57 protein-coding genes and 2 pseudogenes (2 of these 59 cut by a window edge) are annotated in these 56,628 nt (G+C 66.3%); 43 read left to right on the top strand and 16 right to left on the bottom strand.

Features of this window, described 5'->3' with window-relative positions:
- The 6 genes in view from smpB to prfB are tightly spaced (at most 54 nt apart) and all read right to left on the bottom strand, a layout consistent with a single transcriptional unit that may run on beyond the window.
- A protein-coding gene (smpB, locus tag ACNO8X_RS12645) for an SsrA-binding protein SmpB (RefSeq protein WP_260940522.1) crosses the window boundary here: on the bottom strand, positions 1–446 show its 5' portion. It extends 55 nt beyond the left edge of the window; 446 of the gene's 501 nt are visible here — the first part of the coding sequence; it begins with the start codon at positions 444–446; the stop codon falls past the left edge of the window.
- Between the two features lie 2 nt (positions 447–448).
- Positions 449–1,345: a permease-like cell division protein FtsX gene (gene ftsX / locus ACNO8X_RS12640; protein ID WP_043394725.1), complete on the bottom strand. Its 897-nt coding sequence runs from the start codon at positions 1,343–1,345 to the stop codon at positions 449–451.
- Complete coding sequence (gene ftsE, locus ACNO8X_RS12635) at positions 1,346–2,035, bottom strand: cell division ATP-binding protein FtsE (RefSeq protein WP_043394723.1); 690 nt, start codon at positions 2,033–2,035, stop codon at positions 1,346–1,348.
- A gap of 54 nt (positions 2,036–2,089) precedes the next feature.
- Positions 2,090–2,629, bottom strand: a complete 540-nt coding sequence (locus ACNO8X_RS12630; protein ID WP_418005560.1) for a hypothetical protein — start codon at positions 2,627–2,629, stop codon at positions 2,090–2,092.
- Positions 2,629–3,624, bottom strand: a complete 996-nt coding sequence (locus ACNO8X_RS12625) for a mechanosensitive ion channel family protein (protein ID WP_418005559.1) — start codon at positions 3,622–3,624, stop codon at positions 2,629–2,631. Before ACNO8X_RS12625 ends, ACNO8X_RS12630 begins: the two co-directional genes overlap by 1 nt.
- Positions 3,617–4,732, bottom strand: coding sequence for a peptide chain release factor 2 (prfB, locus tag ACNO8X_RS12620; RefSeq protein WP_260940531.1), 1,116 nt, complete (start codon positions 4,730–4,732; stop codon positions 3,617–3,619). The genes ACNO8X_RS12625 and prfB overlap by 8 nt, the downstream gene beginning before the upstream one ends.
- A 148-nt stretch (positions 4,733–4,880) precedes the next feature.
- On the opposite strand from prfB, the gene ACNO8X_RS12615 reads away from it, so the two are divergent.
- Positions 4,881–6,257 (top strand): FAD-dependent oxidoreductase, encoded by a 1,377-nt coding sequence (locus tag ACNO8X_RS12615; protein ID WP_418005558.1) that lies wholly within the window; start codon positions 4,881–4,883, stop codon positions 6,255–6,257.
- Positions 6,258–6,293: 36 nt separating this feature from the next.
- On the opposite strand, the gene ACNO8X_RS12610 is transcribed toward ACNO8X_RS12615, so the two are convergent.
- Together ACNO8X_RS12610 and ACNO8X_RS12605 are read right to left on the bottom strand one after the other, a co-directional pair.
- The gene (locus tag ACNO8X_RS12610) at positions 6,294–6,650 is read right to left on the bottom strand and encodes a hypothetical protein (protein ID WP_418005557.1); all 357 of its coding nucleotides are present in this window, start codon (positions 6,648–6,650) and stop codon (positions 6,294–6,296) included.
- 216 nt (positions 6,651–6,866) lie between these two features.
- Positions 6,867–7,163: a hypothetical protein gene (locus ACNO8X_RS12605; RefSeq protein WP_377042159.1), complete on the bottom strand. Its 297-nt coding sequence runs from the start codon at positions 7,161–7,163 to the stop codon at positions 6,867–6,869.
- A gap of 44 nt (positions 7,164–7,207) precedes the next feature.
- Here ACNO8X_RS12605 and hisN point away from each other — a divergent pair, with 44 nt between their 5' ends.
- The 3 genes from hisN to ACNO8X_RS12590 all read left to right on the top strand — a co-directional run bounded on the left by hisN (position 7,208) and on the right by ACNO8X_RS12590 (position 10,821).
- The gene (hisN, locus tag ACNO8X_RS12600; RefSeq protein ID WP_418005556.1) at positions 7,208–7,984 is read left to right on the top strand and encodes a histidinol-phosphatase; all 777 of its coding nucleotides are present in this window, start codon (positions 7,208–7,210) and stop codon (positions 7,982–7,984) included.
- A 169-nt stretch (positions 7,985–8,153) separates the two neighbouring features.
- On the top strand, positions 8,154–9,560 hold the full coding sequence (locus ACNO8X_RS12595) for an acyl-CoA dehydrogenase family protein (RefSeq protein WP_418005555.1): 1,407 nt from the start codon (positions 8,154–8,156) through the stop codon (positions 9,558–9,560).
- 49 nt (positions 9,561–9,609) lie between these two features.
- Positions 9,610–10,821 (top strand): acyl-CoA dehydrogenase family protein, encoded by a 1,212-nt coding sequence (locus ACNO8X_RS12590; protein WP_418005553.1) that lies wholly within the window; start codon positions 9,610–9,612, stop codon positions 10,819–10,821.
- A 31-nt stretch (positions 10,822–10,852) separates the two neighbouring features.
- Here ACNO8X_RS12590 and ACNO8X_RS12585 read toward each other — a convergent pair whose 3' ends face one another.
- The gene (locus ACNO8X_RS12585; RefSeq protein ID WP_418005552.1) at positions 10,853–12,037 is read right to left on the bottom strand and encodes a serine hydrolase domain-containing protein; all 1,185 of its coding nucleotides are present in this window, start codon (positions 12,035–12,037) and stop codon (positions 10,853–10,855) included.
- A gap of 69 nt (positions 12,038–12,106) precedes the next feature.
- A complete protein-coding gene (locus ACNO8X_RS12580; protein ID WP_260940542.1) occupies positions 12,107–13,096 on the bottom strand; it encodes an esterase family protein in 990 nt (329 codons plus the stop codon).
- 290 nt (positions 13,097–13,386) lie between these two features.
- Here ACNO8X_RS12580 and ACNO8X_RS12575 point away from each other — a divergent pair, with 290 nt between their 5' ends.
- From ACNO8X_RS12575 to ACNO8X_RS12430, 30 genes and pseudogenes are all read left to right on the top strand, one after another.
- Positions 13,387–13,977, top strand: a complete 591-nt coding sequence (locus tag ACNO8X_RS12575) for a TetR/AcrR family transcriptional regulator (RefSeq protein WP_418005551.1) — start codon at positions 13,387–13,389, stop codon at positions 13,975–13,977.
- A gap of 34 nt (positions 13,978–14,011) precedes the next feature.
- Positions 14,012–15,169, top strand: coding sequence for an acyl-CoA dehydrogenase family protein (locus tag ACNO8X_RS12570; RefSeq protein WP_418005550.1), 1,158 nt, complete (start codon positions 14,012–14,014; stop codon positions 15,167–15,169).
- A 13-nt stretch (positions 15,170–15,182) separates the two neighbouring features.
- Positions 15,183–15,791, top strand: coding sequence for an NAD(P)H-dependent oxidoreductase (locus ACNO8X_RS12565; RefSeq protein ID WP_418005549.1), 609 nt, complete (start codon positions 15,183–15,185; stop codon positions 15,789–15,791).
- Between the two features lie 10 nt (positions 15,792–15,801).
- A complete protein-coding gene (locus tag ACNO8X_RS12560; RefSeq protein WP_418005548.1) occupies positions 15,802–16,188 on the top strand; it encodes a nitroreductase/quinone reductase family protein in 387 nt (128 codons plus the stop codon).
- Positions 16,189–16,276: 88 nt separating this feature from the next.
- Positions 16,277–17,368 (top strand): homogentisate 1,2-dioxygenase, encoded by a 1,092-nt coding sequence (locus tag ACNO8X_RS12555; protein ID WP_260940548.1) that lies wholly within the window; start codon positions 16,277–16,279, stop codon positions 17,366–17,368.
- A gap of 2 nt (positions 17,369–17,370) precedes the next feature.
- Positions 17,371–18,561, top strand: coding sequence for an alpha/beta hydrolase family protein (locus ACNO8X_RS12550; protein WP_418005547.1), 1,191 nt, complete (start codon positions 17,371–17,373; stop codon positions 18,559–18,561).
- On the top strand, positions 18,558–19,763 hold the full coding sequence (locus ACNO8X_RS12545; RefSeq protein WP_418005546.1) for a CaiB/BaiF CoA transferase family protein: 1,206 nt from the start codon (positions 18,558–18,560) through the stop codon (positions 19,761–19,763). Before ACNO8X_RS12550 ends, ACNO8X_RS12545 begins: the two co-directional genes overlap by 4 nt.
- Positions 19,760–20,665: a hydroxymethylglutaryl-CoA lyase gene (locus ACNO8X_RS12540; RefSeq protein ID WP_418005545.1), complete on the top strand. Its 906-nt coding sequence runs from the start codon at positions 19,760–19,762 to the stop codon at positions 20,663–20,665. Before ACNO8X_RS12545 ends, ACNO8X_RS12540 begins: the two co-directional genes overlap by 4 nt.
- A gap of 1 nt (position 20,666) precedes the next feature.
- Positions 20,667–21,278 carry a TetR/AcrR family transcriptional regulator gene (locus ACNO8X_RS12535; protein ID WP_418005544.1) on the top strand — a complete coding sequence of 204 codons (612 nt, stop codon included), beginning with the start codon at positions 20,667–20,669 and terminating at the stop codon, positions 21,276–21,278.
- Between the two features lie 18 nt (positions 21,279–21,296).
- A complete protein-coding gene (locus ACNO8X_RS12530) occupies positions 21,297–22,535 on the top strand; it encodes an acyl-CoA dehydrogenase family protein (RefSeq protein ID WP_418005543.1) in 1,239 nt (412 codons plus the stop codon).
- Complete coding sequence (locus tag ACNO8X_RS12525; RefSeq protein ID WP_418005542.1) at positions 22,532–23,479, top strand: phosphotransferase family protein; 948 nt, start codon at positions 22,532–22,534, stop codon at positions 23,477–23,479. Before ACNO8X_RS12530 ends, ACNO8X_RS12525 begins: the two co-directional genes overlap by 4 nt.
- Positions 23,476–23,817 (top strand): DUF6285 domain-containing protein, encoded by a 342-nt coding sequence (locus ACNO8X_RS12520; RefSeq protein ID WP_418005541.1) that lies wholly within the window; start codon positions 23,476–23,478, stop codon positions 23,815–23,817. The genes ACNO8X_RS12525 and ACNO8X_RS12520 overlap by 4 nt, the downstream gene beginning before the upstream one ends.
- Positions 23,818–23,863: 46 nt before the next feature.
- Entirely contained in the window at positions 23,864–24,256 is a 393-nt protein-coding gene (locus ACNO8X_RS12515) for a hypothetical protein (protein ID WP_418005540.1), read from the top strand.
- Between the two features lie 193 nt (positions 24,257–24,449).
- A complete protein-coding gene (locus ACNO8X_RS12510) occupies positions 24,450–24,824 on the top strand; it encodes an NADH-quinone oxidoreductase subunit A (RefSeq protein ID WP_043400785.1) in 375 nt (124 codons plus the stop codon).
- Positions 24,825–24,835: 11 nt separating this feature from the next.
- Positions 24,836–25,393, top strand: coding sequence for a NuoB/complex I 20 kDa subunit family protein (locus ACNO8X_RS12505; protein ID WP_418005539.1), 558 nt, complete (start codon positions 24,836–24,838; stop codon positions 25,391–25,393).
- Complete coding sequence (locus ACNO8X_RS12500) at positions 25,390–26,064, top strand: NADH-quinone oxidoreductase subunit C (protein ID WP_418005538.1); 675 nt, start codon at positions 25,390–25,392, stop codon at positions 26,062–26,064. Before ACNO8X_RS12505 ends, ACNO8X_RS12500 begins: the two co-directional genes overlap by 4 nt.
- Positions 26,064–27,392 carry an NADH dehydrogenase (quinone) subunit D gene (nuoD, locus tag ACNO8X_RS12495; RefSeq protein WP_418005537.1) on the top strand — a complete coding sequence of 443 codons (1,329 nt, stop codon included), beginning with the start codon at positions 26,064–26,066 and terminating at the stop codon, positions 27,390–27,392. Before ACNO8X_RS12500 ends, nuoD begins: the two co-directional genes overlap by 1 nt.
- Positions 27,389–28,111 (top strand): NADH-quinone oxidoreductase subunit NuoE, encoded by a 723-nt coding sequence (gene nuoE, locus ACNO8X_RS12490; protein ID WP_418005536.1) that lies wholly within the window; start codon positions 27,389–27,391, stop codon positions 28,109–28,111. Before nuoD ends, nuoE begins: the two co-directional genes overlap by 4 nt.
- A complete protein-coding gene (nuoF, locus tag ACNO8X_RS12485; protein WP_418005535.1) occupies positions 28,108–29,418 on the top strand; it encodes an NADH-quinone oxidoreductase subunit NuoF in 1,311 nt (436 codons plus the stop codon). The genes nuoE and nuoF overlap by 4 nt, the downstream gene beginning before the upstream one ends.
- On the top strand, positions 29,415–31,811 hold the full coding sequence (locus tag ACNO8X_RS12480; RefSeq protein ID WP_418005534.1) for an NADH-quinone oxidoreductase subunit G: 2,397 nt from the start codon (positions 29,415–29,417) through the stop codon (positions 31,809–31,811). The genes nuoF and ACNO8X_RS12480 overlap by 4 nt, the downstream gene beginning before the upstream one ends.
- A complete protein-coding gene (gene nuoH, locus ACNO8X_RS12475) occupies positions 31,808–33,037 on the top strand; it encodes an NADH-quinone oxidoreductase subunit NuoH (RefSeq protein WP_418005533.1) in 1,230 nt (409 codons plus the stop codon). The genes ACNO8X_RS12480 and nuoH overlap by 4 nt, the downstream gene beginning before the upstream one ends.
- A pseudogene (gene nuoI, locus ACNO8X_RS12470) lies at positions 33,027–33,583 on the top strand (NADH-quinone oxidoreductase subunit NuoI); the annotation flags it as partial. The gene nuoH and the pseudogene nuoI, both read left to right, overlap by 11 nt.
- On the top strand, positions 33,569–34,279 hold the full coding sequence (locus ACNO8X_RS12465) for an NADH-quinone oxidoreductase subunit J (protein WP_260940578.1): 711 nt from the start codon (positions 33,569–33,571) through the stop codon (positions 34,277–34,279). The pseudogene nuoI and the gene ACNO8X_RS12465, both read left to right, overlap by 15 nt.
- Positions 34,276–34,575: an NADH-quinone oxidoreductase subunit NuoK gene (gene nuoK / locus ACNO8X_RS12460; protein WP_418005532.1), complete on the top strand. Its 300-nt coding sequence runs from the start codon at positions 34,276–34,278 to the stop codon at positions 34,573–34,575. The genes ACNO8X_RS12465 and nuoK overlap by 4 nt, the downstream gene beginning before the upstream one ends.
- A gap of 2 nt (positions 34,576–34,577) precedes the next feature.
- Positions 34,578–36,461, top strand: a complete 1,884-nt coding sequence (gene nuoL, locus ACNO8X_RS12455; RefSeq protein ID WP_418005531.1) for an NADH-quinone oxidoreductase subunit L — start codon at positions 34,578–34,580, stop codon at positions 36,459–36,461.
- Complete coding sequence (locus ACNO8X_RS12450; RefSeq protein ID WP_418005530.1) at positions 36,455–38,005, top strand: NADH-quinone oxidoreductase subunit M; 1,551 nt, start codon at positions 36,455–36,457, stop codon at positions 38,003–38,005. Before nuoL ends, ACNO8X_RS12450 begins: the two co-directional genes overlap by 7 nt.
- A 5-nt stretch (positions 38,006–38,010) precedes the next feature.
- A complete protein-coding gene (gene nuoN, locus ACNO8X_RS12445) occupies positions 38,011–39,543 on the top strand; it encodes an NADH-quinone oxidoreductase subunit NuoN (protein WP_418005875.1) in 1,533 nt (510 codons plus the stop codon).
- A 428-nt stretch (positions 39,544–39,971) separates the two neighbouring features.
- On the top strand, positions 39,972–40,454 hold the full coding sequence (locus ACNO8X_RS12440; protein WP_418005529.1) for a hypothetical protein: 483 nt from the start codon (positions 39,972–39,974) through the stop codon (positions 40,452–40,454).
- Positions 40,451–40,963, top strand: coding sequence for a polyketide cyclase (locus tag ACNO8X_RS12435; protein WP_418005528.1), 513 nt, complete (start codon positions 40,451–40,453; stop codon positions 40,961–40,963). The genes ACNO8X_RS12440 and ACNO8X_RS12435 overlap by 4 nt, the downstream gene beginning before the upstream one ends.
- A 38-nt stretch (positions 40,964–41,001) precedes the next feature.
- Positions 41,002–41,604 (top strand): nitroreductase family protein, encoded by a 603-nt coding sequence (locus ACNO8X_RS12430; protein ID WP_418005527.1) that lies wholly within the window; start codon positions 41,002–41,004, stop codon positions 41,602–41,604.
- Between the two features lie 26 nt (positions 41,605–41,630).
- On the opposite strand, the gene ACNO8X_RS12425 is transcribed toward ACNO8X_RS12430, so the two are convergent.
- Positions 41,631–42,074: a carboxymuconolactone decarboxylase family protein gene (locus ACNO8X_RS12425; protein WP_418005526.1), complete on the bottom strand. Its 444-nt coding sequence runs from the start codon at positions 42,072–42,074 to the stop codon at positions 41,631–41,633.
- A 217-nt stretch (positions 42,075–42,291) separates the two neighbouring features.
- Here ACNO8X_RS12425 and ACNO8X_RS12420 point away from each other — a divergent pair.
- The 3 genes and pseudogenes from ACNO8X_RS12420 to ACNO8X_RS12410 form a co-directional block, all read left to right on the top strand.
- Positions 42,292–42,498 (top strand): annotated as a pseudogene (locus tag ACNO8X_RS12420) (GntR family transcriptional regulator); the annotation flags it as partial.
- A 141-nt stretch (positions 42,499–42,639) separates the two neighbouring features.
- Positions 42,640–43,692, top strand: a complete 1,053-nt coding sequence (locus tag ACNO8X_RS12415) for a PLP-dependent aminotransferase family protein (protein WP_418005525.1) — start codon at positions 42,640–42,642, stop codon at positions 43,690–43,692.
- Positions 43,693–43,758: 66 nt separating this feature from the next.
- The gene (locus tag ACNO8X_RS12410; RefSeq protein ID WP_418005524.1) at positions 43,759–44,211 is read left to right on the top strand and encodes a hypothetical protein; all 453 of its coding nucleotides are present in this window, start codon (positions 43,759–43,761) and stop codon (positions 44,209–44,211) included.
- Here the strand turns inward: ACNO8X_RS12410 and ACNO8X_RS12405 are convergent.
- The 3 genes from ACNO8X_RS12405 to ACNO8X_RS12395 all read right to left on the bottom strand — a co-directional run bounded on the left by ACNO8X_RS12405 (position 44,178) and on the right by ACNO8X_RS12395 (position 46,693).
- Positions 44,178–44,666 carry a hypothetical protein gene (locus tag ACNO8X_RS12405; protein ID WP_418005523.1) on the bottom strand — a complete coding sequence of 163 codons (489 nt, stop codon included), beginning with the start codon at positions 44,664–44,666 and terminating at the stop codon, positions 44,178–44,180. The two genes, ACNO8X_RS12410 and ACNO8X_RS12405, sit on opposite strands and share 34 nt — an antisense overlap.
- Positions 44,667–44,734: 68 nt before the next feature.
- On the bottom strand, positions 44,735–45,250 hold the full coding sequence (locus tag ACNO8X_RS12400) for a hypothetical protein (protein ID WP_418005522.1): 516 nt from the start codon (positions 45,248–45,250) through the stop codon (positions 44,735–44,737).
- 834 nt (positions 45,251–46,084) lie between these two features.
- On the bottom strand, positions 46,085–46,693 hold the full coding sequence (locus ACNO8X_RS12395; RefSeq protein ID WP_418005521.1) for a TetR/AcrR family transcriptional regulator: 609 nt from the start codon (positions 46,691–46,693) through the stop codon (positions 46,085–46,087).
- Positions 46,694–46,737: 44 nt separating this feature from the next.
- Here ACNO8X_RS12395 and ACNO8X_RS12390 point away from each other — a divergent pair, with 44 nt between their 5' ends.
- Positions 46,738–47,895, top strand: coding sequence for a phosphotransferase family protein (locus ACNO8X_RS12390; protein WP_418005520.1), 1,158 nt, complete (start codon positions 46,738–46,740; stop codon positions 47,893–47,895).
- Complete coding sequence (locus ACNO8X_RS12385; protein ID WP_260940614.1) at positions 47,896–49,011, top strand: hypothetical protein; 1,116 nt, start codon at positions 47,896–47,898, stop codon at positions 49,009–49,011. It begins immediately after the preceding gene.
- Between the two features lie 141 nt (positions 49,012–49,152).
- Here ACNO8X_RS12385 and ACNO8X_RS12380 read toward each other — a convergent pair whose 3' ends face one another.
- Together ACNO8X_RS12380 and ACNO8X_RS12375 are read right to left on the bottom strand one after the other, a co-directional pair.
- Positions 49,153–49,335, bottom strand: coding sequence for a hypothetical protein (locus ACNO8X_RS12380; protein ID WP_418005519.1), 183 nt, complete (start codon positions 49,333–49,335; stop codon positions 49,153–49,155).
- 140 nt (positions 49,336–49,475) lie between these two features.
- Positions 49,476–50,948: an acetyl-CoA acetyltransferase gene (locus ACNO8X_RS12375; RefSeq protein WP_418005518.1), complete on the bottom strand. Its 1,473-nt coding sequence runs from the start codon at positions 50,946–50,948 to the stop codon at positions 49,476–49,478.
- Positions 50,949–51,141: 193 nt separating this feature from the next.
- Between ACNO8X_RS12375 and ACNO8X_RS12370 the strand changes: the two genes are divergently transcribed.
- The 4 genes in view from ACNO8X_RS12370 to ACNO8X_RS12355 are tightly spaced (at most 11 nt apart) and all read left to right on the top strand, a layout consistent with a single transcriptional unit that may run on beyond the window.
- The gene (locus ACNO8X_RS12370; RefSeq protein WP_418005517.1) at positions 51,142–52,245 is read left to right on the top strand and encodes an acyl-CoA dehydrogenase family protein; all 1,104 of its coding nucleotides are present in this window, start codon (positions 51,142–51,144) and stop codon (positions 52,243–52,245) included.
- A gap of 1 nt (position 52,246) precedes the next feature.
- Positions 52,247–53,440 (top strand): acyl-CoA dehydrogenase family protein, encoded by a 1,194-nt coding sequence (locus ACNO8X_RS12365; protein ID WP_418005516.1) that lies wholly within the window; start codon positions 52,247–52,249, stop codon positions 53,438–53,440.
- A gap of 5 nt (positions 53,441–53,445) precedes the next feature.
- A complete protein-coding gene (locus tag ACNO8X_RS12360) occupies positions 53,446–55,830 on the top strand; it encodes a CoA transferase (RefSeq protein ID WP_418005515.1) in 2,385 nt (794 codons plus the stop codon).
- Positions 55,831–55,841: 11 nt separating this feature from the next.
- Positions 55,842–56,628 carry the 5' portion of a LysR family transcriptional regulator gene (locus tag ACNO8X_RS12355; protein WP_418005514.1) on the top strand. The gene runs 125 nt beyond the window's last position, so the window shows 787 of its 912 coding nt (coding positions 1–787); it begins with the start codon at positions 55,842–55,844; its stop codon lies beyond the right edge, outside the window.

Below are 56,628 nucleotides of genomic sequence, written 5' to 3'. Positions count from 1 at the left end.
TCGCGCTTGGCGATGTCCTGACGCTTGTCGTGCGCTTCTTTACCGCGGGCCAGTGCCAACTCGACCTTGACCCGGCCATCGGAGAAGTACAGCTTGAGCGGCACCAGCGTGAAGTTGCCGTCCCGCAGCTTGCCGACCAGCATGTCGATCTGCTTGCGGTGCAGCAACAGCTTTCGGTTGCGCCGCGGGGCGTGGTTGGTCCAGGTGCCGTGGTGGTACTCGGCGATGTGCAGGTTGCGCAGCCACACCTCGCCGTCGTCCACGGTGGCGAAGGCATCGGCCAGCGACGCCAGACCCTCGCGCAGGCTCTTCACCTCGGTGCCGACCAGCGCGATACCCGCCTCGTAGGTATCGATGATCGAATAGTTGTGTCGCGCTTTCCGGTTGGTTGCGACGACCGAGTTGTTTCCCGACTTGTCCTTGTCGGCGTCTTTCTTCTTGGCCATCATCATCGCCGGATATACGCGCGCAGCGTGGCGTAGGCCGTGACCCCGGACATGGTCAGGCCCAGTGCCAACATGATTGGCGCGCAATAGAAGAGAACGTCGGCGTAGTCGACCTTGGCGATCAGGCCGGCTTGATAGAACTGGTTGAGCACGTCCTCGAGGAACATCGCCCGCACCACGATCAAGCCGATGACAGCGCCGACCACACCGATGGTGGCGGCCAGCATCGCCTCGACCAGGAACGGCAACTGGGTGTACCAGCGGGTGGCACCGACCAGTCGCATGATGCCGATCTCGGTACGCCGGGTGTAGGCCGCGACCTGAACCATGTTGGCGATCAACAGGACTGCGGCGACGGCCTGCACCAGCGCCACCGCGAACGCCGCGTTGCTGATGCCGCCGAGGATGCCGAACAGCCGGTCGACCAGTTCCTTCTGGTCTGTCACCTGGCGCACGCCGGGACGTCCGCGCAGCGCGTCCTCGAATCCCTTGTGCTGCTCGGGATTGTCGAGCTTGACGACGAACGATGCCGGGAACGCCTTCTTGCTCGCGTAATCCTTGAACGCCGGAATCCGCCGGACGGCGTCGTCGTACGCCTGGTCCCGGTTCATGTAGCGCACCGACTTGACGTCCTTGCGGTCGTCGATCAGCTTGCGCAGCGACTTGCACGGGTCGGCGTCGCAGTTGGGGTCGTTGGACGAGACGTCGTCGGTCAGGAAGACCTGGCTCTCCACCCGGTCCAGATAGATCTGCTTGGACTGGTCGGCCAGCCGGACGATCAGCAGACCGCCGCCGAACAGGCCGATGGAGATGGCGGTCGTCAGGATCATGGCGACCGTCATGGTGACGTTGCGACGAAATCCGGTCAGGACTTCATTGACAAGAAAGCCGAAGCGCACTTAGCGATCCATTCCGTAGACGCCGCTCTGCTCATCGCGGATGAGGCGGCCGAGTTCGAGTTCGATGACGCGCTGACGCATCGAGTCGACGATGTGATGGTCGTGGGTGGCCATCACGACCGTCGTGCCGGTGCGGTTGATCCGCTCCAGCAGGTCCATGATGTCGTTGCTCGTCTCGGGGTCCAAGTTGCCGGTGGGTTCGTCTGCCAGCAGCACCAGCGGCCGGTTGACGAAGGCCCGGGCGATCGCGACCCGCTGCTGTTCGCCACCGGACAGCTCGCCGGGCAGCCGGTTGGCCTTGCCCGACAAACCCACCATCTCCAGCACATCGGGCACGATGCGGTTGATGGTGTCCGGGCGCTTGCCGATCACCTCGAGCGCGAAGGCCACGTTCTCGAACGCCGTCTTCTGCTGCAGCAGCCGGAAGTCCTGGAACACGCAGCCGAGCACCTGGCGCAGGCTCGGGATCTGGCGACCGTGCAGCTTGTTGACATGGAACTTCGAGACGCGGATGTCACCCGAGGTCGGGACCTCGGCGCCGAGCAGCAGCCGCATGAACGTCGACTTACCAGAACCGGACGGTCCGATGAGAAAGACGAACTCACCCTTGTCAATCTTGAGCGACACGTTGTCCAGGGCTGGGCGTGCCGAAGACTTGTAGTTCTTGCTCACGTGGTCGAGGGTGATCATCACGGCACGCCAGTGTAGTCGGACGCCGCCGTGTGACGGGTGAGGCTGATGCTGCTAGCTCGGCGCCGGTGCCGCGCCGGGCGAAACGATGGTGGTCGTGACCGGGCCGGGCGGCGCAGCGGCCGGCAGCGGGCCGGGTGGCGCCGCGGGTGCCGGAGCCGGAGTTGGGGCCGGCGCCAGGCCGGGCAGGACCGGCAGCGTGACCGGCGGCAGGATCCCGGGCACCGGGGTGATGACCGTCGTGGTGGGCGGCGCCGACGTGCTGGATGTGGTCGAGGTGGTCGTCGTCATTTCGGTCGTGTCAGTCGTCTCGGTGGTCTCCGTCGGCGTCGGCCGGTACGTCGACTTCGGGCGAGTGTTCACATCGGTGCGCGGCACCCAGGTGTAATCGGGGTTGGGCACGAAGCCCGGCGGCACGACCGCGGGCGGCGGTGTCGGCGGTGGTGGTGGCGGCGCGTAGGTCTGGTGCACCCAGTACGCCACGAAGAACGCCACGATCAGGCCGAGAGTCGACGTCCGGACCCGGCCCAGGATGTACTCGGGCCACGCTCGCGAGTCGCTGTGCTTGGCAGTCAGACGAGACAGCGCATTCATCAGTGCTCGTCCCCCGGCCCCTGGGTCTTGTCCTCGGCACCGGCGACAGTGGCCGGGTGCACCATGGCCTCCACTTCGGGCTCGCTGTCGTGCGGGCTCTCGATGCCGGCCCGGCCCAGCGCGGAGACAACCATCACCCGTAGCCGCCGGCCGACCTCGAACTGCTTGCCGGGCAGCGTCCGGGCCACCATCCGCAGGTTCACGGTGTCCAGCTCGATGCTCTCCACGCCCATCAACTGGGGTTTGTCGAGGAGCAGGGTGCGCAATTGGTGGTCCGCCATCGCGCGTTCGCAGACCCGGCCCAGTACCTCGTTGACCTTGCTCAGGTCCGCGGTCGTCGGCACCGGAATGTCCACGACCGCACGTGCCCAGTCCTTGGAGAGGTTGACGGTCTTGGCGATCTGCCCGTTCGGGATCGTGTACACCTCGCCGTCGCTGGAACGCAGCTTGGTGACGCGCAACGTGACGTCTTCGACCGTGCCCTCGGCGGGCGTGTTGATGCCGCTGACGGTGAGGGACACGAGGTCACCGAAGCCGTACTGCTTCTCGGTGATGATGAAGAACCCGGCCAGCAGGTCCTGCACGATGCGCTGCGCACCGAAGCCCAGCGCCGCGCCCAGCACGGCGGCGGGCGCGACCAGCGAACCGATGGGAATCCCGAGGATTTCGATGACGTCGACCAGCACGATCACCGAAACCAGAGCAATCGACACCCACGAGATCACCGAAGCGACGGCTTGCCGGTGCTTGGTGGTCTCCGACCGGACCAGCGCGTCGCTCTCCTGAAAACGCTCGTCGATGCGGGCGGTGATCCGGTGCGTCAGCCAGCCGACGAACCGTGCGATCAGCATCGCCGCGATGACGAGCATGACGATCCGCAGCCCGCGGGTGATGATCCACGCGCCGATCGAGCCCCGCCAGAAGTCGTGCCACTGTTGGGCCCACCAACCGAATGACTCCGGTTGGCTCGCGGCGATCAGAGAGAAATTAATCATCGTCTTTTCGGTTGCGCCAGCGGATTCCGGCCTCCAGGAAGCCGTCGATGTCGCCGTCGAGCACCGAGGCCGGGTTGCCGACCTCGAACTCGGTGCGCAGGTCCTTCACCATCTGATAAGGGTGCAGCACGTACGAGCGCATCTGGTTGCCCCAGGAGCTGCCGCCGTCGCCCTTGAGGGCGTCCATCTCGGCCCGCTCTTCGAGGCGCTTGCGTTCCAGCAGCTTGGCGCTGAGCACGCGCATCGCGGAAACCTTGTTCTGCAGCTGCGATTTCTCGTTCTGACAGGTCACGACGATCCCCGTCGGGATGTGTGTCAGCCGGACCGCGGAGTCGGTGGTGTTCACGGACTGACCACCCGGACCGCTGGACCGGTAGACGTCGACCCGGATGTCACCTTCGGGGATGTCGATGGAGTCGGCGGTCTCGACGACCGGCAGCACCTCGACGTCGGCGAACGACGTCTGGCGCCGGCTCTGGTTGTCGAACGGGCTGATCCGCACGAGCCGGTGGGTGCCCTGTTCGACCGACAACGTGCCGTACGCGAACGGCGTGTGCACCGCGAAGGTCGCGCTCTTGATGCCCGCCTCCTCTGCGTACGACGTGTCGAAGACCTCGACCGGATACCCGTGCTTCTCGGCCCAGCGGATGTACATGCGCATCAGCATCTCGGCCCAGTCGGCAGCGTCCACACCACCGGCGCCGGAGCGGATGGTTACGACAGCTTCCCGCTCGTCGTATTCCCCCGACAGCAGCGTTCGAACCTCGAGCGCCTCGACGTCCTCGCGCAGCTTGGCCAGTTCGGCGTCGGCGTCGGCCACGGCGTCGGTCTTGGCGGCGCCCTCTTCCTCATCGGCCAGCTCGTAGAGCACGGGCAGATCCTCGATCCGTCCGCGCAACTCCTCGACGCGGCGGAGCTCACCCTGCGCATGCGACAGGCTGCTGGTCACCTTCTGCGCGTTGGCCTGGTCGTCCCACAACTTGGGATCCGAGGCTTCGTCCTCGAGTTTGGCGATCCGGGCGCGCAGACCGTCGACGTCGAGCACCCGCTCCACAGTGGTCAGAGTGCTGTCGAGGGCGGCAATGTCGGCTTGACGATCGAGGTCCACAAAGCATGAGGGTACCGACCAGTGAGACGGACTTACGCATTGCAAGCCATGATCGATTAGACCGGTTTAGCATCGCCGTGTAACCCGCTCCGCGCGTCGCGACAGCCCCTTGCGCGCACTGAGCAGAACAAGAAGGCAAACCATACATATGCGCCCTTACCATGTGGCGGTTGTCGGATCCGGCCCGTCAGGGTTTTTCGCTGCCGCGTCACTGTTGAAATTCGCCGATGCCAAGGCCGCCACCGACGATCCGGTCGACGTCCAGATCGACATGATCGAGATGCTGCCCACACCGTGGGGACTGGTCCGCTCCGGTGTGGCTCCGGACCATCCGAAGATCAAGACCGTCTCGGCGCAGTTCGACAAGGTCGCCGACGATGCCCGGTTCCGCTTCTTCGGCAACGTCACCGTGGGTGAGCATGTGCAGGCCGCCGAGCTGGCGCAGCGGTACGACGCGGTCATCTACGCCATCGGCGCGCAATCCGACCGGCCGCTGGGCGTTCCCGGCGAGGAGCTCGAAGGCAGCGTCGCTGCCGTCGACTTCGTCGGCTGGTACAACGCACATCCGCATTTCGCGACCATGAACCCCGACGTCACCCAGGACCGCGCCGTGGTGGTCGGCAACGGCAACGTGGCCCTGGACGTGGCCCGCATCCTGGTCAGCGATCCGGCCGAACTGGCCGCCACCGACATCGCCGATCACGCGTTGACGGCCCTGGGCGCTCGCGGCGTTCGCGAGGTGGTGATCATCGGGCGGCGCGGCCCGCTGCAGGCGCCGTTCACGACGCTGGAACTGCGTGAGCTCGGCGACCTGGCCGCCATGGCCGACGTCGACGTCATCGTCGATCCCGCTGACGTCGACGGCATCACCGACGCGGATCTGGAAGCCGCGGGCAAGACCGTGCGGCAGAACATCAAGATTCTGCGCAGCTACGCCGAACGTGGCGATCTCGGGCGCGAGCGGCGCATCGTCTTCAAGTTCCAAACCTCGCCGATCGAGATCAAAGGATCCGCGCGCGTCGAGTCAATTGTGTTGGGCCACAACGAATTGGTCGATGACGGTGGCCGGATCATCGCGAAGGACAGCGGTAACCGCGAGGAATTGCCGGCCCAGCTGGTGGTGCGCGCCGTGGGCTATCGGGGCGTGCCGACCGCGGGCCTGCCATTCGATGAGCGCGCCGCGATCATCCCGCACACCGAGGGCCGGGTCGAAGGCAGCCGCAACGAGTACGTCGTCGGCTGGATCAAGCGCGGACCGTCGGGCGTCATCGGCAGCAACAAGAAGGACTCGCAGGACACCGTCAACACCCTGATCGAGGACATCTGCGGCGCGGAGCTGGCCGATTTCGGAACCACCCACGCCGAGTACCTGGCCGCCTGGTTCCTGTCCCGGCAGCCCGCGTTGGTCACCAATGACCACTGGCGCCTGATCGACGCGCACGAACGGTCGGCCGGCGAGGGCCAGAACCGGCCGCGCGTGAAGTTGACAGAGGTCGCGGAGATGCTGCGGGTAGCGCACGGCTGAGCCGCCGTGCGCCCCGGCGCGATCGTTGGTGCCCGCTCAGTGGCTGGGCCGCAGGATGCCCTGCACCGCGAAAGTCGTGAGGCTGCCGCCCGAATTGAGCAGCGACGACGTGGCTGTCGATCCAGACAGGACGCCCGAGCTCAGGGAACCCACGCCGGCCTGAAGGCCGCCGGTGTTGATCGCGGCGATGCCGGCGAGTCCGCCGATGTTGTGGGTGGCGAAGTGCTGCGTGAAGCCGAGCTCGCCGCCCACGGCGCTGCCCAGCCCGTCGAGCGGCCCGCTGTCAGCTGATGCGGCGCCCGCCGACGCAAGGAGCAGCAATCCGCTTGCCGTCAGCCCCACCCCGATCATCTTGGTGGCCCTACCGGTCGACGAGATCTGAGACTTGGCCATGTGCGTTCTTGTCCCCTTCTGCGGAAAGACTGTGTCCGACGGTCGAATCCGAGCCGCGCATGCCATCCGGTCAGCAAGCTCGATGCGATAGCTGGCTATTCACACAGTGAATCTATTAGCACAGGGCAACACCGAAATTAGTCCATTCGGTGGAATTTCCAGAGGATGCTGAGCAAACCGCCAGGCGGCGTGCGCAGAAAGGTTCGGGCCGATCGACTACGCCTGCGGGGCGTGCGGCGCGAAGTTCCAGTTGTCGGGGTTCTTGGGTGAGTAGACGACGGGGACCAGTTGGCCCACCGAGGGCCAGTCGGCCACATCCATCGCGATCCGGCCGTAGACCTCGTGCTCGTTCACGCTGGGGCCGTTGATGACTCCGGCGACGGTGACGAACTGCTCCCCCGTGGCATCCGGTCGCGGACTGACGCCGGTGATCAGCAGCGTCCCGCTCTCCCCGCTACGCGTACGTCGCAGCCACGGGGCAGCCAGCAGTACGAGCGCTCCGAGCAAGACAATGAGCACGACGAATTCCCACACGTACCCATGGTAGGACTGCACCCATGAGTACCACCGCAGACGACATCAACCTTGCCCTGAAATTGGCCGATCAGGCCGATGCCGTGACGTTGGACCGCTTCGGCGCGCAGGACCTGCGCATCGAGACCAAACCGGATCTGACCCCGGTGACCGATGCCGACCAGTCCGTGGAACGGGTGCTGCGGGAGACGCTGTCGGCCGCTCGGCCGGGTGACGCCCTGCTGGGCGAAGAGTACGGGGGCACAGCAGTTTTCGCGGGCCGGCAATGGGTGATCGACCCGATCGACGGCACCAAGAACTTCGTCCGCGGCGTCCCGGTATGGGCCACCTTGATCGCCCTGCTCGAGGACGGCGTGCCCATCGTCGGGGTGGTCAGCGCCCCGGCACTCGGACGGCGCTGGTGGGCCGGCACCGGCGAGGGCGCCTTCAGCTCATTCGGCGGCCGGACGCGCACCATCTCGGTATCGGGCGTCGACTCGCTGGACGCCGCGAGCCTGTCCTACTCAGATCTGACCACCGGCTGGGAAGACCGGCGCGACGCGTTCGTCGCACTGACCGACGCGGTGTGGCGGGTGCGGGCCTACGGCGACTTCTGGTCGTACTGCCTGCTGGCCGAAGGCGCGGTCGACATCGCCGTCGAACCGGAGGTCAAGCTGTGGGATCTGGCCGCCTTGGACGTCGTCGTGCGTGAAGCCGGCGGTTCGTTCACCAACCTGGCCGGCGCGTCCGGCCCGCACGGTGGCAGCGCGGTGGCAACCAATGGGTTGCTGCACGACAAGGTGCTCGCCGCCCTCTCCTGATTCCATCCCCGCCGAGTGGCCGGTTGTCGCACGAAATTTCCTGAACTACGTGCGATAACCGGCCATTCGGCGTTGAGCAAAGTGTGAACTTGATAACACGAGCGTCGTACCTTACTCCGGAGTAAGATACGGTCATAGCGCACTGCCCCAACGACGCGAGGCTGTCGAAATGACCAACACCCTTCCCCAGAACGGCACTTCGGCCGGTTCCTCCCAGCGCCCCGTGCGCAAGGGTCCGGAGAGCGCCATCGGCCTGCAACGGCACAAGCGGACAGCGACCGACATCGGTCTGGCGCTGATCACACCTTTTGTCGGCCAGGAATTCCTGGACAAGTACAACCTGCGCGACCCGATGAACCGCGGCCTGAAGTACGGCATCAAGACGGCGTTCTCCACCGCCGGCGCCGCGGGCCGCACGTTCAAGCGCATCCCCGGGCTCAACGGCGCGCCGACGCGCCTGAAGCCGGGCGGCTCGGACTACTTCGACCTGAATCCGGACGAAGACCAGCAAATGATCGTGGAGACCGTCCGCGAGTTCTCCGCGGAGATCCTGCGGCCGGCCGCGCACGACGCCGACGCCGCGGCGGCCTACCCGGCCGACCTGATCGCCAAGGCCGCTGAACTCGGCATCACCGCGATCAACGTGCCCGAGGAGTTCGACGGCATCGCCGCCACCCAGAGCACCGTCACCACCGCTCTCGTCGCCGAGGCCCTGGCCTACGGCGACATGGGTCTGGCCCTGCCGATCCTGGCGCCCGGTGGCGTGGCGTCGGCCCTGACCCGCTGGGGCAGCGCCGGCCAGCAGGCCACCTACCTGCCGTCCTTCGCCGGCGAGAACGTGCCGCAGGCCTGCGTCGCCATCGCCGAGCCGCACGCCCTGTTCGACCCGACCGCACTGCGGACCACCGCGGTCCGCACCCCCGGTGGTTACCGCCTCAACGGCGTGAAGTCGTTGGTCCCGGCCGCCGCCAACTCCGAGGTGTTCATCATCGGTGCGCAGCTCGACGGCAAGCCGGCCCTGTTCATCGTCGAGTCGGGCTCCGAAGGCCTGTCCGTCACGGCCGACCCGAGCATGGGCATCCGCGCCGCGGCCCTGGGCAAGGTCGAGCTGAACAACGTCGCGGTCCCGCTGGGCAACCGGCTCGGCGAGGACGAGGCCACCGACAACGACTACTCCGAAGCCATCGCACTGTCCCGATTGGGTTGGGCCGCACTGGCAGTCGGTACCTCGCACGCGGTGCTCGACTACGTGGTGCCCTACGTCAAGGAGCGCGAGGCGTTCGGTGAGCCCATCGCCCACCGCCAGTCGGTCGCGTTCATGTGCGCCAACATCGCCATCGAGCTCGACGGCCTGCGGCTCATCGTGTGGCGCGGTGCGTCGCGCGCCGAGCAGGGCATGTCGTTCCTGCGCGAGGGCGCCCTCGCCAAGCGGTTCGCCACCGACAAGGGCATGCAGATCGGCCTCGACGGCGTGCAGCTGCTCGGCGGCCACGGCTACACCAAGGAACACCCGGTCGAGCGCTGGTACCGCGATCTGCGGGCCATCGGCGTCGCCGAAGGTGTCGTCGTTCTGTAGCCCGGCCCGGTAATCGCCCAAAACTTCCAAATATCCCGAAAGACCAATCATGGCAATCAATCTGGAAATACCCCGCAAGTTGCAGGCCGTCGTCGAGAAGGGCCACCAGGGCGCCGCGGAGATGCTCCGCCCGATCTCCCGCAAGTACGACCTGGCCGAGCACGCCTATCCGGCCGAGCTCGATACCCTGGCCAGCCTGTTCGAAGGCATCCAGGAGTCCAACGCCGTCTCCATCGCCGGCGCCGGATTCTCGGCCAGCGAATCCAAGAGCAAGCACGCGAACATCAACGGCGCCAACATGTCTGCGCTGCTGAATGCGCTCGAGGTCAGCTGGGGCGACGTCGCCCTGCTGCTGACCGTCCCCTTCCAGGGCCTGGGCAACGCCGCGATCTCCGCGGTCGCCACCAAGGACCAGCTGGCCAAGTGGGGCAAGGTGTGGGCCGCCATGGCCATCACCGAGCCGAGCTTCGGTTCCGATTCGGCGGCGGTCTCGACCACCGCGGTGCTCGACGGCGACGAGTGGGTCATCAACGGCGAGAAGATCTTCGTCACCGCCGGTTCGCGCGCCACCCACATCGTGGTGTGGGCGACGCTGGACCGCTCGCTCGGCCGCGCGGCCATCAAGTCGTTCTGCGTGCCGCGTGAGCACCCCGGCGTCATCGTCGAGCGCCTCGAGCACAAGCTCGGCATCAAGGCCTCCGACACCGCGGTCATCCGCTTCGACAACTGCCGCATCCCCAAGGACTATCTCCTCGGCGATCCGGAAATCAAGGTGGACAAGGGTTTTGGCGGGGTCATGGAGACCTTCGACAACACCCGCCCGATGGTGGCCGCCATGGCCGTCGGTGTCGGCCGCGCCGCGCTGGAGGAACTGCGGACGATCCTGACCGACGCCGGCATCGAGATCTCGTATGACAAGCCGGCCCACGCGCAGAGCGCCCCGGCCGCCGAGTTCCTGCGGATGGAGTCCGACTGGGAGGCCGCCTACCTGCTGTCGCTGCGCGCTGCCTGGCAGGCCGACAACAAGATCCCGAACTCCAAGGAAGCGTCGATGAGCAAGGCCAAGGCCGGGCGCATGGGCACCGACGTCACCCTCAAGGCCGTCGAATTGGCCGGCACCACCGGCTATTCCGAGGAGCCGCTGCTCGAGAAGTGGGCCCGCGACTCGAAGATTCTCGACATCTTCGAAGGCACGCAGCAGATTCAGCAGCTCGTCGTGGCACGACGTCTGCTGGGCCTGTCCTCGGCACAGCTCAAGTGACCGGTGCTCCGGTGGCCCGGCACGCGCTGGGCTACCGGAGCGCGGTCGCGAGCGCCGCGAACATCACCGCGGCCTCTGCCGGCTGGGCGCTGAACGACGGTTCTGCCACCGGCCAGGTGGACCACTGCACCATGACGAGGTTCTCGCTGCGGTTGATCGCGAGCATCTGACCGAAAATGCCCAGCGCCCAAAGACACTCATCATCCCGGGCGCCGGGCTTTTCGCTGTCCGCTGCCAGTTCGTTGTTCCACCACTGATAGCCGTACACACCGTTCGGGTGCTCCGGCGAGACCGACGCGGCCGACCAGTTCGACGCATCACGCACCCACCCGTCGGGCAGAATCTTTTCGCCGCTGGGCAACACCCCGTCATTCAGCACGAACAGGCCGAACCTGCCCCAGTCGGCCAGCGTCGCGTTGAATCCGTGCGCCCCGGTGTCGTGCCCCTCGTAGGAGTGCCAGACCCCGTCGGACGCCATGCCGCACGGGACCCAGATCTGCTGTTCCAGGTACCGGCTCAGCGGCATGCCGACCGCCTTCTCCAGCAGATCGCCCAGCAGCCAGGCACCGCCGCTGTTGTAGGACCACACCCGCCCGGGCTCAATGTCGTTTCTGCGCTTGAGATTTCGGACCAGATTGGCCACGGCCGGGTACACCTCGGAACCCGCCTCGTACCGCGTCAACTGGGAGAACTCCGAGTCAGGATCGGTGTAGTCCTCGTTCCACTGCACCCCGGACGTGTGCTGTATCAGCTGCCTGACGGTGACGCCGTCCCACGCGGTGCCGGCCAGCGTCGGGTCATAGCGAGTCAACGGATCGTCCAGGGACGCGATCGCGCCCGCCTTGACCGCGACGCCGACAAGCGTCGAGACAACGGACTTGGCCACCGAACGCGACGTCCACAGTGTCTCGGCGGTGTTGCCGCTGCCCAGATACTCGTACGCGACCTGGTCGTCCTTGAGCACCAGCAGCCCGGTGGCGCTCTGATGCTCCAGATAGTCGGCGAGGTGGTGGGTCTGCCCACCGAATTCGTACGTCACGTCGGTGAGGGGCGTCGCCGAAATCGGCAGCGCCCGCTGCGTTCCCGATCGGAACACCGTGCCCCGGTAGGCGCGGTAATCGTTGCGGAACCCGATCACCCGCTCTGCCTGGCTCCAGGTGAGCATGTCCTTCGGGTCCGGCAGGTGCTCGTCGACCGGGCTGGCGTGGACCGTCATGGCCCAATCATGCACCGTGCGAAGCAAACAGGCCCCGGGATTTCTCCCGGGGCCTGTTTGCTGTTGAGGTTACGACGACGGGTTTGCGCCCAGCACGCGCTGCAGGTCAGGCTTCATGGCCTGCAGCTGCTGGCCCCAGTAGCCCCAGTCGTGGGTGCCGCTGTCCGGGAAGTTGAACACGCCGTTGTTGCCGCCCGCGGCCAGGTAGTTGTCCTGGAAGGTGCGGTTGGTGCGGATGGTCAGGCCCTCGAGGAACTTCGCCGGCACGTTGTCACCACCGAGCTCGCTCGGGTTGCCGTTACCGCAGTAGACCCACAGCCGGGTGTTGTTCGCGACGAGCCGCGGGATGTTGACCATCGGGTCGTTGCGCTGCCAGGCGTTGTTCGGGTCGCCCGTCGAGCCCCACATGTCGTCGGCCTTGTAGCCACCGGCGTCACCCATGGAGACGTTGATCAGGAAGGGCCACCAGCCCTCGGACGGGTTCAGGAAGCCCGACATCGAGCCCGCGTAGATGAACTGTTCGGGGTGCCAGATCGCCAGGGTCATGGACGACGAACCGGCCATCGAGAGGCCGACCGCGGCGCTGCCGGTGGGCTTGACCTCGCGGTTGGCCTGCAGCCACTGCGGCAGCTCCGAGGTCAGGAAGGTCTCCCACTTGTAGGTGGAGCAACCGGACTTGCCGCACGCCGGCTTGTACCAGTCGGCGTAGAAGCTGGACTGGCCGCCGACCGGCATGATGACCGACAGGCCGGAGTTGAGGTACCACTCGAAGGCGGCGGTGTTGATGTCCCAGCCGTTGTAGTCGTCCTGTGCACGGAGACCGTCGAGCAGGTACACCGCCGGGGACCCGGCGCCACCACTCTGGAACTGCACCTTGATGTCGCGGCCCATGGACGGCGACGGCACCTGTAGGTATTCGACCGGCAGGCCGGGGCGCGAGAACGCACTGGCGGTAGCTGTCTGGCCGGCAAGTCCGATGAGACCCGGGAGCAGGACGGCGGCCGAGACGGCGCCGGCGACCCTGCGCGCCAGACGGCCGCGAAGCTTGTCAACGAACATTCACAATCCCATTTCAGTATCAGGTACCGGGTATCGTGCCCACTCCACGCGATCAGACGGCGTTGGTGGCACGGCCGCGATTTCTCGCGGCCGCGTGTGGCGGGCTCAGTCTGGTACGGGAACTGAACGCACCGAATGATTCAGTTGTCTGTGGGCAGTAAAACACGCGCCGGACACGCCGAGGAACCCCCGAATCCCGCTTGAGACCAGGTTGTTGCGTACTTCGTACCGTTCAGCTACCACCCTGACGCAGAGCTACGCGGCGTTCATCCCGCCGTAGGCTGCCGTTTGTGACCATCGATCGGAACGATGTCGACGAGGTGCCGGACTCCCGAGCGGGCAGCCGGTTGGGTATCGATGACTGGCGGGCTGCCGGGTACGCAATCCTGGCAGAAGAGGGTTTGAAGGCCCTGAAGATCGACCGGTTGTGCGCTCGGCTGAAGGTCACCAAGGGCAGCTTCTACTGGCACTTCGCCAACATCGCTGCCTACCGGACGGCACTCATCCAGGGGTGGAGCGAGCTCCGCGACGCCGACCGCAGCCAGATCGAAGCGATCGGCTCCCTGGCACCACGGGACCGACTGGTCCAGATGATGAATTCGCTGGTCAGCCCCAGGCATTGGACGCTGGAACGTGCGATGCGGGAATGGGCGCGCTCGGACCAGGCCGTCGCCGAGAGCGTCCGCGCCGCGGATCGGCGCATTCTCGCCGCGGTCCGGCGCGCGTTCGAGGACTACGGCTTCGACACCGACGAGGCGGAACTGCGAGCTGACGCCACCTTCGCCGTCGGCATCGGGTTCCTGCACCTTTCCGGGGACTCGCCGCACCCACGGCTGGCCGCCCGCAGCGAACGATTTCTCGACCTGATGCTCGCGACCTGACCTCCATACCAAAAGGTATGGTAGCGTCCGGCGCATGTTGAGTACGCAGGCCGGCATCACTGATGGATTCGTAACCGCACTCGGCGAACGCGCCGCCGAGGCCGAGAAACTCCGACGTCTCCCCGACGACACGGTGACTGACCTGATCGCGTCCGGATTCACCGAACTCCTGGTGCCGGCCCGGTACGGCGGACAGCAGGCAGCGTTCCCCGACATCCTCGATCCGGTGCGCCGACTGGCCCACGGCTGCACCTCGAGCGCCTGGACCATCGGCTTCCTGACGCTGCACAACTGGATGCTGGCGCTGTTCGGCGAGCAGGCCCAGCAGGACGCATTCGACACCAGGCCGTTCCTCGCGCCGGCACCGCTGGCCCCGACGGGGCGGGGGCTTCCGGTCGACGGCGGCATTCGCCTGACCGGGCGCTGGTCCTGGGCCACCGGGGTGATGCACGGCAACTGGATCATCGTCGCCGCGCTGTGCGGGCCGGACGACGGCATCTACCCCGCTCTCGCCCTGCTGCCGATCAGAGACGTCACGGTCGACGACGTCTGGCACACCGACGGCATGCGGGCGACCGGATCCAACGATGCTCTGGCCACCGACGTGTTCGTGCCCGAGCACCGCCTGGTCAAGGTGACCGACATCTATGCCGGCACCGCACCCGGCGCGGGCCTGCATGACAGCGCCACCTACCGCTGGCCGATGGTGCCGGCCCTGGCCCTGCTCGCGGCGATGCCCGCCCTGGGCAGCGCCGAGCGGGTCACCGAGATCTACGCGCAGCGGCTGGCCGAGCGGGTGCTGCCGTACGAGGGTGTGATGCAGAAGGACAAGCCAATCGCCCAGGCACATTTGGCCGGAGCACAGGTGCGGTTGCGGTCACTGCGCGGACTGCTTGCCGACACGGTCGGGGAAATCGAGCACATCGTCGACTCCGGCGATTCCGTCGAGAAGCCTGTCCGCGCGCAGGCCCGGCTGGCGGCCGCGCACATCGTCGCCGAATCAAAGGCGGTGATCGGCGATCTCCTGGGCGCCGGCGGGGCCAGCATCCACTTCCTGTCCAGCCCCATGCAGCGATTCAAGCGCGACGTCGACGTACTGGCCGGGCATGTCGTGTTCGACTACGACACCAGCCGGGAGCTGGCCGGCGCACTCACGCTCGGGATGAAAATCCCGCGGACATCGATGATCTGACGGAGCTGATCTGATGCGCACTCTGTGGATCGAAGCCAGCCCCAAGGGGAATGACGCCCTCTCTTCACAGATGGCGATGGCCTATCTGGAAGACACTGACTACGAACGCTTCTCTGTGTGGGATGAGAACATGATGCGGTTCGGCCGGGATGCCGCGATCGCCAAGTTCGCTGGGCTGTTCGGTGAGCCCGTCACACCCGGGCAGGGTGCGATATGGCAGCAGGTGCTCGACGAGATTGAGCGGGTCCGCGGGTACGACCGGCTGGTGATCTCCTCACCGATGTGGAATTGGCATGTGCCACATGCCCTGAAGGCGTGGATCGACATCATCGTGCAACCGGTGGCCAGCTTCACGCTCAACTCTCGCGGCGAGCACGTGGGTGCACTGGGGAACGGAAAGCCGGCGCAGCTCATCTTGACTCGAAGTAGCGCATACGACGGGCGGCACCCTGAGTTGCAGGATTTCCAGAGGCCGTATCTGGAGTATGTGTTCAGGATGCTCGGGTATTCGGTCGAAACCTTGGCGATCGAGCCGACGACGCGCTGGACGCCTGAGGATCGTGCGCAGATGCGCGAGGATGCTCTGGCAATCGCCCGGCGAGCCGGCGCCGAGAGGGTGTGAAATGGGGTCCATGCCAAACTCGCAGCCCGCGTTCACCAACTTCTTCCAGAGGCGCATCGCCAACCCGGTCATGCGGCAGATGCCATTTCAGACCCTGCTGGAGACCACCGGACGCAAGTCCGGTGAACCCCGCCGCACCCCACTCGGCGGAAAGCTCGTCGACGGACAGTTCTGGTTCGTCTCGGAGTTCGGCGACCAGTCGCAGTACATCCGCAACATCCAAGCCGACCCACGGGTGCGAGTACGGCTGCACGGCCGGTGGCACAGCGGGACCGCTCACCTGGTGCCGGACGATGACGCCGCCGCGCGCCTTCGTGAATTACCGCAGTTCAACAGCTTCGGCGTGCGCACATTCGGCACCAATCTGCTGACCGTGCGGGTCGATCTGGACCACTAGACCCAGCCACATCGGTCACATCATTGACGTCGAACCATAAGTAAAACTAATGTCACTTTTAGTTCCAGCGACGCGACAGGAGCGGTACATGGAATCCTTCGTTCATTTACGGAGAGGCAAGACACCCAAGCGGGTACATGCCGATCTCGACGGACTCAAGGACGACGAACTCGGGCGGGGCGGATTCGTCGGCCGCACCGCCAACATGTACCGGCGCAATGACCCGACCGCGTACCGGACCGTTGGCCCGCTGCGCCCCACCGATGTGCTGTCGTCCGAACTGAAGCCATCAGACGCCACCGACGCCGCGGGCGCTCCCCTGCTGATGTTCTCCAACGCCGATTGCCAGGTGCTGCTGAGCCGGCGGAGTGTGGAGATGCCATTCTTCGTCCGGTACGTCGACGGCGATCTACTGCTGTTCGTACACAAGGGTTCTGGGCTGCTCGAGACCGAGTTCGGTCCGCTGCGCTACCGCGAGGGCGACTGGGTCTACCTCCCCAAGGCCTGTACGTTCCGGCAGGTGCCGGATGAGGAGTCAACCTGGCTCATGATCCAGGCCACCGAGGACTTCCGGGTGCCGCCGGCCGGCACGCTCGGCCGGCACTTCCCGTTCGACCCGGCGCAGGTCACCATCCCCGAACCAGAACCCATCGATGACGATGGCCGTGACGAGTACGAGGTGCGGCTCTACCACGACGGCGGACCCACTTCGCTTTTCTACCAACATAATCCGCTCGACGTGGAGGGCTGGCGGGGCGACAATTTCCCGTTCACCTTCAACATCGAGGACTACACCGTCATCACGTCCGAGAGCGTGCACCTGCCGCCGACGGTGCACCTGTTCATGCAGGCGACCGGGGTCTACGTGATGAACTTCCTGCCCAAGCCCGCCGAGAGCGTGCCCGGCACCGAGCGCACCCCCTGGTATCACCGCAACGTCGACTACGACGAAATCGCGTTCTTCCACTCCGGCTCGCTGTACGGCATCCCGATGCCGCCCGGTCTGGTTTCCCATGCACCGCAAGGGGTTCACCACGGAGCGCCGGAAGCGGCTCGTGAGCGCGCCCGCCGCAAGTTCGACCAATACGACCGCGTCGACTGGTCGGTGATCGCCATCGACACCCGCCGACGTCTCACACCGTCCGCCGAAATTCTCGCCAACGACCTGGGGCAGCACTAGACATGACCACCACCGAAGTACCTGTGAAGCACGACTACGACCGCATTCCGTATCTGGTTGCCTACCAGAACAACTCGGCGGTTCGCGACGTCTACGGCGGCGTCGCTGAGCTGGTGGTGTTGGAGAGCTATCTGCTGCGGCCGAAAGAGAAGCCGTCCGACACCGTGCTGGTGTTCATGCACCCGATCGGTGGCGGTGCGTATCTGCCCATGATCAACGCGCTGGCCCGCGCCGGCCACCACGTCATCTACTGCAACAGCCGGTTCCGCGGCACCGATTCTGCGCTGCTGATGGAAAAGGTGGTCGAGGACCTCGGCGAGTGCATCAAGGACGCCAAGAATCGGCTGGGCTACTCGAAGGTGGTGCTCGCCGGGTGGAGCGGCGGCGGCTCGCTGTCGGTGTTCTACCAGCAGCAGGCGCAGCACCCGACGGTGACCGCCAGCCCCTCTGGCGACGGCCCCGACCTGACGAAGCTGGGCCTGATACCCGCCGACGGTCTCATGCTGCTGGCCGCCCACATCAGCCGCCACGGCACCATGACCGAGTGGATGGACGCCTCTATCCTCGACGAGAACGACCCGTCGAAGCGCGATCCGGAACTGGACCTGTACAACCCCGACAACCCGAACCAGCCGCCCTACACCGCCGAGTTCCTGCAGCGCTACCACGACGCACAGGTCGCGCGGAACCGTCGAATCACCAAGTGGGTCAAGGAAAAGCTGGCCGAACTCAAGGCCGCTGGTCGGCCCGATGACGAGTTCGCATTCGTCGTCCATGGCACCATGGCCGACCCCCGCTGGCTCGACCCGACGGTCGATCCCAACGAACGCACCCCGGGACAGTGCTATCTGGGGGATCCTCAAGTGGTGAACATGAGCCCGGTCGGCCTGGCCCGATTCTGTACGTTGCGCAGCTGGCTGTCGCAGTGGAGCTACGACGACGCCAACGGTGACGCCGTGAAGGCGGGACCCGATATCGCGGTACCGACGCTGGTGATCGGCAATCTCGCCGACGACGCCTGCACGCCCAGCCACACGCGGCGGCTGTACGAGGCGATCGGGCATCCGGACAAGGAGATGCACGAGATCCCCGGCGCCAACCACTACTACTCCGGCCCGGATCAACGCGGCACCCTGCGCCAAGCGGTCGGGGTCTGCACAGATTGGCTGCACCGGCAAGGGTTCTCGGTATGAGCGCAGCCGGTGCGCTCGACGGCATCAGGGTCCTCGAACTCGGCACCCTGATCTCGGGGCCGTTCGCCGGGCGGTTGCTCGGCGACATGGGCGCCGAGGTGCTCAAGATCGAGTTGCCGTCCTCCCCCGATCCGCTGCGGACCTGGGGCCAGGCCGAACTCGACGGACACCGGTTCTTCTGGACGGTCCACGCGCGCAACAAGAAAGCGGTGACCCTGGATCTACGCACCGAGCGCGGCCGAGGACTGTTCCTGGACCTGGTCAAGCAGTCCGATGTGATCGTCGAGAACTTCCGGCCCGGCACCCTGGAGAAGTGGAACCTGGGCTACGACGTTCTGCGCGAACACAATCGAGGCATCATCCTGGTTCGGGTGTCGGGCTACGGGCAGACCGGTCCGGACGCTGGGAAGGCCGGCTACGCGTCGGTCGCGGAGGCGGCCAGCGGGCTGCGACACATGAACGGATTCCCCGGCGGTCCTCCCCCACGGCTCGCCCTGTCCTTGGGCGACAGCCTCGCGGGCATGTTCGCCGCCCAGGGCGCGCTCGCCGCGCTGTACCGGCGCAGCGTCACCGGGGAAGGTCAGGTCGTGGATACGGCACTCACCGAAAGTTGTTTGGCCATCCAGGAATCCACCATTCCCGACTACGACATCGGCGGTGTGGTGCGCGGACCGTCGGGCACGCGCCTGGAAGGCATCGCGCCGTCGAACATCTACCAGAGCGCCAATGGCAGCTGGGTGGTGATCGCGGCCAACCAGGACACGGTTTTCCGGCGGCTGTGTCAGGCCATGGGCCGGCCCGAACTGGCAACGGACGAGCGGTTCGTCGACCATCTGGCGCGCGGCCGCAACCAGGACGAGCTCGACAAGCTCATCGGCGACTGGGCCGCACAGCGTGAGCCCCAGGACATCATCGCCACTCTGTCGGAGGCCGGGGTGATCAGCGGACCGATCAACACCGTCGCCGAAGTCGTGCAAGATCCACAACTGCAGGCGCGCAACATGATTGCCGACCATTGGGATGAGCGGGTGCAGCGCAACGTGAAGGGTCCCGGTGTCGTGCCGGTGCTGTCGGAGTCGCCGGGCACGATCCGCAATGGCGGATCGGCGCGGCCAGGTCAGGACAACGACGAGGTGTACGGCCGCCTGCTCGGTCTCGACGCCGAGCAGTTGGCGGCGCTGCGTGAGGAGGGCGTCCTGTGACCGACCTACCGTCCCATGTCACCATCCGCGAAGTCTGCCTGCGCGACGGTCTGCAGCTCGAAGACCCGATTCCGTTGTCCGCCAAGCTCGAACTACTCGAAGCCATCGTCGCCACGGGGGTACGAGAGATCGAGGCGACCGCATTCGTGTCGCCGTCGAAGGTGCCCGCGCTGGCCGACGCTCCCGAATTGGCAGCGGCTCTGGACGCATTTCCCGATGTCGAGTTCTCCGCGCTCGTGGCCGGACCGGGCGGTGCAGGCCGAGCGCTCGCCGCGGGCCTACGGTCCCTCGAGTACGTGGTGTCTGCGGCCGACGGGCACAGCCAGGCGAACGTCGGGCGGTCGACGGCCGAGTCCACAGCGCTGATCGCCGACATCGTGAACCTGGCCCACGACAGCGGCGCGAGCGCAGAGGTCATCATCGCCACCGCCTGGGACTGCCCGTTCGACGGCCCCACCGCCCCGAGCCGGGTCGTCGAGATCGCCGCAGCAGCACTGGAATTCGGCGCGGATCGGGTGGCCATCGCCGACACCATCGGCACCACCACCCCGCGCCGCGTCACCGACCTGATCAGCCGGGTCCGCCCGGTCATCGGAGACCTGCCGCTCGGCGCGCATTTCCACAACACCCGGGGCTCCGGCCTGGCCAGTGCCTACGCCGCCGTGCAGGCCGGGGTGACTCGGCTCGACGCGTCGGTGGGCGGGCTGGGTGGCTGCCCATTCGCACCGGGCGCTACCGGAAACATCGCCACCGAAGATCTGGTCTACCTGTTGCGGGACAGCGATATCGACACCGGCATCAACCTGGATCTGGCGATCGATGCAGCCATGGTGGCGCAGCGCGTCGTCGGCCACGAACTGCCCAGCGCGCTGCTTCGCGCCGGTGACCGGTTGCTGGGCTGAGATGCCGTCCGACACCCTGACCGCCAAGGGCCGCCAAACCCGGGAGGCCATCGAAATGGCGGCGCGGAAGCTGTTCGCCGAGCGGGGCTTTCACGGCACGACGCTGGCCGACATCACATCGGCAGCCGGCAAGTCGTCGGCGGTCTTCTACCGCTACTTCGACGACAAGGAAGACCTGCTGGCCGAATTGGCCGAGTCATTCCTGCACGACATCGTCACTCCCTCGGGGATGAGTGTGCCGCTGCCGGAGTCTCCCGAGCAGACCGACTACTTCACCACGGTGGTCACCGGATACTGGAACCTGTTCAAGCAGAACATCGGCATCATGATCGCGGTCGCCCAGTTGGGTGCCACCCAACCACGATTCGCCAAGGTGCAGCACGAGTTCCGCCGATTCGGTATGGACATGGTCGCCGACTCGGTGCGTCACGCCGCAGAGCAAGGCTACGCGCAGGGCCTCAACGCCGAACACATCGCCGCCGCCATCGCGCTGCTGTTTGAGAACTTCACCGTGGTGGTGGTCGGCAACCCGGGATCCGAACTGCAGATCAGCGACGAGGACGCCATCACGACACTGTCGACCATCTGGAAGAAAACCCTGTACGGCTTCTGACCGAAGGAAGAGATCACCGTGGATTTCGCTCTACCGGAACACCTCCCGGGCCTGCTGGCCGAGATGGATGCCTTCATCGAGGCAGAGATCAAGCCGCTGGAACGTGAGAACATGCAGTACTTCGACCGGCGCCGCGAATTCGCGCGCACCGACCTCGAGAACGGCGGTGTGCCGACCCGGGAATGGGAGGATCTGCTCGACGAGATGCGCCGCCGCGCCGACGCAGCCGGCTGGCTTCGTTACGGCCTGCCCAGCGAGTTCGGCGGCCGCGACGGCACGAACCTGGACATGGCTGTCATCCGGGAACACCTGGCGCACAAGGGACTCGGGCTGCACAACGACCTGCAGGACGAATCCTCGATCGTCGGCAACTTCCCGCAGGTCATCATGATGAGCCGATTCGGCACCGCGGCGCAGCAGGCGGAGTGGGTCGAAGCGATGATCACGGGCAAGCGGTCGATGGCATTCGGGCTCACCGAACCCGACCACGGCAGCGACGCCACCTGGCTCGAGACGACCGCGGTCCGAGACGGTGACGGTTGGATCATCAACGGCCGCAAGCGCTGGAACACCGGAGTACACCGGGCCACCCACGACCTGATCTTCGCCCGCACCTCCGGCGAGCCCGGTCAATCGGTCGGCATCAGCGCATTCCTGGTTCCCACCGATACGCCGGGATTCACCGTCCCGTACTACTGGTGGACGTTCAACATGCCCAGCGATCACGGCGAAGTCGAGCTGAAAGATGTTCGCGTGCCTGATGATGCGGTGCTCGGCGAGGTGGATCACGGCTTGGAGGTCGGCCAGACGTTCCTGCACGAGAACCGGATTCGGCAGGCCGCCAGCAGCCTGGGCGCCGCCCAATACTGCATCGACCGGGCCGCGCAGTATGCCGGTGAGCGCGTCGTGTTCGGAAAGCCGCTGGCGGTGAACCAGGCCGTGCAGTGGCCGCTGGCCGAGTTGCAGACCGAGGCCCAGATGGTCCGGCTGCTGGTGTACTACGCCGCCTGGCACCTCGATCGGGATCACCACATGGAGGTCTCCGACAAGGTGTCGATGGCCAACTATCGCGCCAACCGGCTGGTTTGCGAGGCCGCCGACCGCGCGATGCAGGTCCACGGCGGTATCGGCTACAGCCGGCACGAGCCGTTCGAGCACATCTACCGGCACCACCGCCGCTACCGGATCACCGAAGGCGCGGAAGAGATTCAGATTCGCCGGGTGGCACAGCGGATGCTGAAGTTCGGGCGCAAGTGATCGAGGCCGGTGCGCTCGCCGAGGTACTCAAACCCGCACTGGGCGAAGTCAGTATCGAGAATCTGCGGGTGCTCACGGGCGGGGCAAGCCGCGCCACCTGGGCATTCAACGCCGGCGACAGGGCGCTGATCCTACGTGTCGGACCACCCGACGAAATCCACGCCGGCATGGAACTGGAGGCCGCCGCGCTGTCCCGGGCCGCGGCCGCGGGTGCTCCGGTCCCACAGGTGCTGGCGGCCAGTAATTCGCCTGAGGCCCTGGGCAATCCATTCCTGGTGTGCGACTTCGTGCCCGGCGAGACCATCGTGCGCAAGATCCAGCGGGCACTCGACGACGACAGCCGAACCAGCCTGCTCCAGCAGTGCGCCGAAGCGCTGGCGGCGATCCACCGTGCCGACCCGACCGATATCGGGCTGTCGGGCGCGGACCAGCTGGGTTTGTGGCGAACCGAACTCGACGAGATCGGCGACACCACAGCGACTTTCGAGTGGGCGTTCCGCTGGTTGGAGCGCAACCGGCCGGCGGATACCGGCGATCCGGTGCTGGTGCACGGCGACTTCCGGATGGGCAACCTCATCGTTGACGGCAGCCGGCTCGCCGCGGTACTGGATTGGGAACTCACCCATCGGGGCTCCCGCGCCGAGGACCTGGCCTGGTTCTGTATTCGGGCCTGGCGCTTCGGTGCGCCGCGCGCCCTGGATGCCGGCGGTCTGGGCGCTATCGAGGACTTCCTCACCGCCTACGAGCGCGCCAGCGCAGTCACCCTGGACCGCAAGACTTTTCACTGGTGGCTGGTGTCGGCGACCTTGCGCTGGGGCATCATCTGCCGGTACCAGGCAGAACGCCATCTCTCGGGACAGACCAGGTCGGTGGAGCTCGCGGCCATCGGCAGGCGGGTGTGCGAGACCGAATGGGACCTGCTCAATCTGCTGGAGGCGCAATGAGCCACTACCGCCCCACCGCCACCGAACTGATCGCCGCGGTGGCGGAGTTCCTGGAGACAGACGTACGCGACGCCACAGGACCCAATAGTCGGCTCGCCGACCTGGGCGCCGTGAACTTCCACGCCCGCGTCGCCGCGAACGCGCTGCGGATCGTCGAACGCGAACTGTTGCAGGCCGGCCCGGAACCTGACTTGCTGGGCTTCGACGACGAGCAGGCGCTGGCGAAGGCCATTCGATCCGGCGAATTCGATGATCGAACAGCCGAACTGGACCCGATGCTGCGAGCACTGGTGCGATACCGGCTGGATGTCGCACATCCGGGTTACCACCTCGAGTAGCCCGATCCGGGCCTGGCCCACCGGCGAACTGCGTACCATCGCGAGCGTGGCCGATTCTGCCCTCACGATCCTGGTCTACAGCGACAATCCGAACACCCGCGACCAGGTGCGCACAGCCCTGGGACGGCGCATTCACCCGGACCTGCCCGACCTGACGTACCTCGATGTGGCGACGGCGCCCGTCGTGGTGAGCTCCGTCGGCGCGGGCGGGATCGATCTGGCGATCCTCGACGGCGAAGCCACTCCCGCCGGCGGGATGGGACTGGCCAAGCAGCTCAAGGACGAGGTCGCGAACTGCCCGCCGATCGTGGTGCTCACCGGCCGCGCCGACGACGCCTGGCTGGCCTCGTGGTCGCGCGCGGAAGCCGCGGTACCGCACCCCATCGACCCGATCCGGCTCGGCGAGGCAGTGGTGGCAGTGCTGTCTCCACAGCGGTGAAACAGTGCGTTAACCAGCACGAAATGGCCTGTGGCCGTTCACTCTTCGCGTCAGCGGCGGTGCGGCGCGGGAACGTCAGGAACTGATCATGATCCTAGCCAAAATGCGGCGGCCGTTCCGTTAACCAGGCTAAGCTGTGGGCCAGCTCACATCGACAGCTCGACGAGGGAGCCGCACAGGGCATGGCGCACGCATGAATGTCTACATCCCCATCCTGGTACTCGGCGCGATCGCCGCTGCGTTCGCGGTGGGTTCGGTCGGAATTGCGCTGGTCATCGGCCCTCGCCGGTACAACCGGGCCAAGCTGGAGGCCTACGAATGCGGCATCGAACCGATGGCGCCGGGCTCTCCGGGACATGAGACGACGGGCCAGCGATTCCCGGTCAAGTACTACCTGACCGCCATGCTGTTCATCGTCTTCGACATTGAGATCGTCTTCCTGTACCCCTGGGCCGTTTCCTTCGAATCGCTGGGGGTATTCGCCGTGGTGGAGATGCTGCTGTTCATGCTGACGGTGTTCGTCGCCTACGCATACATCTGGCGACGCGGCGGACTGAGCTGGGACTGAGGACAGGACCCATGGGACTCGAAGAACGCTTACCCGGCGGCATCCTGCTGTCCACTGTCGAGAAGGTCGCAGGGTACGTACGCAAGGGGTCGCTGTGGCCCGCCACCTTCGGGTTGGCCTGCTGCGCCATCGAGATGATGGCCACCGCCGGCCCTCGTTTCGACATCGCGCGCTTCGGCATGGAGCGGTTCTCCGCGACACCCCGACAGGCTGATCTGATGATCGTCGCCGGCCGCGTCAGCCAGAAAATGGCACCGGTGCTGCGGCAGGTGTACGACCAGATGGCCGAACCCAAGTGGGTGCTGGCCATGGGGGTGTGCGCTTCCTCCGGTGGGATGTTCAACAACTACGCGGTGGTGCAGGGCGTCGACCACATCGTGCCCGTCGACATCTACCTACCGGGCTGCCCGCCCCGGCCCGAGATGCTGCTCAACGCAATCCTCATGCTGCACGCCAAGATTCAGGAGATGCCGCTGGGGGTCAACCGGGCCGAGGCGGTTGCCGCGGCCGAGGAAGCGGCGTTGCAGGCACGTCCCACCATCGAACTGAAGGGACTGCTGCGGTCATGACGGACACGCCCGACCAGACCGGCCCCGAGGTGATCGGGACGCGGCGCGGCATGTTCGGCGTGCGCGGCAGCGGCGACACGTCGGGCTACGGCCGGTTGGTCCGTGAGGTGGTCCTGCCCGGCAGTTCGCCCCGTCCGTACGGCGGGTACTTCGACGACGTCGTCGACGCGTTGGCCGAGGCCCTCGGCGCGGACCAGTTCACCGCCGCGGTCGAGCGCATCGTCGTGTTCCGCGACGAGCTGACCCTCGAAGTACGCCGGGACCACCTCGTACCGGTGGCGCAGACGCTGCGCGACGAGCTGAGATTCGAACTGTGTCTGGGCGTTTCCGGGGTGCACTACCCCGACGACACGGGTCGCGAGCTGCATGCCGTCTACCCGCTGATGTCCATCACCCACAACCGAAGAATTCGCGTCGAGGTGTGCGCACCGGACGCCGATCCGCATGTGCCGTCGCTGTATTCGGTGTATCCGACGACCGACTGGCATGAGCGGGAGACCTATGACTTCTTCGGCATCATCTTCGACGGCCATCCCGCGCTGACCCGCATCGAGATGCCCGACGACTGGGTGGGCCACCCGCAGCGCAAGGACTACCCGCTCGGCGGCATTCCCGTCGAGTACCACGGCGCGAAGATCCCGCCCCCGGACGAACGGCGGGCCTACAACTGATGACTCCGGACAACGAACCCGATGGCCGCGAGCGCGTGGTCACCGTCGGCGGTCAGGACTGGGCCGACGTTGTCGCAGCTGCGCGCGAGAGCGCGGTGGCCGGCGAGCGCATCGTGGTCAACATGGGGCCGCAGCATCCGTCCACCCATGGCGTCCTGCGCCTGATCCTGGAGATCGACGGCGAGACCATCACCGAGGCCCGGTGCGGAATCGGTTACCTGCACACCGGAATCGAGAAGAACCTCGAGTACCGGACCTGGACGCAGGGCGTCACCTTCGTGACCCGGATGGACTACCTCTCCCCCTTCTTCAACGAGACGGCGTACTGCCTCGGCGTCGAGAAGCTGCTCGGTGTCACCGACGACATTCCCGAGCGCGCCAACGTCATCCGGGTCATGCTCATGGAGCTCAACCGAATCTCGTCGCATCTGGTGGCACTGGCGACCGGCGGCATGGAGCTGGGCTCCATGTCGGCGATGTTCTTCGGATTCCGGGAACGCGAACTGGTGCTGTCCGTCTTCGAGACCATCACCGGACTCCGGATGAACCACGCCTACATCCGCCCCGGCGGGCTGGCGGCCGACCTACCCGACGACGCACTGCCACGCTTAAGGGAACTGCTGCAGCTGTTGCCGAAACGGTTGCGCGACATGGAGAACCTGCTCAACGAGAATTACATCTGGAAGGCACGCACCCAGGGCGTCGGCTACCTGGATCTGACCGGATGCATGGCGCTGGGCATCACCGGTCCGGTGTTGCGGTCGACGGGGCTGCCGCATGATCTGCGCAAGTCGCAGCCGTACTGCGGGTACGAGTCCTACGACTTCGACGTCATCACCGACGACGGGTGCGATGCATACGGCCGCTACATGATTCGTGTTCTGGAGATGCGCGAGTCCATCAAGATCGTCGAGCAGTGCGTGGATCGACTGGGTCGGCTCGGACCGGGACCGGTGATGATCACCGACAAGAAGCTGGCCTGGCCCGCGGACCTGAAAGTCGGCCCCGACGGCCTGGGCAACTCGAAGGAACACATCGCCAAGATCATGGGCTCCTCGATGGAGGCGCTGATCCACCATTTCAAGCTGGTCACCGAAGGCATCCGGGTACCGGCCGGGCAGGTGTACGTCGCGGTCGAATCGCCACGCGGCGAACTGGGCGTGCACATGGTCTCCGACGGCGGCACCCGGCCATTCCGGGTGCACTACCGCGACCCGTCGTTCACGAATCTGCAAGCGGTGTCGGTGATGTGCGAGGGATCCATGGTCGCCGATGCCATCGCCGCGGTGGCATCGATCGATCCGGTCATGGGAGGCGTGGACAGGTGACCGCTATCGAACTGCGTCTCGGGCCCCGTCCGGACGAGCCGGGACCTCCCATCGGCCAAGGGCCGCAGTCGTATTCGGCGGACGTGCGGGAACAGCTGGCGGCCGATGCGGCGGCGATCATCGCCCGTTATCCCAGTGCCCGGTCCGCGCTGTTGCCGCTGCTGCATCTCGTCCAGTCCCAGGACGGCTACCTGACACCAGCCGGAATCTCTTTCTGTGCTGGGCAATTGGACCTCAGCACGGCCGAAGTCACCGCGGTCGCGACGTTCTATTCGATGTACCGGCGCACGCCGACCGGCGAGTATCTGGTCGGCGTCTGCACCAACACGCTGTGCGCCATCATGGGCGGGGACGCCATCCTGGAAACCCTGGAAGAACACCTCGGCCTCGGCGCCGGCGAAACCACCGCCGATGGCCGGGTCACGCTGGAGCACATCGAATGCAACGCCGCCTGCGACTACGCACCGGTGGTGATGGTCAACTGGGAGTTCTTCGACAACCAAACACCCGGTTCGGCACGCGATCTCGTCGACTCGCTGCGAGCCGGTGAGTCGGTGACCCCGACCCGGGGCGCGGCGCTGTGCACCTTCAAGGAGACCGCCCGCATCCTCGCCGGGTTCCCCGACGAGCGTCCCGGCAGCAACGACGGCGAACCCGGCTCGGCCACCCTCGCCGGGTTGCGCGTCGCCGAAGAGCGCGGGATGGAGGCGCCGCAATGACATCGACGGGACTGACGCCCGTACTGAGTAGGCATTGGGATCAGCCGCAGTCTTGGACGCTGCAGAGCTATCTGCGGCAGGGCGGCTACCAGGCGCTGCGCGCGGTGCTGCGGATGCAACCCGCTGAAGTCATTGCGCTGGTGAAGGATTCGGGCCTGCGGGGCCGGGGCGGTGCCGGTTTCCCGACGGGGACGAAGTGGTCGTTCATCTCCCCCGACGACAGCCGTCCGCACTATCTCGTGGTCAACGCGGACGAATCCGAACCCGGAACGTGCAAGGACATTCCGCTGATGCTGGCCTCGCCGCACACTCTGGTGGAGGGCGCGATCATCGCGTCGTACGCCATCGGCGCCCGGCACGCATTCATCTACCTGCGCGGCGAGGTGGTGCCGGTCCTGCGCCGGCTGCAGGGCGCCGTAGCCGAGGCCTATGCGAACGGCTACCTCGGCACCAACATCGCCGGCACCGGCTTCGATCTGGACCTGGTCGTGCACGCCGGGGCGGGTGCCTACATCTGCGGGGAAGAGACCGCGCTGCTCGACTCACTGGAGGGCCGGCGCGGCCAACCCCGTTTGCGTCCACCGTTTCCCGCGGTCGCCGGGCTGTACGCGTGCCCGACCGTGGTCAACAACGTCGAATCGATCGCCAGCGTCCCCTCGGTGATCCGCGGCGGCGTCGACTGGTTCCGGTCCATGGGATCGGAGAAGTCACCGGGCTTCACGTTGTACTCACTGTCAGGTCATGTCACCCGCCCCGGACAATACGAAGCACCACTGGGGATTTCGCTGCGCGAACTGCTCGAGTACGCCGGCGGGGTCCGAGCCGGACACCAGTTGAAGTTCTGGACGCCGGGCGGCTCGTCGACGCCGATGCTGACACCCGAACATCTGGACATCCCGCTCGACTATGAAGGCATGGCCGGGGTCGGCTCGATGCTGGGCACCAAGGCACTACAGATCTTCGACGAAACCACCTGCGTGGTGCGGGCCGTGCGGCGCTGGACCCAGTTCTATGCGCACGAATCCTGCGGCAAGTGCACGCCGTGCCGGGAAGGCACCTACTGGCTGGCACAGATCTACGCCCGGCTGGAGAGCGGGCAGGCCCAGGCGGCCGATCTGGACAAGCTGCTCGACATCTCCGACGCCATCCTCGGCAAGTCGTTCTGCGCGCTCGGTGACGGTGCGGCCAGCCCGATCATGTCCTCGCTCAAGTACTTCCGCGATGAGTACGTCGCGCACCTGAACGGTGGCTGCCCCTTCGATCCGCACGCCGCCACGATCTTCGCCACGGAAGGAGCGGGCGCGTGACGGTGACTGAGCCGGCGAAGGACGCGACTGCGGTCGAGATGGTCTCGCTGACCATCGACGACCAGCAGATCAGTGTGCCCAAGGGCACGTTGGTGATTCGTGCGGCCGAGCTGATCGGCGTCCAGATTCCCCGGTTCTGCGACCATCCTCTGCTGGAGCCGGTGGGCGCCTGCCGGCAATGCCTGGTCGAGGTGGAGGGCCAGCGGAAGCCGCTGGCGTCGTGCACCACCACCGTCAGCCCGGACATGGTGGTGCGCACCCAAGTGACGTCGGAGGCTGCCGACAAGGCGCAGCACGGCGTGATGGAACTGCTGCTGATCAACCATCCGCTGGACTGCCCGGTCTGCGACAAGGGCGGCGAGTGCCCCCTGCAGAACCAGGCGATGTCCAACGGCCGCAGCGATTCTCGTTTCGAGGACGTCAAGCGCACCTACCCCAAGCCCATCAACCTGTCGGCGCAGGTACTGCTCGACCGCGAACGCTGTGTGCTGTGCGCGCGCTGCACCCGCTTCTCGAATCAGGTCGCCGGTGACCCGTTCATCGAACTCCTCGAACGTGGCGCGTTGCAACAAGTCGGCATCGGCGCGGGACCCGACGGTGGCGATCCGTTCGACTCGTACTTCTCCGGCAACACCGTGCAGATCTGTCCCGTCGGCGCCCTGACCGGGACCGCGTACCGGTTCCGGGCCCGGCCTTTCGACCTGGTCTCCTCCCCCAGCGTGTGCGAACACTGCGCCTCCGGGTGTGCGCAGCGCACCGATCACCGACGCGGAACAGTGTTGCGCCGCTTGGCCGGTGACGATCCCGAGGTCAACGAAGAGTGGAACTGCGACAAGGGCCGCTGGGCCTTCACCTATGCCACGCAGAGTGACCGGATCACCACGCCATTGATCCGCGAGGCCGACGGCACCCAACGTCCGGCGTCCTGGCCCGAAGCGGTGGCGGTCGCGGTGCGCGGCCTGTCGGCCGCCGGCGCACGCACCGGAGTGCTCGTCGGTGGACGACTCACCACCGAAGACGCCTATGCCTACGCCAAGTATGCGCGGATCGTGTTGGGCACCAACGATATCGATTTCCGCAACCGGGTGCACAGCGACGAGGAAGCGCAGTTCCTGGCGGCCAGCGTCGCGGGTCAGCTGATGCACGTGACGTACGCCGACCTGGAAAAGGCGCCCGTCGTGCTGCTCGTCGGGTTCGAGCCGGAAGACGAATCACCGATCATCTACCTACGGCTGCGCAAAGCCTTCCGCAAGCACGGGCTCAAAGTGGTTGCGGTGGCACCTTTCAGTAGCCGGGGCCTGGAAAACATGGGCGGCACCCTGATCACGGCCGCACCCGGCCGTGAGCCCCGGGCACTCGACGCCATCGAGGTGCTGCCGCCCGGATCGGTCATCCTCACCGGTGAGCGACTGGCCGGCGTCCCCGGTGGGTTCTCCGCGGTGGCCCGGCTGGCCGGGCGGACGGGCGCCGCCGTCGGCTGGGTGCCGCGGCGGGCCGGCGAGCGCGGTGCCCTGGAGGCCGGGGCGGCCCCGAATCTGTTGCCCGGTGGGCGATTGGTGACCGATCTGCCGTCACGCACCGAGGTTGCCGTCGCCTGGCATGTGGACGAACTGCCCGACGCTCCGGGCCGCGACACCACTGCGATCCTGGCCGCCGCAGCCGACGGTGACCTGGAGGCTGTCCTGGTCGCCGGGGTCGAACTGGCCGACCTGCCCGACCCGGCGCTGGCTCAGCAGTCACTCGGTGCGGCGAAGTTCGTCGTCAGCATGGAGGTGCGCCGCAGCGCCGTCACCGACCTGGCGCACGTGGTGTTCCCGGTGGCACCGGTGGTCGAGAAGGCCGGCAGTTTCGTCAACTGGGAAGGGCGCGGGCGATCTTTCGGCGCGGCGCTGCCGCCTGCCATGCGAGCGGACATGGGGGTGCTGGCCGCGCTCGCCGACGAGCACTGCATCGATCTGGGTCTGCGCGACGTCACGACGGTGCGCAATGAGATGAACCGGCTGGGGTGCTGGACCGGACCACGCCCCGCCGCACCGGAATTCACCGCTCCACCCAGCCCGGTGCCAGGACCCGGACAGGCAGTCCTCGCGGGCTGGCGCATGCTGCTGGATGCCGGCCGCATGCAGGACGGCGAACCGAATCTGGCTGCCACCGCCCGTCCGGCGGTCGCCCGGTTGTCGGCCGACACGGCCGCGAGCATCAACGCGGGCGAGATGGTCACGGTGAGCACAGACAACGGCAGCATCACCCTGCCACTGGAGATCACCGAAATGCCGACCGGCGTGGTGTGGCTGCCGCTGAATTCGCCGGGGTCGACGGTGCACGCCACGCTCGGCGTCGCCCCGGGCGCCGTCGTCACGATCAGCGGGGCCAGTGACGGGACCAGGCCATGAACTATCCCGACCTGTCGTCGTTCGGACTCGACCCGTGGTGGCTGGTCCTCGCCAAAGCCCTCGGCATCTTCGTGTTCCTGGTCCTGACGGTGCTCGTCGCCATCTTGCTCGAGCGCCGGGTACTGAGCTGGATGCAGATGCGCATCGGGCCGAACCGGGTGGGCCCCTTCGGGTTACTGCAGAGCCTGGCCGACGGTGTCAAGCTCGCCCTGAAGGAAGGGCTGGTCCCGGCCGGGGTGGACAAGCCGATCTACCTGATGGCACCGATCATCGCGGTGATCCCCGCGTTCATGGCGTTCGCCGTCATCCCGATGGGACCGCTGGTCCACGTCTTCGGGCACGAGACCCCGCTGCAGTTGACCGACCTGCCGGTCGCGGTGTTGTACGTCCTGGCGGTCACGTCGATCGGGGTGTACGGAATCGTGTTGGCCGGCTGGGCCTCCGGCTCCACCTACCCCCTGCTCGGTGGGCTGCGGTCCAGCGCGCAGGTGATCTCGTACGAGATCGCGATGGCACTCTCGTTCGCCGCGGTGTTCCTGTACGCCGGCACCATGTCGACGTCGCAGATCGTCGCCTCCCAGCAGGGCCGCTGGTACGTCTTCCTGCTGCTGCCGTCGTTCCTGGTCTACGTGGTCGCCATGGTCGGCGAGACCAACCGGGCACCGTTCGATCTGCCCGAAGCCGAGGGCGAGCTCGTCGGCGGTTTCCACACCGAGTACTCGTCGCTGAAATTCGCGATGTTCATGCTTGCCGAGTACGTCAACATGACGACAGTGTCGGCACTGGCCACCACGTTGTTCCTCGGCGGCTGGCAGGCCCCGTGGCCGCTGAGCCTCATTCCGGGAGCCAACACCGGATGGTGGCCGCTGCTGTGGTTCATCGGCAAGGTGTGGACGTTCCTGTTCCTGTTCATGTGGCTGCGTGCGACACTCCCCCGCCTGCGGTACGACCAGTTCATGGCGTTGGGCTGGAAGGTGCTCATCCCCATCTCACTGGCGTGGATCATGATCGTCAGCATCGTGCGGACGCTGCGACTGCAGGGTTACGACAGCTGGCCCGTCGTGCTGGCGTTCGCCGCCCTCATCGCTGTGGTCGCCATCGCCGGTGCGCTGTGGAATACGGTGCGGCGCAAGGCGGCTCGCATCCCGGTCCCGGCCGCCGAACCTCAGCCCGGCGCGTTCCCGGTGCCACCCATCCCGGCCAAGGAGGTACACCATGCCCGGTAGGCCCAAGTTCATCGACGCCATCGCCGGCTTCGGCGTCACCTTCGGGACCATGTTCAAAAAGTCGGTCACCGAACAGTATCCCGAGGAGCCCGGCCCGGTCGCTCCTCGCTATCACGGCCGGCATCAGCTCAACCGCTACGACGACGGCCTCGAGAAATGCATCGGCTGTGAATTGTGCGCGTGGGCCTGCCCCGCGGACGCCATCTTCGTCGAGGGCGCGGACAACACCGAGGAACAACGGTTTTCGCCCGGCGAGCGGTACGGCCGGGTGTACCAGATCAACTATCTGCGGTGCATCGGCTGCGGGCTCTGCATCGAGGCTTGCCCGACCCGTGCGCTGACCATGACCAACGACTACGAGATGGCCGGCGACAACCGGTCCGGCCTGATCTACGGCAAGGACAAGCTGCTGGCTCCGCTGGAGATCGACATGACCGCGCCGCCCCATGCGATGGCCGAGGGCAGCACCGACGAGGACTATTACCGCGGCAACATCACCGCGGCCGGACTGTCGCGGCCCGAGGCAGCCAAGTGACCGGAGAGGCCGTGACGTTCTGGGTGCTCGGCACGGTGTCGGTGCTCGGCGCCATCGCCATGGTTGCCGCGCCCAAAGCGGTGTACTCGGCAATGTTCTTGGCCAGCACCATGATCAGCCTGGCCGTGCTGTACATCGCTCAGGACGCCGTGTTCCTCGGCGTCGTGCAGGTGGTGGTCTACACCGGCGCGGTCATGATGCTGTTCCTGTTCGTCCTCATGCTCATCGGTGTCGATTCCGCGGACTCCCTGGTCGAAACCATACGGGGACAACGCATTGCCGCCGTGGTGGCCGGCATCGGCTTCGGCATCGCGGTGATCGCCGGAATCGGCAGCCTCGGTACCAACGTCGTCGGTCTCGAACACGCGAACCGGGCCGGCAACGTCCAGGGCCTGGCGGTGCTGATCTTCACGCGCTATCTGTGGGCCTTCGAGACCACCAGCGCGCTGCTCATCACCGCCGCGCTGGGCGCCATGGTGCTGACCCACCGCGAACGGTTCGAACACCGAAAGACCCAGCGTGAGCTGGCAATCGAACGGTTCGCCCCGGGCGGGCATCCGACGCCGCGACCGAACCCCGGCGTGTATGCCCGGCACAACGCCGTCGACATCCTGGCCCGGTTGCCCGACGGATCGGACGCCGACATGTCCGTCAGCGCCGTCCTGCCCCGGCGCAGTGTGTCCACCGACGATGGGAACGCCTCATGAGTCCCACCAACTATCTGTATCTCTCGGCGCTGCTGTTCACCATCGGCGCGGCCGGTGTGCTGCTGCGCCGCAACGCCATCGTCATGTTCATGTGCGTCGAATTGATGCTCAATGCCGCCAATCTGGCGTTCGTCACGTTCTCCCGGATGAACGGCGAACTCGACGGTCAGGTGGTGGCGTTCTTCACCATGGTGGTGGCTGCCTGTGAGGTGGTGGTGGGACTGGCGATCATCATGACCATCTTCCGTTCCCGACGGTCGGCGTCAGTGGACGCCGCGAGCCTGCTGAAGCAGTGACCGTGACGACATCCGTGTGGCTTCTGATCGCGCTGCCCCTGGCCGGTGCGGCGATACTGCTGCTCGGCGGGAAGGCCACCGACGCGTGGGGTCATCTGCTCGGCTGCGCCACGGTGGTCGGCGCCTTCCTCGTCGGCGCGACGCAGTTCGTGGCAATGTCCGGGCGTGCCAACGACTTCCGGTTGGTGCACGAGACGCTGTTCTCCTGGGTCCCGGTCGCGCAACTCCAGGTCGACTTCGGGCTGCGGCTGGACCAGCTGTCGGTCTGCTTCGTCCTGCTGATCACCGGCGTCGGCGCGCTGATCCACATCTATTCGATCGGCTACATGGCGCATGATCTGGCACGGCGCCGGTTTTTCGGCTACCTCAACCTGTTCGTCGCCGCCATGCTGCTGCTGGTCCTGGCCGACAATTACCTGGGCCTGTACGTCGGATGGGAAGGCGTCGGCCTGGCGTCGTACCTGCTGATCGGGTTCTGGTCGCACAAGCCGTCGGCCGCGACGGCCGCGAAGAAGGCGTTCGTCGTCAACCGGGTCGGTGACATCGGGCTGGCGCTGGCCCTGGCGGCCATGTTCGCCCACACCGGAACCCTCTCGTACACGGGTGTTTTCGCCAAGGCTCCGCATCTGGCCGCGGCGACCGCCACGCTCATCGGTCTGCTGTTGCTGCTGGCGGCCTGCGGCAAGTCCGCGCAGGTGCCGCTGCAGTCCTGGCTGGGGGACGCGATGGAGGGCCCGACGCCGGTGTCGGCGCTCATCCACGCGGCCACCATGGTCACCGCGGGCGTGTACCTCGTGGTGCGGTCGGCACCGATCTTCAACCAGTCCGCCGACGCCCGGCTGGCGGTCGCCGTCGTCGGGGCGGTCACGCTGTTGTTCGGTGCGGTGATCGGCTGCGCCAAGGACGACATCAAGAAAGCCCTCGCGGCGTCGACCATGAGCCAGATCGGCTACATGATGCTGGCGGCGGGGCTCGGCCCGGCCGGCTACGCGCTCGCGATCCTGCATCTGCTGGCCCATGGCTTCTTCAAGGCCGGGCTGTTCCTCGGTGCCGGTTCGGTGATGCACGCCATGGATGACGAGACCGACATGCGCCGCTACGGCGGGCTGCGCACCGCCATGCCCGTCACGTTCGCGACGTTCGGCATGGGGTATCTCGCGATCATCGGTATTCCGCCGCTGTCCGGGTTCTTCTCGAAAGACCCGATCATCGAGACCGCCTTCGCGGCCGGTGGCGCCAGAGGCCTGCTGTTCGGCGGCGCGGCTCTGCTGGGTGCGGGCATCACCGCGTTCTACATGACCCGCGTCATGCTGATGACCTTCTTCGGCGAAAAGCGTTGGCGCGCCGAGGCACATCCGCACGAATCGCCGTCGGTCATGGGCTGGCCGATGGTCTTGCTGGCCGGCGGGTCCATTGGTGCCGGTGCCCTGCTCGCCGTCGGCGGCAAATTGGAGCACTGGCTGGAACCGATCGTCGGTTACCAGGAGCCCGAGCATGCCATCCCCGCGTGGCTGCTGACCGTCGTCACACTCGCGGTGGTCGGGGTCGGTGTGGCGATCGCGTATCGGATGTATGCGCTGCAACCCATTCCGATCAGTGCGCCGGTCGACGTCTCCGGCCTGACGGTCGCTGCCCGCAACGATCTCTACGGTGACGCGTTCAACGAGCGGGCGCTGATGGCGCCGGGCCGGCGGCTCACCAAAGACCTGGTGGACTTCGACGACGTCGCGGTCGACGGCGTCACGCGCGAGCTGGCGGCCCTGGTACGCAGCGGGTCGCAGGATCTTCGTCGCTGGCAGAACGGGTTCGCCCGGTCGTATGCGCTGTCCATGTTGGCCGGAGCGGCGTTGATTGCGGCCGCCATTCTCACGGTGAGGGTGTGGTGACCGGAATGTGGTGGCTGACGGCGTTGTGGGCCGTCCCGATGGCCGGTGGTGCGGCAGTGATCCTGTTGCCTGCCACCGCACGGGCTTTCGCCCGCTGGGCCGCGCTCGCGGTATCTCTGGTGGTGCTGGTCATCGCGCTGGTGCTGGCACTGCGCTTCGATCCGGCCGGTGCGCGCTATCAGTTCGTCGAGAACCATCCGTGGATACCGTCGTTCGGCACCGGATACATCCTCGGCGTGGACGGCGTGGCCCTGGTGTTGGTCGCGCTGACGGCGGTCCTGGTACCGCTGCTGATCATCGCCGGGTGGAATGACGGTGACACGAACGACGCTGGTGCGCAGGCCAAGTCGACACATGCGTATTTCGCGCTGATCCTCGCCGTCGAGTCGATGGTGCTGATTTCCCTGGTGTCGCTGGACATCTTGCTGTTCTACGTGTTCTTCGAGGCCATGCTCATCCCGATGTACTTCCTCATCGGCGGTTTCGGAGCAGACCGTCCCGCCGCCTCGAAGGCAGCTGTGAAGTTCCTGCTGTACAACCTGTTCGGCGGCTTGATCATGCTGGCCGCGGTCATCGGGCTGTACGTGGCCACTGCCAACAGCCCGCTGTTCGCCCACGGCACTTTCGATTTCCGCGCCGTCGCGGACGCCGCACGCTACGGCACGCTGAACATCAGCCCGGGCCTGGCCAACGCGTTGTTCGGCGGGTTCATGTTCGCGTTCGCAGTGAAGGCGCCCCTGTGGCCGCTGCACCGCTGGCTGCCCGACGCGGCAGTGCACGCGACGCCGGCCACTGCCGTCTTGATGATGGCCGTCGTCGACAAGGTGGGCACCTTCGGCATGCTCCGGTACTGCCTGCAGCTCTTCCCCTCGTCGGCGGCGACGTTCCGGCCGTTGATCATTGCGCTGGCGGTCATCGGCATCGTCTACGGAGCCATCGTCGCCATCGGGCAGACGGACGTCATGCGGCTGATCTCCTACACCTCGATATCGCACTTCGGCTTCATCATCCTGGGCATCTTCGCGATGACCGAGCAGGCCCAGTCCGGTGCCGCGCTGTACATGGTGAACCACGGCATCTCGACCGCCGCCCTGTTCCTGATCGCCGGATTCCTGGTGTCCCGCCGAGGATCTCGGGCCATCGCCGACTACGGCGGCGTGCAGACCGTTGCGCCGGTCCTCGCCGGCACGTTCCTGATCGCCGGCCTGGCCACGCTGTCCCTGCCCGGCCTGGCCCCGTTCATCAGTGAATTCCTGGTCCTGGTCGGCACATTCATCCACTACCCGGTCGTCACCGCCATCGCGGCTACGGCGCTGGTGCTCTCGGCGCTCTACATCCTGTGGATGTACCAGCGGATGATGACCGGCCCCGTTGCCGACGGCAACGACAAGCTGCGCGACCTGGTGCCACGCGAACTGGCCGTGGTGGTGCCGCTGGTCGCCCTGCTGTTCGTGCTGGGCGTCTATCCCAAGCCCGCCCTCGACATCATCAATCCCGCTGTCGGCCATACCTCGCCGAGCACCGCGCAGGGGGTCGCCCGGTGACGCCCATCCCCGCGCCATCCGTCGAGTACGGCCTGCTGTCGCCGATGCTGATCGTCTTCGGCATCGCGCTGGCCGGTGTGCTGGTGGAGGCCTTCGCCCCGCGCACCGCCCGCTACCGCGCCCAGGTCGCACTGAGCATCGGCGGCCAGGCGGTGGCTTTTGTCGCCGTGGTTTGCCAAGCGCTGCACCTTGATTCACCGGTCGGCCGGCCCGCGGTGCTCGGGGCCATCGCCATCGACCGTCCGGCACTGTTCCTGCAGGGCACCTTGCTCGGAGTCAGCCTGCTGGCGACCCTGCTGATGGCGCAACGCGTTTCGGATGGCAGCGGTCTGGCCGCGTTCACGCCGCAGGCCGCGACGGTGCCCGACAGCGCCGCTGAGCAGATCGCACTCAAAGCCGGTGTGGCCCAGACCGAGGTGTTCCCGCTGGCGATGTTCGCACTCGGCGGCATGATGCTGTTCGGCGCGTCCGACGATCTGCTGACCATGTTCGTCGCGCTCGAGGTGCTGTCCCTGCCCTTGTACCTGATGTGCGGCCTGGCCCGGCGAAATCGGTTGCTGTCGCAGGAAGCATCGCTGAAGTACTTTCTGCTGGGCGCTTTCTCGTCGGCATTCTTCCTCTTCGGTGTCGCGATGCTCTACGGCTATTCGGGCAGCCTGAGCTTGTCAGGGGTCGCCGCCGGCCGCGGACCGGCATCCCTGGGGCTCATCGGCATCGCACTCCTGTGCGTGGGCCTGTTGTTCAAAGTCGGCGCAGTGCCATTCCACTCGTGGGTGCCGGACGTGTACCAAGGGGCACCCACTCCGGTGACGGCGTTCATGGCGTCAGCCACCAAGATCGCCGCGTTCGGCGCGCTGCTGCGGGTCTGCTACGTCGCGCTGCCGACCCTCGCCAACGACTGGCGACCGGTGCTGTCGATCATCGCCGTGCTGTCCATGGCAGTGGGTACGGTGATCGCCATCGCGCAGAACGACGTGAAACGCATGCTGGCGTATTCCTCGGTGGCACATACCGGTTTCATCCTCACCGGTGTGATCGCGCTCAATCCCAGCGGACTCTCGGCGTCGTTGTTCTACCTCTTCGCCTACGGGTTCAGCACGCTCGGCGCGTTCGCGGTGGTGAGCGTGGTCCGCCGCGCCGACGGCGACGAAGAAGGTGACCTGCGCCGGTGGGCCGGCCTGGGCCGGCGGCATCCATTCTTCGGTGTCGTGTTCGCGCTGTTCCTGCTGGCCTTCGCCGGCATTCCACTGACCAGCGGGTTCGTCAGCAAGTTCGCGGTCTTCAAGGCCGCCGCCGAAGGTGGTGCCGCATCGCTGGTGGTCATCGGTGTGATCGTCAGCGCCATCGCCGCGTACTTCTACGTCCGGGTGATCGTGCTGATGTTCTTCACCGATCCGGTCGAGGACGGCCCGGTGGTGCAGTCGGGCACGCTCAGCACCGCGATGATCGGGCTGACGGCCTTCGTGACCCTCGCGTTGGGTGCCGTCCCCCAGCCCGTGCTGGACTTGGCCAACCACGCCGGACAATTCTTGCGCTGAGCGACTGACTGACCGCCGGCCGACGCACGCGTTCCACTTGACCAGACGCAGTGGCGGGGCGTCGCTATTGAGTTGTCACGGTGCGCAATAGGTTCCAGGCCCCGTACCCCTGTTCGAGCGGCCCGAGCCGCGCCTGGAGTCAGATACGTCGGCAACGGAAAACCCGCGGCCCACGCCAAGACCGATGAAGTGTCACCGATGTCTTGATGCGGAACTGTCACCGATGTCCTGATACATCACAGGGGCCTCCGAATTTCGGGAGATATCTCAGGACATCGGTGACGCTTGCTGCCGTCTCATCGACCCAGCGCCCGCGGACCCAGCGCTCGTTGAGCGCGCCATCGGAATACAGCCCCAGGCGAGTGGTACCCGGTTCCGCCATCAAACTGGCCCCTGACAAGCGACCAATGGGTACCTAGTCTCGAAGTGTGGCGACAACGACGGCAGTTGGACATGCGCGCCAGGTGAACCTGGACCGCGACTCCTTGCCTGGCCAAGTCAAGCGTGCCGACTATCTCGACGCCTTCGAAGTCACCGTCGCCGAATCCGACACCCGGACGCCCGAGGCGCTGGCACGTGAAGCGCTCGAGCGATCCGGGACTCTCCTTCGCGAGGGAATTCGATTCGCACACAAGGAGTTCCTACTGTTCCACCTCGGACCGGCGGACTCACCGGACCACATCCTCGGCTGGCGCATCGTGGATTCGACACCTGATGCGGTTCACCTGCAGGCCGACTCACCGTTGATGAGCGGGACCCTGATTCTTCGGCGAACGGATGCCTCGACGGGCCAACTCATCACCGCGCTCCACTACAAGCGCCGCCGGGCGGCCGCCGCGGTCTGGCGAGCCATCGGCCCCATCCACCGCACGGCCGCGCCCTACCTGATGAACAAGGTGGCGACCCGATGATCGGTGACCGGTGGGGCGTCACCGACGCCGAGACCCGGGCGACCTACGGCTGCGACAGCTATGTCACCAGCCCATCGCTCGAGGCATGGCGCGGAGTAACGGTGAACACGACACCAGATCAATTGTGGCCGTGGCTTGTTCAGGTTCGCCTGGCGCCGTACTCGTACGACTGGATCGACAACCTGGGTCGGAAATCACCACGCGAGTTGCGCAACCTGCCCGATCCCACGCCCGGCGATCCGTTCACCGCCACCGCGGGACAGCCCCTGGGCAGGGTGCTCGCGGTGGAGCACCACGTGCAGTTGACTGCGCAGATCATGGGCACGCACATGTCGTATCGGCTCACCCCGATCGACGACCGCCGAACTCGACTGGTGTTGAAAGTCGCGGCGCCGCAATCAATGCGGCTCGCCGCTCCGTTGCTCAGTGTCGGCGATCTCGTGATGGCGCGGCGGCAGCTGCTGAACTTCAAGCATCACGCCGAAAACTCGGCGAACATCCGTCGCTGATATTCCGGAGGTAATCGCGCCGCTACGCCACATTGGTTGTGAAAGAGGAGTTTTCAGCACATGATGCTGACGTGACCGAGTGTGAGAATGCCGCGGCAGATGGAGTCCACCCCCTATTGGCGGAGCGGTTCAGCCCAGTGTCGTTCGATCGGAATGCGGCGCTGAGTAACGCCCAGGTCGACGTGCTGCTCGACGCTGCCCGGATGACGCCTTCAGCGGGGAACTCGCAGCCGTGGATGTTCATCGTGGGTCGGCGTGACGATCCGATCCACTCGCGGATCGCGAGTCACCTGGCACCCAGTTCAGCGCGGTGGGCTCTGGATGCCTCGCTGCTGGTGGTGAATCTGGCTCACGTCCTCGTTGAAGACACGGACTGGGAGTTCTCGGAGTTCGCGCGATACGACCTGGGACAGGCGGTCGCCCACATGACGATTCAAGGGCTGGTCATGGGACTCGGCGCACATCAGTTCCGTGCATTCGATCGTGAAGGTGTCGCCCGCGAGTTCGATGTCCCAGCCGAGTGGGAGGTGACGTCGATGACGGCCTTGGGTGTAGCCGGCCCAGCGTCGGGCGAAAGGACGGAACCGGCCCCAAGCCGCGCTCGGCTGTCGCGGCGCGAAATCACCTGGGCCAGCGCGTAGTCATCTCCGCTGGTGGGTCCCATGCGTCAGGCAACGGAACCATTTGCGCCGCTTCGGTTTCCCGGCTCAGGGATGAGGCAGACCGTGCCGCCGGCCGTGTCCATCGGCCTGATGCCGAGGCCCTGGTTCAGCCGTCCACGCTGGTTCTCCCAGGCGATTTCGGCCGCGATCTCCATCAACTGCCCCTTGGTCAGATGCGTAAGCAGTTCCTCACGGAGCCCGTCCGAGATGATCGCCGGCGTGCGGGACATCTCTTCGGCGAACTGAATGCACAACTTCTCCAGATGCGTGAACTGGTTGCTGTCGCGATAGTTCACCAAGGCGATCAACTTCTCCTCCGAGAACCCCTCATGACGGCCGAGGGTGTCGGAGACGTCGATGCAGAACTCGCAGTGAGTCAGCATCGCCGCTTTGGTGCCCGCGAGCACTTTGAGCGCGGTGGGCGCCCGGCCACTGAACAGCAGCGCCATTTCGTAGAGTCCATTCGCCGCCGCAATGAGCGGGCGCCGGATCAGCCAACCCGGTAGGTCCCAACGATTTTCGCGGGACTTGGACAAGACGACCAGGTGAACCCAGATGCGCTTCAGAATCCTCACGGTGCGTTCTCCTCGATTCCCTCAACAGCGGGCCGGCGGCTGCGGTATAGCTTCATGTTAGGTCCGCACTGGTCGCAGGTTAGGAACCAATATTTCGAGTGAATCGGGTACCACTTCAGGTCCAGAGCTTCTCATCGAACTGGACCGGACCAGTGGTGCCGCCGCGCTGCATCGTCAGCTGGCCGACGGCCTGCGTGACGCGATCCGGACCGGCCGGCTCGCGCCGCAGACCCGATTGCCGTCCAGCCGTGTGCTCGCCGCGGACCTCCAGGTGTCGCGCCGGCTCGTGGTCGACGCGTACAGCCAGCTCGTCGCGGAAGGCTTCCTGCAGAGCCAACAAGGTTCTGGCACAACGGTTGCCGCCGTCGACACGACCACCGGGCGGTCTCAGCAACCTCACCCGGACAGTCGGACATTCGACATCGATTTCGCACCGGGCGTGCCCGATCTTGCGAGCTTTCCACGGCACAGTTGGCTGCGCGCACTGCGTCAGGGGCTGTCCTCCATCGAGTCCGCGTCGTTCGGATACGTCTCCCCCAAGGGTCTGCCGGATGCCCGCGCGGCGGTATCGGAGTACCTGCGGCGCACGCGGGGTGTGCTGGCCGATCCAGAGCGCGTCGTCTTGTGTTCCGGTGCGACGCAGGCCATCGCATTGCTCGCCCACGTGCTCCGGCACCGCGCCATCGCGATGGAAGATCCGGGGTTCTGGTTGCACCGCATGGTTTTTCGCCACCACGGCAACGAGCCGATTCCTGTCCCGGTCGACGACGACGGGCTCGATGTGGAGGCACTCGCCGGCACCGCGGCATCCACTGTGCTCGCCACCCCCGCGCACCAATCTCCGACCGGCGTCGTCCTGTCACCCGCCCGCCGCACCGCGCTGCTCGAATGGGCGCGTGCGGGCAACCTCGTCATCGAAGACGACTACGACGCCGAGTATCGCTATGACCGCGCACCCGTCGGCGCACTGCACGCCCTGGCCCCCGACCGTGTCATCTACCTCGGCTCGGTCAGCAAGACGTTGGCTCCGGGGCTGCGGCTCGGCTGGATGGTGCTGCCCGCGGACCTCGTCGGTCCCGTGGTGTCGGCGAAAGGCCTGGCAGACACCGGTAGCTCGGTCATGGATCAGCTGGCCTTCGCAACCTTGCTGCGGTCCGGCGACTACGACCGGCATCTGCGGCTCATGCGCCGCAGGTACCTGGCCCGGCGCAACTCCTTGCTGCGGGCGCTCGGCCGGTACCTCCCCGAAGCCACGGTGCTCGGCGCCGCCGCGGGCGTTCACCTCACGGTGAGTCTCCCCGCTGACTGCGAGATCGACGACGTCGTGCGGCGAGCGGCGAGCCGGCGCGTGCACATCGATCCACTGTCGTGGTGCTACACCGAACCCGGCGCTGCGCCGCCGGGCTTGATCCTCGGCTACGCCAACCTCACGGAATCGCAGATCGAGACCGGCGTCCGGGCGATCGCCGCCGGCGTCCGCCGCCCGTCCTAAGTGGTACCCAATTCCGGCAAAGAAGTGGCGCCTGACCCTGGGCCATTGCGTGGCTACCCTCGGAGAATGACGACGCAAACACCGTTGCGGATCGTGTTGGTGACCTGCGCGGCTCTTGGCCTGATAACGCTGGTCCTGGGCATCTGGGCGTTCGTCGCGCCGATGTCATTCTTCGAGGTGCTCGCACCGTTCGAGCCCTACAACCGCCACTTCCTCCATGACGCCGGCGTCCTGCAGATCGGTGTCGGAGTGTCGATGTTGCTGGCCGCCGCCCGGCGATCGCCGGTGGAGGTGGCATTGGGCGGCTTCGTGACGTTCGAGGCGCTCCACGTCGTGTCGCACGTGATCGACCGCGATCTCGGCGGCAGGCCGGCCTTCGACATCACGGCCCTCACGGTGCTGACACTTGCCGGCGTGGCCGCGCTGATAGCGGGTCGGCGGCAGCGCAGTGACAAGGCTGGTCCCACGCCGCCCACCCCGGCCGGTTACGTGGGCGTCAAGGTGAACGGCAGCCAGTAGGTACCGGCTCCGTCACCGGGACAGCCCGGCGCTGCCACGGTGAACGTCCGCTCGCCCGTGAAACTGCCGTCGCCGTTGGGCTTGAGGAAGTCCGACCGGAAGGCCGTCACTGCAGCGCCGTTCGGGCCGCAGTGGAACGGGTAGTCGCCCGAAGACTCCCAACGGTCACCCGTCCACCGGTAGTCGAACAGTGCCGGGGCATTCGGATTCTCTTTCAGCTCAGTCACTCTCAGCCAGTGTGCGACGCAGCCTCCGGCGTCACATACCGTCCGGAACATGGCCGCCTGGGTCGACGGATCAGAGGTATCCGGACGGCTATTGAAGGTCTGACGAGAATGGTCGAGAAAGGTGTCGTAGCTCCCGTAAAGCGGCACCGGTTCCGCACGATCGGCGTGCGCCTGCGGGACGGCCACCAACAACGCCAGGACCGGGGCGACACAAATTTTCGGCAGCATGACTTTCAATAGCACACTGCACGAGGCCCAGGGGGTGGATCAGCCTCAGACCTTCGTTACCGCGAGAGTCATCCCCACCGAGCGACTGTGTTACGCAGCGTGTAGGTGTGCCAGGCATCTCCGCGAAGCAGCAGTGTCATTTCGCTGGGACCTGAGGTCGGATAGGTGACGGCAGGATCGTCGAAACAGATGGCGTCGACGTCGTTGCCCACGAACACACTGACGCCAACCACACCCGTTGGGCCAACCAGCAATTGACGGTCGGGGTTGCGGCGATCGCCGATGGCCAATAGCCCGCTGGCGATGTTCAGTTGGCCATCAAACTTTCGGACGCCGAGTCCGCCGGTGTCCGAGCCGGAGAGGACCCGAACCCGAATCCCCCGGCCCACGACGTCGCACTCATGGGCACGCGTGGTCTGCACCCACAGTGCGCGCTGCACGGTCGCGGCCTCGCAGTCGATTTCGGTGGTTACGAAGGCACGGGCACCCGAAATCTCCTTCGCCCCAGCATCTTCAATGACGATGAAGCCGCCGTCGGGTGCGATCGTGATGTCGCACAGCAGCTTGTTCGTTGCTGTTCGCACAGCCAAGACTCCTCTTTCCGTAGCCAACATATGGCAGTTGCATTCCCGGGCGGACTCGATCCGTAGTGGGGTTCGACCGCGAGCGCGCCCCCAAAGCCCGGCGACGGTTGATGCCGGTCAGTCCACCCACGGGTCGTCGGCGAAGTACAGTCCGGGATCCTGCGAAATTCCCCGGTCAGCTGCCGTTTCTCCCGGTTTGCGAGTGGCAGTCGTGATCGTCGTCCAGAACAGCATTGGTATTGATGCGAGGCAACGCAGGACCCGCTGCATGTCACGACACATATTGCGCATCGGGATCGATCATCGCGGCAGCGGTCCCTTTCCTGTCTGAAGGCCAGTCACACACTGGCCGAAATCGATAGCGCGGCCCCAAATTCGAGAAGTCGTTCCATCTCGGCCTGGCCATCGTCTCGGGTGATACTTCGGCCATCGACATCAGCTCCTGGATGGCCCCAATGCCCGCGGCGCGAGCGTCACCTCCGCCGGCGAGAAATCCTCCATGACCACATCCCCCTGTCCCACAGACCTACCCGTACAGCCGTCAGCGATGACGAGTGTGTGCAAGGTGTAGTCGGGATCCAGCCGCAAAACCGAACAGTGATCTAGCCCACAACGGGTGACAGTTCTGACGAGACCTGCGCAAAGGCATGGACAGCGAGTGCACTCAGCAGTGGGAATCGCCGTCCTGCACGCGGGCTTTTGCTGTCCACGTCATGGTGACGGTGGAGCAGCAACGGTTCTCGTGGCCATTGCAAGGAGCGTCAACGCGCCTCCCCGGCCAGGATTCAATTCCGTTGCATAAGCCTGGGTGCGAAGCGGGAGCTCGCCAACAGGTCAAACCCCGTTGATCACACCGTGCGTGACGATGGCCGCCGTCTCGTCGACCCACAGCTCGCCGAGCTCGCTCTCCGGATGCAACAGCATCCGTAACATCGTTGCGCCACCGATGATTTCGATGAGCCGCTCGGGCTTGACGTCAGCCTGCACCTCGCCGCGCTCGATGCCGTGCTCGAGCCGGACCCGCACCACGTCGAACAGACCGTGGAAGCGCGCGACGACCCGCGCGTTGAGTTCTTCGTCTGCGCTCATGTCCGCCATCAACCCGGGTAGCGCCGCTCGTACGGCGGGGCTGGTGAACACGTCGCGGGCCGCGGCGATCATGGCGCGGATGTCGCCGACGATGTCCCCCTCGGGGGTGTCCAGCGCGGACGGGGTCGTCGGGAACGCCGCCTCGTGCACCAACTCAGCTTTGCTCGACCAGCGGCGGTACAGCGCCGTCTTCGTCGTACCTGCACGTTCGGCGATGGCCGCCATCGTCAGATTGGCGTAGCCGACTTCGGGCAGCAGCTCGGCGGCGGCCGTCAACACCGCGGCATCGATCCGTCGGTCGCGAGGCCGCCCAGCGCCAGAGGGCTTGTCAACCGGTTGCAGGTCTGATTTCATAACGCTACGCATCGTATCGTAATTATCTCGGGAAGGAAGGCTCCGTGCCGAACCAACCGGCGGAAGGCTCCGTCACGGTCGAAACGAACGTCGACCATATTCAGCGCTCCAGCCGCGACGTGACAACAGTTCCGGACATCCTGTCACAGTGGCTGTCCACTGTGATGGAAGGTGGCATCAAGCCCGACATCACCGTGGAGAGCGGTGTCGACTCCAACGGAATGTCTTCCGAGACAATCATTCTCACGGGCCGCTGGACCGAGGACGGCACGCCGGTGGAGCAGAAGTGGGTCGCGCGGGTCGCGCCGACGACCGAGGACGTTCCCGTCTTCTCCTCCTACCGCCTGGACCACCAGTTCGACGTCATGCGCCTGGCCGGCGAACTCACCGACGTCCCGGTCCCCCGGGTCCGCTGGCTGGAGAACACCGGCGAGGTTCTCGGCTCGCCGTTCTTCCTGATGGACTGTGTCGACGGCGTGGTCCCGCCGGACGTGATGCCCTACACCTTCGGCGGCAACTGGTTCGCCGACGCCACCGAAGAGCAGCAGCGCACCCTGCAGGACAGCACCGTCGAGGCCATCGCCAAACTGCACTCGGTCCCCGACGCCGACAAAACCTTCAGCTTCCTCCAGGAGATCGATCCCCCAGGCGACACCGCGCTGCGCCGCCACTTCGGCTGGCTCAAGGACTGGTATCAGTACGCGGCCGCGGGCCTCGGCCGCTCCCCACTGGTCGAGCGCGCCCTCGTCTGGCTGGAGGAGAACTTCCCCGATGACGTCGCGGCGTCGGAATCCGTTCTGGTGTGGGGTGATTCGCGCATCGGCAACGTGATGTACCAGGACTTCCGCCCTTCCGCGGTACTGGACTGGGAGATGGCCACGGTCGGTCCCCGCGAGTTCGACGTCTCGTGGATCATCTTCGCGCACAAGGTGTTCCAAGAGCTGTGCGGCCTGGCCGGGCTGCCCGGCCTGCCGGACGTGCTGCGCGAAGAGGACGTGCGCGCGACCTACAAGAAGTTCACCGGCGTCGAGGTCGGCGACCTGCACTGGTTCTACATCTACTCCGCCGTCGTTTGGTGCTGTGTGTTCATGCGCACCGGCCACCGTCGCGTCCACTTCGGCGAGATGGAACAGCCCGACGATCTCGAGTCCCTCTTCTACCACAAGTCACTGCTGGAGAAGCTCCTGGAAGGAACCGCCTAAATGCTCGGCCCCATGGACGAATATCCGATCCACCAGGTCCCGCAGCCGATCGCCTGGCCCGGATCCAGCGACCGGAACTTCTACGACCGCTGCTACTTCAACGCCCACGACCGCACCGGCGACATCTTCGTCATCACCGGCATGGGCTACTACCCCAACCTGGGGGTGAAGGACGCCTACTTCCTCGTGCGCCGCGGCGACACCCAGACCGCCGTCCACCTGTCCGACGCCATCGACCAGGACCGGCTGAACCAGCACGTCGTGGGCTACCGCATCGAGGTCACCGAGCCGCTGCACAAGGTGCGCATCGTGCTCGACGAGACCGAGGGCATCGCCGCCGATCTGACGTGGAACGGTCTGTTCGACGTTGTGCAGGAGCAGCCGCACATCATGCGGCAGGGCAACCGGGTCTCGCTGAATGCGCAACGCTTCGCCCAATTGGGTTCCTGGAGCGGCTCTCTCGTCATCGACGGCGAGGAAATCAAGGTCAGCCCGGACACGTGGATCGGTTCGCGCGACCGGTCCTGGGGCATCCGCCCCGTCGGCGAGGCCGAGCCAGCCGGCCGCCCGGCCGACCCGCCGTTCGAGGGCATGTGGTGGCTGTACGTGCCGATCGCGTTCGAGGAATTCTCGCTCGTCATGATCATCCAGGAAGCCCCTGACGGCTTCCGGTCGCTCAACGACTGCACCCGCGTCTGGAAGGACGGCCGGGTCGAGCAGCTGGGCTGGCCGCGCGTGAAGATCCACTACGTCTCAGGCACCCGCATCCCCACCGGTGCCACCATCGAGGCGACGGCGCTGGACGGTTCCCCGATCCGCTTCGACGTGGAATCCAAGCTGCCGGTGCCGATTCACGTGGGCGGCGGCTACGGCGGCGACGCCGACTGGCTGCACGGCACGTGGAAGGGCGAGAAGTTCACCGAGCGACTCACCTACAACATGACCGACCCCGGCATCATCGCCCGCTCCGGCTTCGGCGTCATCGACCACGTCGGTCGTGCCGTATGCCATGAAGGCACCAAGCCGCCGGCCGAAGGCTGGGGCCTGTTCGAGCACGGTGCGCTCGGCCGGCACGATCCGTCGGGCTTCGCGGACTGGCTGACCGTGGCCCCCTAGTCCTGCTCCCTGGCAAGTAGACAGAAATGTCCCTGACACGCCGTTGTGTCGGGGACATTTCTGTCTACTTGCGCCCGGCGGCCTACCCAGAGGAGGCAACCAGCACGATTCACCAGGGTCACACCGTCAGGCGAAAACGACTCAGAGACGCCACATTTCGCGTTCGGTGGCGGCCTGTTCGAATGCCTTGTGGCGGAAAGTCTCCGGCTGACGCACTTTCGCCGCCAGATGCATCCGGGCCACGAACGCGGCGGTCTTGTCCGACCACCAGTGCATCGCGGCCGCGGCGGGGTGGAAGCCAACAGAAGCAGAGTTGGTCGCCATCGCGGTATCCCTTCACGAACTCCGACAATGCTTTTGAGATCGCACTTCCTCGGCGACGGGCAACGTCGGCATCAGTGCTCAAATTCAGCGACTGAGGTCGTCGATCTATTCCCTGCGGCAAGCCGGTGTTCGCTGTGGGCTTACTCCAGCCCGGCGGTGCCGTCCGGCTTGACGGTCACGGTGGCGCCGGCAAGGTCCTCGCGGGTGCTGGCCTCGGCTTGCGACGAATCGGTGATCACGGCGAGCGCCCGGCCACCGCTGGGCGTGCGGACGGCGACGAACACCTTCTCGGGAGCTCCGTCACGGGTCACCGGCGTCGTCCACGTCTCGACGGTCCCGGTGCCCGACCAGTCGGCCTCGGCAGTGACGGTCGGCTCTGCATCGACCTCGGATTGCACGTCTTCCCAACGGAATTCGTGTGTCGGTGGCTGCGTGCTGTAGACGCCGAAGCTGTGTTTGGTCAGGTATCCGCCGTTGGCCGTGATCAGGCCCACCTGGCCGGGATTGGCAGCCAACCGTTCGGCCATGGTGGCGATCGAATGCGAGACGTAGTTGTTCCACGGGCCACCGGCGAACGTCAGGCCGCCGGTGACCGTCAGCGGCCGCTGTGGGTCATCCAAGCCAAGGCCCAATTCACGTGCCGCCACCTGCACCGCTGACGGGAAGCACGAGTACACGTCCACCGCGTCGATGTCGTCGATACCGAGCCCGGTCAGCTCCAGCACCCGGCGGCCCGCGATCCGGATCGCCGGCGACCCCGAGAAACTCGCCCGCTCCCCGATCAGATAGGTGTCATGCGCGTCGGTGCCCGCGTACGGAAAGACCCACCGCTCTTTCGGGATCTGTAATGCCTCGGCCCTGCCCACCGACGTCAGGAGCAGCGCCGCGCCCTGGTCGACCATGTTGTTGGAGTTCATCAGCTTCGTGTACGGCCAGCTGATCATCCGGTTGTCCGGACCGGGCTGCCAAATCTGTTCCGCGGAAACTGCTTCCCGGCTCCAGGCGTGCGGATTGCCTTCCGCCACTTGGCTGAACCGCGACCACAGCTCACCGATCCGGCGCCGGTGCTCCTCCGGTGCCTCCCCCGCGGCGATCCGCAGAGCCTGCTCGAACATCGGGTACACGTGCGACGGCGCTACCAGGCCGATCCGGAGTTCGGCGGGACCGGCCATGGTGAACTCGGGATCGGTGGGTGCCAGCGGCACCGAGTCGGCCTGCTCGGTTCCGGCCAGACGTTCACCGCGCGCCTTCAACCGCGTCCGGGTACGCCAGGTCTCACCGCCGGCGATCAACACCACCTCGTTGCGGCCCTGCTGAATGTCCAGGCAGGCCCGGTTCACCAACAACTGCGGCACGTTGCCGCCGATCGGGGTGTACCGCGTGACGGCATCGGGTGCGCCGATGCGCTGCGCCAGCAGCAGACCGGGATCGCGGTATCGCACCGACAGCAGGTTGACGATCCGCACGGCGTCGACCGCCGCGAGAACACGGGCATCGGCCGCCTCCCGCGCCGCGGCCTCCATCAAGTCCACCGGCTCGCCACCCGGGTTCTCGTCGTACTGGTTGACCTGGCCGTAGCCGACGAGCACCGGGGTCCTGGGATCAAGAGGCATACGTCCACCTTGGCGGCATCGGACCTGCGCTGTAAACGACGAGCACGGAAACCCGCACATGAGCGTTCGGGACATCCAGTCGCCCGCCAGTGCCGCAGATGTCCCCAATGGAAACGTGCAGGTGTCGCACAATGCGATTTACAGGGCGGCGCCGTCCACGTTGCATAGACCTGACATGCAGAAGGGTGACCACATGACGATGAGCGTGGCCGAACGCGCCGAACTCGCCGCGGCCGTGAAAGACCTGCTCGGCGAGCATTGCACCGAAGCCCACGTGCGCCGGGTGATGGGCACCGACGACGGCTTCGATCGCGACCTCTGGCACAAGCTGGCCGCGCAGGGCGTGGCAGGTCTGATCGTCGACCCCGAATACGGCGGCGTCGGGTTGGGGGCACAGGAGTTGGAGGCGGTCGCCGAGGTCACCGGCGCGGCCTTGTTGCCCGCCCCGTTCCTGTCCAGCGCGGTTTTCACCACGGCATTGATTCAGGCCGCCGGCACTGACGATGACAAGGCCCGGTTCCTCCCGGCTCTGGCAGCGGGAGCCTCGATCGGAACCGTCGCGGCTACTGGGGTCCGTGGCACGTGGGCGCCCGACGGTGTTGCGGTTCAGGCAGTTCAGCACGACACGGACTACCGGCTGACGGGCGACGCGCACTACGTACTGGACGGCCAGATCGCCGACGTCCTCATCGTCGTGGCGAAGACCGATCACGGCATCGCGATATTCGAAGTCGCCCCGGACGCACCCGGCTTCGACCGCACCGCCGCAACAGTTTTCGATCCCACCGTCCGGCTGTCGACGTACACCTTCAGTCAGACCCCGGCCCGCCGCATCGGCACCAGCGGCTGGGCTGCCGTCGAGCACGCGTTGTCACTCACGGTCATTGCCCTGGCCGGCGAACAGGTCGGTGGCGCCCGCCGCCTCTTCGACATCACCGTCGAATACCTCAAGACCCGAATCCAATTCGGGCGGCCCATCGGCAGCTTCCAAGCGATCAAGCACATGGCCGCTGATCTGTTGCTGGAAGTCGAATCCGCCACGTCAGCCGCGCAGCACGCCGCGGCACAATTCGACGCCGACCCGGTCGGCGCGGACGGCCCGGTCGCCCTGGCCGGATTCGCTTGTGCGGAGGCCTATCACACCACGGCCATGCAGGCGATCCAGATGCATGGCGGCATCGGCTTCACCTGGGAGCACCCCGCCCATCTGTTCCTGCGCCGAGCTCGCACCGGCCGTCAACTATTCGGCAGTTCGCGTGATCACCGTGAGCGCTACCTGGCATCGAAGGGGGCCTGATATGAGCACCACCGCGTCGAACCCAGACGACCTACGCGCCGAGGTGCGCGACTGGCTTGCCCAGAACTGGACCGCGCTGCCGCCATCGGACGATCCCTGGATCAGCTCACCCGAGGAAATCGCCTGGCGCGAAAAGGTTCTCGATGCCGGATACGCAGTTCCCACGTATCCGGCCGACTGGTTCGGCCGTGGGTACCCGAGCAAACTCGCGGCGGTGATCCAGCAGGAGTTCCGCGCCGTCAAGGCCCCCGGCGCCTGCCAGGACAAGCACAACATCCCGGCCAACACGCTGTTCGCGTTCGGTTCCGACGAACTGAAACACGAACTGCTGCGCGACTTTCTGACCGGAGCGGCCCGCACCTGCCTGCTCTACAGCGAGCCCGGCGCCGGATCCGACCTGGCCGGGGTGAGCACCACGGCGGTGCGTGACGGCGACCGCTGGGTGGTCAACGGCCAGAAGGTGTGGACCTCCGGTGCGGCGACATCGGAGTACGGCCTGTTGATCGCACGCACCGACTGGGATGTGCCCAAGCACAAGGGCATCAGCTACTTCGTCATCCCGATGCGCCAGCCGGGCATCGAGGTACGGCCGCTGGTCCAGATCACCGGCGAAGCGCACTTCAACGAGGTGTTCATCTCCGATGCCGGTGTGCCCAACGCGAATCTCATTGGCGGAGAGGGCAATGGCTGGCGAGTATTGCAGACCGCACTCGCCTATGAACGGTCCATCATGGGCGACGGCGGACGCGGGTCACGCAACAAGTCGAAGGCCGACAGCCTCGTCGAGCTGGCTCGCGAGCACGGACGCCTCGACGACGCCGCGCTGCGGGAGAAGCTGGCGAATGTGCTGGCGCTGCGGGAACTCAACCGGCTCAACAATCTTCGCGCCAAGGCGGCCACCAGCCAGGGCACGTCGAGTTCGATCATGTCCCTCGGCAAGCTCGCGATGTCGCGCATCCTGCACTCCGAGGCTGCGTTGAAGACCGACATCATCGGGACCGAATCGCTGCTGGCAGGTCCAGACAACCCCGAGGCCGATGACGTGAACTTTCTGTCGCTCAACGCGTTCTTCACCTCGATCGGCGGTGGCACCGACCAAATTCAGCGCACCATCATCGGCGAACGCGTATTGGGCCTGGCGAAAGAACCCGAGACCGACCGCGACATCCCGTTCCGCCAGGCGCGACGCAGTTGACGACCATGGCCTACGACCCGCCCCTGGCCGGGGTCGAGATTCTCGATCTGACGGCGGGACCCATCACCGCCGTCGGCCGGCTACTGGCCGACCTCGGTGCCCGCGTCACCGCGGTGAACCTGGCCGGAGTGACCGCAGACGACACTGTCGGCCCGAACATCGACGGGGTGCCGATCGGTACGGCCATCAACCGCCATGGCGTCCCGACGGTCGAGGTCGATGCGTCGACACCGGCCGGACAGCAGTCATGGGTGACGATGTTGGCCGCTGCTGACATCCTCATCGAGAACACGCGTCCGGGGTCTGCAGCCGAAGAGTCCCTGGCGGTCAAGCAGATTCACGCTGACCATCCGTCGTTGGTCATCCTATCCATCAGCGACTTCGGCCGCGATACGCACTATCGCGGCTGGCAGGCCACCACACCTGTGCTGCACGCGTTGACCAGTGAGCTGTCCAGGTCGGGTATTCCGGGACGGGCCCCGCTGGTGCCGCCGAGTGCGGACCTGCCCTATCACGTCGCCGCAGCCCAGGCCGCCGTCTTCACCCTCTGTGTTTTTCTGGATCGGTTGCGCACGGGCACAGGCGATCTCATCGATTTCTCCGTGCTGGAGGGAGCGATGCAGACCCTCGACCCACCGTTCGGGACGGCGGGCAGCGCGGCGGCGGGCGTGCCCATCAGCGAACAACAGCGGGACTGGGTCGCCGAGCAGCAGCGCTATCCGATCATCAAATGCAAGGACGGCCACGTCCGCATGTGTGTGTTGGCAAAACGCCAGTGGCAGGGCATGTTCGAGTGGATGGGGCGCCCGGAAGAGTTCGCCGACCCGAAGTTCAACAGCCTCCGCGAGCGCTTCGCGTCCGCGACGTTGTTCGGGGCCATCGAGCAATTCTGTTCGGACAAGACGCGCGCGGATCTCGAGCTCGCGGGACAACGGCACGGTGTTCCGACGGCTGCGGTGCTCAGCCTGGCCGAGGCGCTGTCCACGGAACAGGTTGCCGCGCGCGGATTCTTCCGCGAGACGGAGCTCGCCCCCGGCCTGACGGCACCGGTGCCGGTCGGCGTCGTCGAGGTCGACGGGCGCCGGGCCAGCAGCCTCAACATCGACGCATCGCAACACCAGCGGCTTCGCGACGCACCCATGCTCACCGAGCGCGACCGCGCCGGTCTCGGACTCCCGCTGGAGGGTCTGCGCGTATTGGACCTCGGCGTCATCGTCGTCGGCAGCGACACCGGCCGGCTGTTCGCCGATCTCGGCGCCGACGTCGTCAAGATCGAGAACTCCGCCTTCCCCGACGGGCTGCGCATCAGCCTCACGCGCATGACGCAGGCCTATGCCGCCGGCCACCGGAACAAGCGGTCGATCGGCATCGACCTCCGGTCCGACGAAGGCCGGGCGCTGGCCCATCAGCTGGTAGCGCAGTCGGACGTCGTCCTGAGTAACTTCAAACCCGGTGTGGCAGCGGCACTCGGCATGGACTTCGCCGCGCTGCAGCAGATCAATCCGGGCATCGTGGTCGTCGACAGCTCGGCCTACGGACCCACCGGACCCTGGGCGAAACGACTCGGCTACGGACCGTTGGTTCGCGCCGCGGCGGGCTTCACCAGTTTGTGGACATACCCGGATGACCCAGATGCCTTCTGCGACACCGTCACGGTGTACCCCGACCACGTGGCCGCGCGGATCGGCGCGTTGAGTGCGGTCGCGCTGCTGCTGCGCCGCGAACGCAGCGGCAGCGGTGGATCGGCGAGCATCGCACAAGCGGAGGTGATGCTCAGTCACCTGGCCGACGACATCGCCGGCGAGGTGCTCACGAGCCGCGGTCATGCTCCCGAAGACCAGCCGGCTCACGACGCGCCCTGGGGCCTGTTTCCCGGTGCCGGCGACGACACCTGGATCGCGGTGACGGTCCGCGACGATGCCGACTGGTCGGCCTTGTGCGCGGTGATCGACCGGCCCGACCTCGGCGCCGACGTAGAGCTCCGTTCCCCGGCCGGGCGGCACCGCCAACGCGCGCGGCTCGATGAGGCACTCAGTGCGTGGACGTCCCGGCGCACACCGGCGGACGCGATGGCGCAACTACAGGCAGCGGGCGTCCCGGCGGGGGCTGTGCTGCACGCCGCGGAGGTCCCCACCTGGGACTACTACGTGGAGCGCCGGGCGTTCCGCGAGGAACTGCATCCGCACGGGGCCGCACCGTTCATGATGGAGAACGTGCAAATCCATGCTGACCTCATCCCCGATCCCCTGCTGGGGCAGGCGCCCCTGCTCGGGGAGCAGACCCGCGAGGTCGCAGCCGAACTCCTCGGCTTGGCCCACGAGAAGATCGAAGAACTGATCGCGCGGGGCGTTCTCGAAGTACCTGCGGCAGCGGCACATTCGGGACGGTAACCGACACCCGTATGGAAATCGATTTCACCCGGCTTCGCTACTTCGTCGCTGTCGCGGAAGAGCTGCACTTCAAACGCGCCGCCGACCGGTTGATGATCACCCCTCCTCCGCTCAGTAAGCAGATCAAACTGCTGGAGCGGGAATTGGGCGGCGAGCTGTTCGAGCGGACGTACCACGAAGTCCGTCTGACGCCGTTGGGGGCACAGCTGCTGGAACCGGCACGCGACATCCTGCGGCGGGTCGAGGAGCTGAAGTCCACAGCGTCTCGAATCACGCAGGCCAACAACCCGATTCGCATCGGGGCGACCGCTTATGCACCGTCGGACTTCACGGCCAGGTTCGAGCAGGCGGTGGCCGGCCTGGCGATGCCCACCGAGTTCAGCGTGCCCGGGTCAGCGGCCGAGGTCATCGCCAAACTGGTTTCCGGGCATCTCGAGCTGGGCCTGATCCACCTGCCGTCCGCCGACAAACGCATCCGGCACCGGGTGGTGGCCACCTATCCGGGCGCGGCTGCGGTGCGGTTCGACGATCCGTTGGCCGCCAATGACACCATCGCGATCGAGGACCTGCGTGACCGCGACGTGGTGATCGACTTCGCGCGGCCCAATCCCGTCGTGCTGGCACAGATGACTAGGGGCCTCAACGCGCGGGGCGTCACCCGCATCGTGCGGGCCGTCAGCCAACTGGGCGGCGAACTGGAAATGGCCAGCCACGTGTTCAACCGGTATCTCGTCGCGCTGGTCAGCTATGCGCCGGCCTCGACGCTCGGCCGAATCTTCTCGCCGCCCGAGTTCAAGC

The sequence above is a fragment of the Mycobacterium sp. PDNC021 genome, assembly GCF_048282635.1.
GTDB lineage: Bacteria > Actinomycetota > Actinomycetes > Mycobacteriales > Mycobacteriaceae > Mycobacterium > Mycobacterium llatzerense.
Note: the sequence above shows the minus strand (reverse complement) of the source record. Positions and strands in the feature narration are given on the sequence as shown.

Excerpts from the sequence above, each read along its gene's own strand:
- ftsE (WP_043394723.1), bottom strand. The coding sequence starts at position 2,035 with ATGATCACCCTCGACCACGTGAGCAAGAACTACAAGTCTTCGGCACGC.
- ACNO8X_RS12630 (WP_418005560.1), bottom strand. The coding sequence starts at position 2,629 with ATGAATGCGCTGTCTCGTCTGACTGCCAAGCACAGCGACTCGCGAGCG.
- ACNO8X_RS12625 (WP_418005559.1), bottom strand. The coding sequence starts at position 3,624 with ATGATTAATTTCTCTCTGATCGCCGCGAGCCAACCGGAGTCATTCGGT.
- ACNO8X_RS12615 (WP_418005558.1), top strand. The coding sequence starts at position 4,881 with ATGCGCCCTTACCATGTGGCGGTTGTCGGATCCGGCCCGTCAGGGTTT.
- ACNO8X_RS12610 (WP_418005557.1), bottom strand. The coding sequence starts at position 6,650 with ATGGCCAAGTCTCAGATCTCGTCGACCGGTAGGGCCACCAAGATGATC.
- hisN (WP_418005556.1), top strand. The coding sequence starts at position 7,208 with ATGAGTACCACCGCAGACGACATCAACCTTGCCCTGAAATTGGCCGAT.
- ACNO8X_RS12595 (WP_418005555.1), top strand. The coding sequence starts at position 8,154 with ATGACCAACACCCTTCCCCAGAACGGCACTTCGGCCGGTTCCTCCCAG.
- ACNO8X_RS12590 (WP_418005553.1), top strand. The coding sequence starts at position 9,610 with ATGGCAATCAATCTGGAAATACCCCGCAAGTTGCAGGCCGTCGTCGAG.
- ACNO8X_RS12585 (WP_418005552.1), bottom strand. The coding sequence starts at position 12,037 with ATGACGGTCCACGCCAGCCCGGTCGACGAGCACCTGCCGGACCCGAAG.
- ACNO8X_RS12580 (WP_260940542.1), bottom strand. The coding sequence starts at position 13,096 with ATGTTCGTTGACAAGCTTCGCGGCCGTCTGGCGCGCAGGGTCGCCGGC.
- ACNO8X_RS12570 (WP_418005550.1), top strand. The coding sequence starts at position 14,012 with ATGTTGAGTACGCAGGCCGGCATCACTGATGGATTCGTAACCGCACTC.
- ACNO8X_RS12565 (WP_418005549.1), top strand. The coding sequence starts at position 15,183 with ATGCGCACTCTGTGGATCGAAGCCAGCCCCAAGGGGAATGACGCCCTC.
- ACNO8X_RS12560 (WP_418005548.1), top strand. The coding sequence starts at position 15,802 with ATGCCAAACTCGCAGCCCGCGTTCACCAACTTCTTCCAGAGGCGCATC.
- ACNO8X_RS12555 (WP_260940548.1), top strand. The coding sequence starts at position 16,277 with ATGGAATCCTTCGTTCATTTACGGAGAGGCAAGACACCCAAGCGGGTA.
- ACNO8X_RS12550 (WP_418005547.1), top strand. The coding sequence starts at position 17,371 with ATGACCACCACCGAAGTACCTGTGAAGCACGACTACGACCGCATTCCG.
- ACNO8X_RS12545 (WP_418005546.1), top strand. The coding sequence starts at position 18,558 with ATGAGCGCAGCCGGTGCGCTCGACGGCATCAGGGTCCTCGAACTCGGC.
- ACNO8X_RS12535 (WP_418005544.1), top strand. The coding sequence starts at position 20,667 with ATGCCGTCCGACACCCTGACCGCCAAGGGCCGCCAAACCCGGGAGGCC.
- ACNO8X_RS12520 (WP_418005541.1), top strand. The coding sequence starts at position 23,476 with ATGAGCCACTACCGCCCCACCGCCACCGAACTGATCGCCGCGGTGGCG.
- ACNO8X_RS12510 (WP_043400785.1), top strand. The coding sequence starts at position 24,450 with ATGAATGTCTACATCCCCATCCTGGTACTCGGCGCGATCGCCGCTGCG.
- ACNO8X_RS12505 (WP_418005539.1), top strand. The coding sequence starts at position 24,836 with ATGGGACTCGAAGAACGCTTACCCGGCGGCATCCTGCTGTCCACTGTC.
- ACNO8X_RS12500 (WP_418005538.1), top strand. The coding sequence starts at position 25,390 with ATGACGGACACGCCCGACCAGACCGGCCCCGAGGTGATCGGGACGCGG.
- nuoD (WP_418005537.1), top strand. The coding sequence starts at position 26,064 with ATGACTCCGGACAACGAACCCGATGGCCGCGAGCGCGTGGTCACCGTC.
- nuoF (WP_418005535.1), top strand. The coding sequence starts at position 28,108 with ATGACATCGACGGGACTGACGCCCGTACTGAGTAGGCATTGGGATCAG.
- nuoH (WP_418005533.1), top strand. The coding sequence starts at position 31,808 with ATGAACTATCCCGACCTGTCGTCGTTCGGACTCGACCCGTGGTGGCTG.
- nuoK (WP_418005532.1), top strand. The coding sequence starts at position 34,276 with ATGAGTCCCACCAACTATCTGTATCTCTCGGCGCTGCTGTTCACCATC.
- ACNO8X_RS12435 (WP_418005528.1), top strand. The coding sequence starts at position 40,451 with ATGATCGGTGACCGGTGGGGCGTCACCGACGCCGAGACCCGGGCGACC.
- ACNO8X_RS12425 (WP_418005526.1), bottom strand. The coding sequence starts at position 42,074 with ATGGCGCTGCTGTTCAGTGGCCGGGCGCCCACCGCGCTCAAAGTGCTC.
- ACNO8X_RS12410 (WP_418005524.1), top strand. The coding sequence starts at position 43,759 with ATGACGACGCAAACACCGTTGCGGATCGTGTTGGTGACCTGCGCGGCT.
- ACNO8X_RS12405 (WP_418005523.1), bottom strand. The coding sequence starts at position 44,666 with ATGCTGCCGAAAATTTGTGTCGCCCCGGTCCTGGCGTTGTTGGTGGCC.
- ACNO8X_RS12395 (WP_418005521.1), bottom strand. The coding sequence starts at position 46,693 with ATGAAATCAGACCTGCAACCGGTTGACAAGCCCTCTGGCGCTGGGCGG.
- ACNO8X_RS12385 (WP_260940614.1), top strand. The coding sequence starts at position 47,896 with ATGCTCGGCCCCATGGACGAATATCCGATCCACCAGGTCCCGCAGCCG.
- ACNO8X_RS12380 (WP_418005519.1), bottom strand. The coding sequence starts at position 49,335 with ATGGCGACCAACTCTGCTTCTGTTGGCTTCCACCCCGCCGCGGCCGCG.
- ACNO8X_RS12375 (WP_418005518.1), bottom strand. The coding sequence starts at position 50,948 with ATGCCTCTTGATCCCAGGACCCCGGTGCTCGTCGGCTACGGCCAGGTC.
- ACNO8X_RS12370 (WP_418005517.1), top strand. The coding sequence starts at position 51,142 with ATGACGATGAGCGTGGCCGAACGCGCCGAACTCGCCGCGGCCGTGAAA.
- ACNO8X_RS12365 (WP_418005516.1), top strand. The coding sequence starts at position 52,247 with ATGAGCACCACCGCGTCGAACCCAGACGACCTACGCGCCGAGGTGCGC.
- ACNO8X_RS12360 (WP_418005515.1), top strand. The coding sequence starts at position 53,446 with ATGGCCTACGACCCGCCCCTGGCCGGGGTCGAGATTCTCGATCTGACG.